Origin of the sequence: Leptospira gomenensis (assembly GCF_004770155.1) — a bacterium.
Taxonomy (GTDB): Bacteria; Spirochaetota; Leptospiria; order Leptospirales; family Leptospiraceae; genus Leptospira; species Leptospira gomenensis.
In genome coordinates, this window is sequence record NZ_RQFA01000037.1 from 115343 (window position 1) to 171618 (window position 56276).

The 56276-nt window shown below is 46.8% G+C and carries 58 protein-coding genes, 2 tRNA genes and 1 riboswitch (1 of these 61 cut by a window edge); of the genes, 29 read left to right on the forward strand and 31 right to left on the reverse strand.

The window, feature by feature from the left end; translation table 11 throughout:
- Window positions 1-765 carry the 5' end (the start) of an adenylate/guanylate cyclase domain-containing protein gene (locus EHQ17_RS08915; protein ID WP_425460691.1) on the reverse strand. Its footprint begins 1470 nt before the window's first position, so the window shows 765 of its 2235 coding nt (coding positions 1-765); it begins with the start codon at window positions 763-765; its stop codon lies beyond the left edge, outside the window.
- A gap of 230 nt (window positions 766-995) precedes the next feature.
- Here EHQ17_RS08915 and EHQ17_RS08920 point away from each other — a divergent pair, with 230 nt between their 5' ends.
- A complete protein-coding gene (locus EHQ17_RS08920) occupies window positions 996-1715 on the forward strand; it encodes a hypothetical protein (RefSeq protein ID WP_135595316.1) in 720 nt (239 codons plus the stop codon).
- 2 nt (window positions 1716-1717) lie between these two features.
- Window positions 1718-2578 (forward strand): LA_0991 family prenyltransferase-like protein, encoded by an 861-nt coding sequence (locus EHQ17_RS08925; RefSeq protein ID WP_135595375.1) that lies wholly within the window; start codon window positions 1718-1720, stop codon window positions 2576-2578.
- Here EHQ17_RS08925 and EHQ17_RS08930 read toward each other — a convergent pair.
- Complete coding sequence (locus tag EHQ17_RS08930) at window positions 2547-3269, reverse strand: fatty acid desaturase CarF family protein (RefSeq protein WP_135595315.1); 723 nt, start codon at window positions 3267-3269, stop codon at window positions 2547-2549. The two genes, EHQ17_RS08925 and EHQ17_RS08930, sit on opposite strands and share 32 nt — an antisense overlap.
- 124 nt (window positions 3270-3393) lie before the next feature.
- On the opposite strand from EHQ17_RS08930, the gene EHQ17_RS08935 reads away from it, so the two are divergent.
- The 3 genes from EHQ17_RS08935 to EHQ17_RS08945 all read left to right on the forward strand — a co-directional run bounded on the left by EHQ17_RS08935 (window position 3394) and on the right by EHQ17_RS08945 (window position 5832).
- The gene (locus EHQ17_RS08935; protein ID WP_167881116.1) at window positions 3394-3792 is read left to right on the forward strand and encodes a DUF2721 domain-containing protein; all 399 of its coding nucleotides are present in this window, start codon (window positions 3394-3396) and stop codon (window positions 3790-3792) included.
- 205 nt (window positions 3793-3997) lie between these two features.
- Window positions 3998-4804 carry an SDR family oxidoreductase gene (locus EHQ17_RS08940; protein ID WP_135595313.1) on the forward strand — a complete coding sequence of 269 codons (807 nt, stop codon included), beginning with the start codon at window positions 3998-4000 and terminating at the stop codon, window positions 4802-4804.
- Between the two features lie 71 nt (window positions 4805-4875).
- On the forward strand, window positions 4876-5832 hold the full coding sequence (locus tag EHQ17_RS08945; RefSeq protein WP_135595312.1) for a fumarylacetoacetate hydrolase family protein: 957 nt from the start codon (window positions 4876-4878) through the stop codon (window positions 5830-5832).
- A gap of 534 nt (window positions 5833-6366) precedes the next feature.
- On the opposite strand, the gene thiC is transcribed toward EHQ17_RS08945, so the two are convergent.
- Window positions 6367-7935, reverse strand: a complete 1569-nt coding sequence (gene thiC / locus EHQ17_RS08950; RefSeq protein ID WP_135595311.1) for a phosphomethylpyrimidine synthase ThiC — start codon at window positions 7933-7935, stop codon at window positions 6367-6369.
- Window positions 7936-8070: 135 nt separating this feature from the next.
- Window positions 8071-8170: riboswitch (TPP riboswitch) on the reverse strand.
- Window positions 8171-8574: 404 nt separating this feature from the next.
- On the opposite strand from thiC, the gene EHQ17_RS08955 reads away from it, so the two are divergent.
- A complete protein-coding gene (locus EHQ17_RS08955; RefSeq protein WP_135595310.1) occupies window positions 8575-9465 on the forward strand; it encodes a porin OmpL1 in 891 nt (296 codons plus the stop codon).
- Between the two features lie 543 nt (window positions 9466-10008).
- Window positions 10009-10419 carry a porin OmpL1 gene (locus tag EHQ17_RS20400; protein ID WP_425460692.1) on the forward strand — a complete coding sequence of 137 codons (411 nt, stop codon included), beginning with the start codon at window positions 10009-10011 and terminating at the stop codon, window positions 10417-10419.
- Window positions 10420-10571: 152 nt separating this feature from the next.
- Here EHQ17_RS20400 and EHQ17_RS08965 read toward each other — a convergent pair whose 3' ends face one another.
- Both EHQ17_RS08965 and EHQ17_RS08970 read right to left on the reverse strand, forming a co-directional pair.
- Complete coding sequence (locus EHQ17_RS08965; RefSeq protein ID WP_135595309.1) at window positions 10572-12272, reverse strand: acyl-CoA dehydrogenase family protein; 1701 nt, start codon at window positions 12270-12272, stop codon at window positions 10572-10574.
- Between the two features lie 539 nt (window positions 12273-12811).
- On the reverse strand, window positions 12812-13495 hold the full coding sequence (locus EHQ17_RS08970) for a protein-L-isoaspartate O-methyltransferase family protein (RefSeq protein WP_135595308.1): 684 nt from the start codon (window positions 13493-13495) through the stop codon (window positions 12812-12814).
- 93 nt (window positions 13496-13588) lie between these two features.
- Here EHQ17_RS08970 and EHQ17_RS08975 point away from each other — a divergent pair.
- Window positions 13589-13661, forward strand: a tRNA-Phe gene (locus tag EHQ17_RS08975).
- 16 nt (window positions 13662-13677) lie between these two features.
- Here EHQ17_RS08975 and EHQ17_RS08980 read toward each other — a convergent pair.
- Window positions 13678-13920, reverse strand: a complete 243-nt coding sequence (locus tag EHQ17_RS08980) for a hypothetical protein (RefSeq protein ID WP_135595307.1) — start codon at window positions 13918-13920, stop codon at window positions 13678-13680.
- Between the two features lie 125 nt (window positions 13921-14045).
- Here EHQ17_RS08980 and EHQ17_RS08985 point away from each other — a divergent pair, with 125 nt between their 5' ends.
- Both EHQ17_RS08985 and EHQ17_RS08990 read left to right on the forward strand, forming a co-directional pair.
- Window positions 14046-14471: an AAA family ATPase gene (locus EHQ17_RS08985; RefSeq protein WP_135595306.1), complete on the forward strand. Its 426-nt coding sequence runs from the start codon at window positions 14046-14048 to the stop codon at window positions 14469-14471.
- A gap of 137 nt (window positions 14472-14608) precedes the next feature.
- Window positions 14609-15808, forward strand: a complete 1200-nt coding sequence (locus EHQ17_RS08990; protein ID WP_135595305.1) for a DUF1577 domain-containing protein — start codon at window positions 14609-14611, stop codon at window positions 15806-15808.
- Between the two features lie 79 nt (window positions 15809-15887).
- On the opposite strand, the gene EHQ17_RS08995 is transcribed toward EHQ17_RS08990, so the two are convergent.
- Genes EHQ17_RS08995 through EHQ17_RS09010 form a run of 4 tightly spaced genes read right to left on the reverse strand, consistent with a single transcriptional unit; the run spans window position 15888 to window position 19010 of the window.
- Complete coding sequence (locus tag EHQ17_RS08995) at window positions 15888-17168, reverse strand: NHL repeat-containing protein (protein WP_135595304.1); 1281 nt, start codon at window positions 17166-17168, stop codon at window positions 15888-15890.
- A 12-nt stretch (window positions 17169-17180) separates the two neighbouring features.
- Entirely contained in the window at window positions 17181-18272 is a 1092-nt protein-coding gene (locus EHQ17_RS09000; RefSeq protein WP_167881147.1) for an AraC family transcriptional regulator, read from the reverse strand.
- Window positions 18273-18311: 39 nt separating this feature from the next.
- Window positions 18312-18554: a hypothetical protein gene (locus EHQ17_RS09005; protein WP_135595302.1), complete on the reverse strand. Its 243-nt coding sequence runs from the start codon at window positions 18552-18554 to the stop codon at window positions 18312-18314.
- Window positions 18555-18572: 18 nt separating this feature from the next.
- The gene (locus EHQ17_RS09010; protein WP_135595301.1) at window positions 18573-19010 is read right to left on the reverse strand and encodes a hypothetical protein; all 438 of its coding nucleotides are present in this window, start codon (window positions 19008-19010) and stop codon (window positions 18573-18575) included.
- Window positions 19011-19578: 568 nt separating this feature from the next.
- Between EHQ17_RS09010 and EHQ17_RS09015 the strand changes: the two genes are divergently transcribed.
- From EHQ17_RS09015 to EHQ17_RS09040, 6 genes are all read left to right on the forward strand, one after another.
- Complete coding sequence (locus EHQ17_RS09015; protein ID WP_135595300.1) at window positions 19579-19983, forward strand: STAS domain-containing protein; 405 nt, start codon at window positions 19579-19581, stop codon at window positions 19981-19983.
- A 202-nt stretch (window positions 19984-20185) separates the two neighbouring features.
- Window positions 20186-21868, forward strand: coding sequence for a bifunctional diguanylate cyclase/phosphodiesterase (locus tag EHQ17_RS09020; protein ID WP_135595299.1), 1683 nt, complete (start codon window positions 20186-20188; stop codon window positions 21866-21868).
- 3 nt (window positions 21869-21871) lie between these two features.
- On the forward strand, window positions 21872-22321 hold the full coding sequence (locus tag EHQ17_RS09025; protein ID WP_135595298.1) for a hemerythrin domain-containing protein: 450 nt from the start codon (window positions 21872-21874) through the stop codon (window positions 22319-22321).
- Window positions 22322-22534: 213 nt separating this feature from the next.
- Window positions 22535-23158, forward strand: coding sequence for a dephospho-CoA kinase (gene coaE, locus EHQ17_RS09030; protein ID WP_135595297.1), 624 nt, complete (start codon window positions 22535-22537; stop codon window positions 23156-23158).
- A complete protein-coding gene (locus EHQ17_RS09035) occupies window positions 23155-23901 on the forward strand; it encodes an SPOR domain-containing protein (protein WP_135595296.1) in 747 nt (248 codons plus the stop codon). The genes coaE and EHQ17_RS09035 overlap by 4 nt, the downstream gene beginning before the upstream one ends.
- A 53-nt stretch (window positions 23902-23954) precedes the next feature.
- Window positions 23955-24605, forward strand: coding sequence for an FFLEELY motif protein (locus EHQ17_RS09040; protein WP_135595295.1), 651 nt, complete (start codon window positions 23955-23957; stop codon window positions 24603-24605).
- A gap of 15 nt (window positions 24606-24620) precedes the next feature.
- Here EHQ17_RS09040 and EHQ17_RS09045 read toward each other — a convergent pair whose 3' ends face one another.
- The 4 genes from EHQ17_RS09045 to cueR all read right to left on the reverse strand — a co-directional run bounded on the left by EHQ17_RS09045 (window position 24621) and on the right by cueR (window position 27659).
- On the reverse strand, window positions 24621-25589 hold the full coding sequence (locus tag EHQ17_RS09045) for a hypothetical protein (protein WP_135595294.1): 969 nt from the start codon (window positions 25587-25589) through the stop codon (window positions 24621-24623).
- A complete protein-coding gene (locus EHQ17_RS09050) occupies window positions 25558-26970 on the reverse strand; it encodes an MBOAT family O-acyltransferase (RefSeq protein WP_135595293.1) in 1413 nt (470 codons plus the stop codon). Before EHQ17_RS09050 ends, EHQ17_RS09045 begins: the two co-directional genes overlap by 32 nt.
- A gap of 127 nt (window positions 26971-27097) precedes the next feature.
- Window positions 27098-27179, reverse strand: a tRNA-Leu gene (locus tag EHQ17_RS09055).
- Window positions 27180-27251: 72 nt separating this feature from the next.
- Window positions 27252-27659 carry a Cu(I)-responsive transcriptional regulator gene (gene cueR, locus EHQ17_RS09060; protein WP_135595292.1) on the reverse strand — a complete coding sequence of 136 codons (408 nt, stop codon included), beginning with the start codon at window positions 27657-27659 and terminating at the stop codon, window positions 27252-27254.
- 477 nt (window positions 27660-28136) lie between these two features.
- On the opposite strand from cueR, the gene EHQ17_RS09065 reads away from it, so the two are divergent.
- Both EHQ17_RS09065 and EHQ17_RS09070 read left to right on the forward strand, forming a co-directional pair.
- A complete protein-coding gene (locus tag EHQ17_RS09065; protein WP_210412881.1) occupies window positions 28137-28391 on the forward strand; it encodes a heavy-metal-associated domain-containing protein in 255 nt (84 codons plus the stop codon).
- Entirely contained in the window at window positions 28388-28792 is a 405-nt protein-coding gene (locus EHQ17_RS09070; RefSeq protein WP_135595291.1) for a hypothetical protein, read from the forward strand. Before EHQ17_RS09065 ends, EHQ17_RS09070 begins: the two co-directional genes overlap by 4 nt.
- A gap of 374 nt (window positions 28793-29166) precedes the next feature.
- Here the strand turns inward: EHQ17_RS09070 and EHQ17_RS09075 are convergent, their stop codons facing one another.
- Window positions 29167-29895: an IspD/TarI family cytidylyltransferase gene (locus tag EHQ17_RS09075; RefSeq protein ID WP_135595290.1), complete on the reverse strand. Its 729-nt coding sequence runs from the start codon at window positions 29893-29895 to the stop codon at window positions 29167-29169.
- Window positions 29873-31141 carry a diaminopimelate decarboxylase gene (locus EHQ17_RS09080; protein ID WP_135595289.1) on the reverse strand — a complete coding sequence of 423 codons (1269 nt, stop codon included), beginning with the start codon at window positions 31139-31141 and terminating at the stop codon, window positions 29873-29875. The genes EHQ17_RS09075 and EHQ17_RS09080 overlap by 23 nt, the downstream gene beginning before the upstream one ends.
- 75 nt (window positions 31142-31216) lie before the next feature.
- Here EHQ17_RS09080 and EHQ17_RS09085 point away from each other — a divergent pair, with 75 nt between their 5' ends.
- The 6 genes from EHQ17_RS09085 (at window position 31217) to EHQ17_RS09110 (ending at window position 39480) form a co-directional block, all read left to right on the forward strand.
- Window positions 31217-32293, forward strand: a complete 1077-nt coding sequence (locus EHQ17_RS09085; RefSeq protein WP_135595288.1) for a zinc dependent phospholipase C family protein — start codon at window positions 31217-31219, stop codon at window positions 32291-32293.
- A gap of 6 nt (window positions 32294-32299) precedes the next feature.
- On the forward strand, window positions 32300-34786 hold the full coding sequence (locus EHQ17_RS09090) for a penicillin-binding protein 1A (protein WP_135595287.1): 2487 nt from the start codon (window positions 32300-32302) through the stop codon (window positions 34784-34786).
- A 103-nt stretch (window positions 34787-34889) separates the two neighbouring features.
- On the forward strand, window positions 34890-35300 hold the full coding sequence (locus tag EHQ17_RS09095) for a bactofilin family protein (RefSeq protein ID WP_135595286.1): 411 nt from the start codon (window positions 34890-34892) through the stop codon (window positions 35298-35300).
- Window positions 35301-35352: 52 nt separating this feature from the next.
- On the forward strand, window positions 35353-36471 hold the full coding sequence (locus tag EHQ17_RS09100) for a peptidoglycan DD-metalloendopeptidase family protein (RefSeq protein WP_135595285.1): 1119 nt from the start codon (window positions 35353-35355) through the stop codon (window positions 36469-36471).
- Window positions 36472-36686: 215 nt separating this feature from the next.
- Entirely contained in the window at window positions 36687-37772 is a 1086-nt protein-coding gene (locus EHQ17_RS09105; protein WP_246057477.1) for an alpha/beta hydrolase, read from the forward strand.
- 328 nt (window positions 37773-38100) lie between these two features.
- Window positions 38101-39480, forward strand: coding sequence for a histidine kinase dimerization/phosphoacceptor domain -containing protein (locus EHQ17_RS09110; protein WP_135595284.1), 1380 nt, complete (start codon window positions 38101-38103; stop codon window positions 39478-39480).
- A 138-nt stretch (window positions 39481-39618) separates the two neighbouring features.
- On the opposite strand, the gene EHQ17_RS09115 is transcribed toward EHQ17_RS09110, so the two are convergent.
- Window positions 39619-39870 carry an LIC12628 family protein gene (locus EHQ17_RS09115; RefSeq protein ID WP_135595283.1) on the reverse strand — a complete coding sequence of 84 codons (252 nt, stop codon included), beginning with the start codon at window positions 39868-39870 and terminating at the stop codon, window positions 39619-39621.
- 112 nt (window positions 39871-39982) lie between these two features.
- On the opposite strand from EHQ17_RS09115, the gene EHQ17_RS09120 reads away from it, so the two are divergent.
- Complete coding sequence (locus tag EHQ17_RS09120) at window positions 39983-40810, forward strand: crotonase/enoyl-CoA hydratase family protein (protein WP_135595281.1); 828 nt, start codon at window positions 39983-39985, stop codon at window positions 40808-40810.
- A gap of 2 nt (window positions 40811-40812) precedes the next feature.
- On the opposite strand, the gene EHQ17_RS09125 is transcribed toward EHQ17_RS09120, so the two are convergent.
- A complete protein-coding gene (locus EHQ17_RS09125) occupies window positions 40813-40992 on the reverse strand; it encodes a hypothetical protein (RefSeq protein ID WP_135595279.1) in 180 nt (59 codons plus the stop codon).
- 114 nt (window positions 40993-41106) lie between these two features.
- Here EHQ17_RS09125 and EHQ17_RS09130 point away from each other — a divergent pair, with 114 nt between their 5' ends.
- A complete protein-coding gene (locus EHQ17_RS09130) occupies window positions 41107-41955 on the forward strand; it encodes a tetratricopeptide repeat protein (RefSeq protein WP_135595277.1) in 849 nt (282 codons plus the stop codon).
- Window positions 41956-42140: 185 nt separating this feature from the next.
- Here the strand turns inward: EHQ17_RS09130 and EHQ17_RS09135 are convergent, their stop codons facing one another.
- From EHQ17_RS09135 to EHQ17_RS09160, 6 genes are all read right to left on the reverse strand, one after another.
- Window positions 42141-42590: a GNAT family N-acetyltransferase gene (locus EHQ17_RS09135; RefSeq protein ID WP_135595275.1), complete on the reverse strand. Its 450-nt coding sequence runs from the start codon at window positions 42588-42590 to the stop codon at window positions 42141-42143.
- Window positions 42591-42765: 175 nt separating this feature from the next.
- Window positions 42766-44088: a hypothetical protein gene (locus EHQ17_RS09140; protein ID WP_246057479.1), complete on the reverse strand. Its 1323-nt coding sequence runs from the start codon at window positions 44086-44088 to the stop codon at window positions 42766-42768.
- A 42-nt stretch (window positions 44089-44130) separates the two neighbouring features.
- Window positions 44131-44916, reverse strand: coding sequence for an LIC_10740 family protein (locus tag EHQ17_RS09145; protein ID WP_135595273.1), 786 nt, complete (start codon window positions 44914-44916; stop codon window positions 44131-44133).
- Complete coding sequence (locus tag EHQ17_RS09150; RefSeq protein ID WP_135595270.1) at window positions 44897-45988, reverse strand: N-acetylmuramoyl-L-alanine amidase family protein; 1092 nt, start codon at window positions 45986-45988, stop codon at window positions 44897-44899. The genes EHQ17_RS09145 and EHQ17_RS09150 overlap by 20 nt, the downstream gene beginning before the upstream one ends.
- On the reverse strand, window positions 45955-47619 hold the full coding sequence (locus EHQ17_RS09155) for a DEAD/DEAH box helicase (RefSeq protein ID WP_135595268.1): 1665 nt from the start codon (window positions 47617-47619) through the stop codon (window positions 45955-45957). Before EHQ17_RS09155 ends, EHQ17_RS09150 begins: the two co-directional genes overlap by 34 nt.
- Complete coding sequence (locus EHQ17_RS09160) at window positions 47616-48419, reverse strand: class I SAM-dependent methyltransferase (RefSeq protein ID WP_135595266.1); 804 nt, start codon at window positions 48417-48419, stop codon at window positions 47616-47618. The genes EHQ17_RS09155 and EHQ17_RS09160 overlap by 4 nt, the downstream gene beginning before the upstream one ends.
- Before the next feature lie 121 nt (window positions 48420-48540).
- Here EHQ17_RS09160 and EHQ17_RS09165 point away from each other — a divergent pair, with 121 nt between their 5' ends.
- The 3 genes from EHQ17_RS09165 (at window position 48541) to EHQ17_RS09175 (ending at window position 50295) form a co-directional block, all read left to right on the forward strand.
- Window positions 48541-49008, forward strand: a complete 468-nt coding sequence (locus EHQ17_RS09165; protein ID WP_135595264.1) for a RidA family protein — start codon at window positions 48541-48543, stop codon at window positions 49006-49008.
- Window positions 48998-49504, forward strand: a complete 507-nt coding sequence (locus EHQ17_RS09170; RefSeq protein ID WP_135595262.1) for a hypothetical protein — start codon at window positions 48998-49000, stop codon at window positions 49502-49504. Before EHQ17_RS09165 ends, EHQ17_RS09170 begins: the two co-directional genes overlap by 11 nt.
- A 248-nt stretch (window positions 49505-49752) precedes the next feature.
- The gene (locus tag EHQ17_RS09175; RefSeq protein WP_135595260.1) at window positions 49753-50295 is read left to right on the forward strand and encodes a hypothetical protein; all 543 of its coding nucleotides are present in this window, start codon (window positions 49753-49755) and stop codon (window positions 50293-50295) included.
- A 121-nt stretch (window positions 50296-50416) separates the two neighbouring features.
- Here EHQ17_RS09175 and EHQ17_RS09180 read toward each other — a convergent pair whose 3' ends face one another.
- From EHQ17_RS09180 to sufC, 7 genes are all read right to left on the reverse strand, one after another.
- On the reverse strand, window positions 50417-51466 hold the full coding sequence (locus EHQ17_RS09180) for a BPSS1187 family protein (protein ID WP_135595258.1): 1050 nt from the start codon (window positions 51464-51466) through the stop codon (window positions 50417-50419).
- Between the two features lie 89 nt (window positions 51467-51555).
- On the reverse strand, window positions 51556-51879 hold the full coding sequence (locus tag EHQ17_RS09185; RefSeq protein ID WP_135595371.1) for a metal-sulfur cluster assembly factor: 324 nt from the start codon (window positions 51877-51879) through the stop codon (window positions 51556-51558).
- Between the two features lie 198 nt (window positions 51880-52077).
- Window positions 52078-52527, reverse strand: a complete 450-nt coding sequence (gene sufU, locus EHQ17_RS09190) for a Fe-S cluster assembly sulfur transfer protein SufU (RefSeq protein ID WP_135595256.1) — start codon at window positions 52525-52527, stop codon at window positions 52078-52080.
- Window positions 52511-53752: a cysteine desulfurase gene (locus tag EHQ17_RS09195; protein WP_135595253.1), complete on the reverse strand. Its 1242-nt coding sequence runs from the start codon at window positions 53750-53752 to the stop codon at window positions 52511-52513. Before EHQ17_RS09195 ends, sufU begins: the two co-directional genes overlap by 17 nt.
- A 4-nt stretch (window positions 53753-53756) precedes the next feature.
- Entirely contained in the window at window positions 53757-54068 is a 312-nt protein-coding gene (locus EHQ17_RS09200; RefSeq protein ID WP_135595251.1) for a non-heme iron oxygenase ferredoxin subunit, read from the reverse strand.
- Complete coding sequence (gene sufD / locus EHQ17_RS09205; RefSeq protein WP_135595249.1) at window positions 54065-55288, reverse strand: Fe-S cluster assembly protein SufD; 1224 nt, start codon at window positions 55286-55288, stop codon at window positions 54065-54067. Before sufD ends, EHQ17_RS09200 begins: the two co-directional genes overlap by 4 nt.
- The gene (gene sufC, locus EHQ17_RS09210) at window positions 55269-56036 is read right to left on the reverse strand and encodes a Fe-S cluster assembly ATPase SufC (RefSeq protein WP_135595247.1); all 768 of its coding nucleotides are present in this window, start codon (window positions 56034-56036) and stop codon (window positions 55269-55271) included. The genes sufD and sufC overlap by 20 nt, the downstream gene beginning before the upstream one ends.
- Between the last annotated feature and the right edge of the window lie 240 nt (window positions 56037-56276).

The following is a 56276-nucleotide window of genomic DNA, read 5'->3' on the forward strand; positions in this document are numbered from 1 at the left end:
AGAAACGATTTTTTTAGAGTTTTCTCCCGGCTTGGATCCGAACTTCACGTAGGAGACCGCGTTGGGGTTGACGCGGAAAAAACGTTCCGCTTCCGACGGGCGAAAATCCTGAATCTTGCGCGTGCTTTCTTTGAGCTGACCGCTCAGCTGAAGACCGGTCATTCTAGCGAGCGAAAGGTTGTATTCTTGGATCAGGATCTCGCTGTATTTTCGGAAAAAATACGTGGCCATAGTAATCATCAATCCCATGCTAATCACTATGATCGCCGATACTATGGAGAGAAGTTTGACCCTTATGGTAAAACGGGACGGACGAAAGGTTTCTCCGCCACTATCGTATGTTCCTGAATTTTTTTCGTGTTTTAGATAATTATAATATTTAGATTCGATTTCACCGTGTCCGCTCTCCGATGTCCACACCTGAACCGCACTCGTTTCGGAGCGGTTCTGCAGAAATCGGAAAAATTTTTCCGAAGATTCGACGTTTCCGGAAAGGATTTTTTCGCTGTCCGCAGAAGAGATCGAAAAACCCGCGTGTTTCAGACCGCGGACCAACGTGAGAAAATCGTGGGACTTTTTTAGGGCGTCCGCCTTTTTTGCGGGAAGACAAAAAACGGTCTCTCTGACGCCGTCTTCGAGTTTTCGTGAAATCAGAGTTCGGATTAGCAAATCCGCATCCTCTCCGACGGAACTCAGATCGGGAAGCGTTTCCCAATATATCCGTTTAACGGATTTTTTTTTAAAACGATCAAGCAGTCTGGACATCCTTTCCCTGTTCTCCTTAATTCTGGAGAAGAATGAATGGGATTTTTCTCCTGTCATCCTAAAATCGAAAATTAAAAGAGAAGACATAGTTTGGATCGAAGGCTTCGAACCGAAAGCGAATCGAATCGGAACGAAAAAAGGGGCGAAAGTCGTTTTAATAACGAAATTCGAAACGATAAAAGAAAACGATTTGCCCTTGCCCGATTCGGAATTATCTGAAAACTGTACGCATGGATTGGAGCGGACTTCAAAACCGGTTATCGGTGGAATTCTTATTGGAATTCGCAAACGCTTTCGGCTTCTTTCTATTCGTGTTATTTTTCGGCTATATACTCGGAGACAGGATCGTTCCGAGATTGTTGACTTTTCTTTTTCCGGATAAAATTCAGTTCTCTCATCCTATTTGCAAGGCGGGAAGAGGAATCATTCGATCTTTCTTTTTTCTATTCGCTTCGTTTTTATTTCTCGAATTGTTAAACATTACCGAGCCTTGGGGAAAATTCGTCTTTTCGGGTTACAGGATTCTTTCGATCGTTCTTTTGACGTTTTCCCTGGTTCGACTTTTTTCGTCCGTGTCCGAAACGTATTCCGAAAAAAAGAAAGGGACAATTTCTTTCGCGGCGAACATCGGCAACGTGGTGCGAGTCACGTTAGTCGTCGTTTCTATTTTACTCGTATATCCGAAGTTTCGTTCGGTTACGGAGATAACTTTGGCTCCGGTTCGCGCGGATCTCGGTCCGCTACGGAACGAAGAATTCGTGTCGATCGAAGCGGCGATTCGGAATCGGATCGCGGTAGGAATCCCGGAGCCGTTGGCGTATTTAACTCCGAGGCTTTCGGAAGGAGCCGGACACGTGGATCTACATAAACATTCGAGAAAAGAGTATGAAACTCGAATATTAAATTTTCTTAACGCACATACGAAATCGGAGAAATCCGTTCGACCGTGATTATCCGTAAAAAAAAATACGCGACGAACGAACTTTTCCGTTATTGGAACGTATTGAGTCTGGACATAGTAGCCGGATCATTATCGAGCGTTTGGTTCGTATCCACCCTGTTGGGTTCCGATCTTCGGACCGTATATTGGTTTTTACTTCCGGCCTCGGTGTGGGTAATTTATACGGCCGACCATCTGCTCGACGGATGGAGATCCGGCAACGAAAGCGCGAACGTAAGACACGAATTCCATTACAAAAACAGAATTTTCTTAAGTATCATCGCCTGTTTGAGCGCGATTTTTTGTCTTATCGGCGGAATAATGTTTCTGCGGGAATGGGTGGTCTTAGTCGCTTTGATCCTGGGAACCTTCGCCCTGATTCACGTAATCCTGGCCTTTGTTCAACCGGTTTTTTTCTGGAAGGAATGTTCGGTTTCAGTTCTCTACACGGCGGGTATCTGGTTCGGCCCGATCCTTACGGGACGTCTCGAATTTTCGCGAATTTTAGAACCGTGTTTTTGTTTTTTACTGACGGCTCTCTGTAATTCGTTTATGAATTCTTATATGGAACGCGAGATAGATCGTAAGGAAAATATGGAATCCATCTTAAAAACCATTTCTCCGACCGCGCTCAAACGATGCGTCTTCACGTTAGCCGTCATCGGAACGATACTCGATGCATTTTGGCTGTTCCGCTCCGGCTGGAGCGTATGGCCGGAATCCGTTTACTTCTGCGTAGGTTACTTGGTTCCGGTCGCGATCCTTTTGGGAGAAAGTCGATTCCAAAATTCCCAAAGGTTCAGAATTTTGGGAGAAGGTTATTTTATTTTAGCGGTAATCCCTACGCTGATTCGGAAATCGTTTCCATTTTAGCGACGGGAGGAATTCTTAAAATCCATCGCAACGTCTCGTAGAACCGGATCGTTTTTAGGATCGGATTGAGCCAACCGGTAGTGATACAAAAATACGTATCGTGCGGCGGAGTGTGATGTATTTGGTGATGTTCCGGTCCGAGAATCAGTTTATATTTTTGTAATGTTCTTATGAAAGGAGGCGGCGAATCCTCGTGAGCCCATTTGTGGATTTGGTTGGTGGCGAAAATCCCGAGTAAGAGAAAAAACCAAAACAAGGAGATCAACGAACTGACCGGCCCCGCGCTATCCCAGAAAAAAACGTAGTAGACGAGGATCGGAAGCGAAACCAAACAATTGTTTCCGTTGGTTTCGATAAAATCGTGTCTCGTAATCCCTTTCGGATCCACGTGATGATCCCGAAACGGAAAAATGAATCCGGGGCCTAAGATCGGAGTCGTTTCGGAACCGACGCTATCCCCTAAAAAATGTACCAAACCGGAAAGAAAGTCCGCGCCGATCCAAGAGAATAAGATCACCGAAGGTAAAGTCCAAAGTAGCCATTGATTTTGTGCATAATCCGCTGCGAACAATATCGTAAGTCGATAACACAAATACGCGGATAAAATTAGAAAAGACAACACGCCCATGCTTTCGAAAATTCTGTGAACGGTAAGATCGGGTTTACGGACTGGATTCAAATTTATATTCATACGTCTGCCTGCGGTAGTCTTACCATAAATCAGAATTGATGCGAGATTTTTTCGGATCCGAATCCGCACGAATCGAAAAAAAATGGAACTTTACACGGAACGTCTCCGTTGCATCCTTTCAGGAATGGGCCCTTTGTCGTTTAACACTCCCGGTTTACTCTTTCCCGCTATTTCACTTTTGATGTTGGCTTATACCAATCGTTTTTTAGGATTAGCGGGTCTGGCGAGACAGCTGATAGGAAAGTATCAGGAAAAAAAAGATCCGGATCTTCTTTCACAAATCTCCAATCTGAGGTTCCGGCTCTCCTTGATTCGTCACACACAAAGTATGGGTGTGTTGAGTCTTTTGTTCTGCACTTCGTGTATGACTACTCTTGCATTCGATCTGTTTCTCACTTCTTGGATTTTGTTCGGTCTCGCTTTGACGGCGCTTGTGATATCTCTTCTTATTTGTCTTTTAGAAATCCACCTTTCCGTTGACGCGTTGGACATAGAAATGCACGCCTTGGACGGGAAGAATTAGACGGTAAAAAACGCAGGGAAGAAAGCTGTACGCCGGCCGCTTCGATCGATCGAATTTCCGAAGACCTTTTTCAAAGAATCCTTGAATCGATTCGGAATCCTTGAAAAATCGCCTTTTATAATAAGAGCGACAACGATACTTCCTCGGAGAAGTTTCGTCTTTGCGGAGATTCGAAATCGAAACACCGCCAAACAAGGGGAATACGATGAGCGATACGTTTTACAAAGATAAGGTAGTATGGATCACGGGAGCGTCCTCCGGAATAGGAGAGGAACTGGTCAAAGAAGCGGCGAAACGCGGAGCCAAAATCGTCCTTTCGGCGAGGAGAACCAAAGAACTGGAAAGGGTTAAAAAGGAATGCGGCCTTACCGAAACAAACAGCCTGATCCTTCCTTTAGATTTAGAAGATTATAAAAAACTAAAAAACATTCCGAAAAAGGCGATCGATCATTTCGGAAGAATCGACGTGCTCGTCAACAACGGCGGAATCAGCCAGCGTTCCTTCACGTATGAAACCTCGATCGATACGTACGAGAAGCTGATGGACGTGAACTACTTCGGAAACATCGCGTTGACCCTCGCCGTCCTTCCGATTCTACGCAAGCAGAAAAGCGGAGTAATCGTTTCGATTTCGAGCGTCGCCGGATTGTTCGGGGTTCCTCTTCGCAGCGGTTACAGCGCGACCAAGGCGGCCCTCACAGGTTTTTACGAATCTCTCCGCGCGGAAAATCTTAGAGAGAATATTCAAGTTTCCTTAATTTATCCCGGCTTTATCAAAACCCAAATTTCCAACAACGCACTCAAAGGGGACGGTAGTAAACAAGGCAAGATGGATTCCGTGATCGAACAGGGAATTTCGGCCGACGAATGCGCCCGCAATATTTTGGACGGGATCTCTAATTCGAAAAAAAGGATTATCATCGCGGGCCTGAGGGAAAAGTTCGCGATTTTCGTTTATCGTTTTTTTCCGAATCTTTTCGCGAAGATGATCGCAAAGGCAAGAATCACCTAACTTCGCGATCCGTAGAGAGCGAAGTTTTGAGTTTCGTTCGCGATCCGTAGAGAGCGAAGTTTTGAGGCAACATGGCAAAAAATTATATTCGGTTTTCCACGAAGAACAACGTCGATTGGGCCTTTTTTGAGAACGGGAGAATTCTCCCGTTGGGCTGCGGAGATTTATCTACGAAAGAATTTCTCGAATTTTTAAAAAAGAAAAAATCGACTAAACTCAAACCGATTCCTCCGGAAAAAATTTCGATTCTATCTCCGATCACTGCGCCTTGCCAGATTCTTTGTCAGGGTGCAAACTACAGACAACATCTGATCGAGTCGGGTTTGAATCCGGACGACAAGAATTACAATCTCTTCTTTACGAAGTCGGACGCTTCTTTGTTTTCGCCGATCGGGAACGTTGTGCGTCCATCGCACGTAAAACTTCTGGACTACGAGATAGAACTCGGCTTGGTTTTCGGAAAAAGATTCGGCTCCGATTTGGATCCGAATCCGGAAAACGTAATCTCCAACGTGGCCGCATTTTTTATGGCAAACGACGTCTCCGCGAGAGACGTTCAACTTCCTCAATTGCAGTGGTATAAGGGAAAATCCTATCGCACCTTCTGTCCTGCCGGTCCGCATCTCGCCGTTTTGGAACGGGGCGATTTCGATCGTTTGAATTCGCTGGAACTGAAGTTGACCGTTAACGGAGAAGTCAGGCAAAATGACACCGCCTCCAATCTAGTTTTTAAACCGGTGGAAAGTATCCTGGAACTATCACGTTTTTGTAATATTTCACCGGGCGACGTTCTGTTAACCGGAACTCCTTCCGGTTGTGCGCTTCGCGCGCCGGGAAAATTCGTCCAGGCTTTGGGCGGTTTTCTTTCCGAAAAAACGAAATGGAAATTGTTCGTCAAAGGTCAAAACAAACGAAGCCAATATTTGCGACCGGGTGACGTAGTCCGCTCTACGATTCGTACCGTTGACGGAAAAATCGATCTGGGTGAACAGATTCTGAACGTGATCGACGAATCCTCAATCGAATAGAAGCAATTCGGAGCCGCATTCGTTTTCGACTGGATGTGCGGGCCGCCGAGAACGTTAGACGAAACCGAGTCTCTCGCATTAAGCCGATGCCCGTTCCGTCAATCCAATTTTTCAAGGTTCGGTTTGTCGGACCAAACGTCGCCTACGGATGACGACGGTGCGAGAGTTCCCGGACCTTAGGATTTCGGTGAATCATTCGTTTTTTCCGTTTCGCGGGAGTTCCCACGATCCTCCGGTATCCCAACTCAATCGCTCGTGCACCCACGGGAGGAGTTCCCACACGTTTTGATCACGGAAACATTCCGGATAACGATCCGCAAGCGACACGCACGGCTTGGTCCGAGTCTTCGAGGACCGAGCGGGACTCCGCGAGCCGGAAGTTGCGCGGTCCGCGTGGGAACTCTTACGAAATGCAAACGAACTTCGTTTCCAGCCCCGCGCGGATGCGGCCGAAACCCGTTTCGCGGGAGTTCCCACGATCCTCCGGTATCCCAACTAAATCGCTCGTGCACCCACGGGGGAGTTCCCGCACATTCAAGGTGCGCCGTAGAGTTCCGCCCCGCGTTCCAAAAACTCCTTGGATTTTTCATCCATTCCGACCCGGAGCGCTTCCGTTTCCTCGATACCTTTTTCCTCCGCGAATTTACGGAGTTCCTGCGTCAAATTCATCGAACAAAAATGGGGACCGCACATGGAACAGAAGTGTGCGGTTTTCATCCGATCCTGCGGAAGGGTTTCGTCGTGAAAGGACTTTGCCGTTTCCGGATCGAGGGAAAGCGCGAACTGATCCTCCCATCGAAATTCGAAACGTGCCTTGCTCAAAAGATTGTCCCGTTCGATCGCGCCCGGATGCCCCTTCGCCAAATCGGCCGCGTGAGCCGCGATCTTATACGCGATCACTCCTTGTTTTACGTCTTCCTTATCGGGAAGTCCGAGATGTTCTTTCGGAGTCACATAACACAACATAGCCGTTCCGAACCATCCGATCATCGCTGCTCCGATCGCGGAAGTGATATGATCGTAGCCCGGAGCGATGTCCGTGACAAGAGGGCCTAACGTGTAAAACGGAGCCTCTTGACAGAGTTTCATCTGAAGATCGACGTTCTCCTTGATGAGGTGCATCGGAACGTGACCCGGTCCCTCGATCATAACCTGAATGTCCTCTTCCCAGGCGCGTTTGGTCAATTCCCCCAGCGTTTCCAATTCTCCGAATTGGGCTTTGTCGTTGGCATCGGCGATAGAACCGGGACGTAGTCCGTCTCCGAGAGAAAACGAAACCCCGTATTTTTTCATCACCTTGAGAATCTCGTCGAAATGTGTATAAAGAAAATTCTCCTTGTGATGCGCCAGACACCATTTCGCGAGAATCGATCCGCCCCTCGACACGATTCCTGTCACACGATTCGCGGTAAAAGGAATATAACGCAGCAAAACACCCGCATGAATCGTGAAGTAATCCACCCCTTGTTCGGCTTGTTCCTCGAGAGTATCTAAGAAAACTTGAATATTCAAATTTTCTGCTTTACCCTTTACTTTTTCGAGGGCCTGATAAATCGGAACCGTTCCGATCGGCACGGGAGAATTCCTCAAAATCCATTCCCTCGTTTCGTGGATGTTTTTTCCGGTGGAAAGATCCATCACCGTGTCCGCTCCCCACTTGACCGCCCAACGAAGTTTTTCCACCTCCTCTTCGATGGAGGAACCGAGCGCCGAATTTCCGATGTTCGCGTTGATTTTGACGAGGAAATTTTTGCCGATGAGCATCGGTTCGAGTTCGGGATGATTTCGATTGGAGGGAAGAATCGCTCGACCACGCGCGATTTCGGAACGAACGAACTCGGGATCCATGTTTTCCCTAAGGGCCGCATAACGCATCTCCTCGGTGACGATCCCTTTTTTCGCATAATACATCTGCGAATGATTCGTATCGCCTCGATACATACGTTTTTGGATCCATTCCTTGCGGAGCGGCGCGATTCCGTTCTTATAATCTTCCGGACGTTTTTCCGAAAGCTCTCCTTCCGTTCGATAACCGTGATATTGTGTTCCGTTTGTCAGACGAATCGTCTTCCGCGGAATTTGAAATTCTTGGGTATTGTCCATAGATTCTCCTTACCGAGGGAAAGAGAACGAATTGATCAGGAAGGGGAACGCCGAAACTTCGAAACTACGTTAGGAACCATCCGTAAACAAAGGAGTTCCCGCAAATCGCGGAACATCCCTTCGTGCAAAAAAATTCCCAACTACGATCCGTTTTCCTACGCAGGCCTTATCCTGATCAGGTTCCGGGGACTCTCTCAGAGGCTTTGTTTGACAAGCCCCACCCCCAACGGTTTCTGCGTTTAATCTTTTGGATCGCAAATGACTGACAAGTAGAAAACGAAGACGTTCGTTCGGTTGACCAAGTGATTGGAAACGGATACGATACGCACGAACCCAACCCGAACGTTTTCATTTCAAAGGAAGCCGGAAACGTTCCGAATCGAAACTCAAGTTTTCGTCGTTCGATGGAAATCGATCCGATTCCAAACGTTCCGCACTTTATAACGCTTGTTAGAAAAAGAACGAATACAAAATTTTCTTTTTTTAGAATTTCGGGAACTTTTCAATCTTTTCCGGAAATCCTGTTTGACACGATTCCCCGAGCTTCTAAAGTTTCACCCTGTGTCCGGACTTCCTACAACAAATACATTAGTTCGGATACAGCACAAAACAATCTGAATCGTGAGTAAGGAGTTATTAATGGTTCGTAACATGAGTAAAGTGTTGCTTGTTCTTGCCGTATTGTCCTCGGCTGCAAGCCTCAGCGCAAAATCTTATGCGTTTGGAAGTCTTGGTTTGCAGTTCGACCTCGGACAGTTAGGCGGAACGATCACGAAAGACGGTCTGGATGCAGCGAACTACTACCCGGTAACGGCGACCAACGGTCAACCCGGAACCGCGTCCCGTAGAGCAATCATCGCGGAAAACCGTCTCCAAACTTTGGAAAACACTACGGTCGGTCTGATCAACGTGAAAGCAAACGGAGCGATGTCCGGTCTCGTTTTATCCGCAGGATACGAACACGAGTTCGGTAAATATTTCTTCGCAAGAGTTGCCGCAAACTATACGAGAAAAATCATGGGTGGGGATACCGAAGCAAAGGCTTTAGGATTCAAATTCTATGACATTACTTGGGACTATAATGCGGTTCAAATCCCTGTCAACGTAGGGATCAAGGTTTCCGTAACGGAAGACGCTGCGTTCTATATCGGTGCCGGTGTTCACTACTTCAAGGGTGGATGGAGTCTTGCTGGTTCCAGCCTTTCCGGATTGGTGCACGATCAAATGGTCACTTTGGGAGTTCCTACAACGATTTCCAATCTTCTTGCGGACGGAACCTCTCCTCCTGCAATTTGGGAAAACACAAGATTCAGTGTTTCCGGAGTCGCTCCGAACTGGTTAGTCGGTGCACAAGCGAGAGTAACGGAAAAAGGACATGTCTTCTTGGAAGCGGAAACCCTTTTCTCCTACAAATTAGGAACTGGACACACACAATCTCTGGGTGGAATTTCCAGTTTAGCTCCTTCCCCGTCGTATCCGATCGTATTGGGTGGAACTCAGTACCGCGTAGGTTACAAACACGAACTCTAATTCCTGTTCGTAATCGATCGACTAAAGGCTCCTTCGGGAGCCTTTTTTGTTTATGGACGGATTCGGAAATTTCCGAAACACCTTGGCGAATTCGAAATTCGTAACCGGCCTCCCTGATGTTTCCAACCGAATCGAAACTGTTTCGTTCTTCCGTTGGATCACTTGTATTTGTAAATGTAGGATCTCCTCCGTTTGAGGAAGTTTTTGTTGTAGCTTTCGTTCCCGATCTAGTTTCGTTTCACCCTTAAATTCAAAATCCTATTTCGTCGCGGAAATGGGGCTTGCATGCGATCTCGGAAACACGGATGCAACGATCACCCAAGACGGAAATCGATCCTTCGCAATCCATTTCAGTGGAATCAACCGATCCATGGATCGTCGGAACTTCGGATTGCAACTCCAACGGAAGGTTCGGAGGAGCGGCCCTCACTTGGAGCCGGGCTTGGTTACTGTTCGGGAGGTTGATGCATTCGCGCAAAAAACGATCCAAATACGCAACAACGACACAGCGATCTTTTGGTCGTCAGCGTTCCACGGTTGTCGTTGATCCGTGATCTTTTACGGGACGGGCACAACGGGCCGGATCCGCCCGCGTTTCGCGAAAACACTCAGTTTAGAATTTCGAATTTGGCGTCGAATTGGCGAATCGGAGCTCAAGCAAGAATTCCCGACAAAGGGCGCGTGTTTCTGGAATTAGCAACGAGGATCGCCGACCGCATGATTCCGCTTCCAGTCAATCGGTCGGAACAGCGGCAACTCTTGCCGCAATCCAGGCTTTCCCGATGCAAGGTCGGAGTTCGTTATATCGGGTCGGATACAAACACGAGTGATAAAAGAGGGAGTTCCCACAGATCCAGCGCGCCGACTGGAGCGGTCCATTCCGAAACTTCCTGCAAAGTGCGGCGTAATCCACGACGAGGAGTTCCCACAATTACCAACCTCCCTGCGTGTTAACGAAAAGTCACTCGACCCAAATCGAGGAGTTCCCGCTTGCCCGCTTGCCGGGAAATTTAGGTGTTCCTACATCACAAAACTACCACGGCGAATCCGATCCGCTTCTACCGACAAAAACGAATTTCGGGAGAAGCGAATCCGATTCCCTAAAATCAGGGAGCCATTTCGTAGACGTCTTTATGCGAATAAACTTTCGCACAAATACGATCGAAAAGCGCCTCATTTTCCGCGGGTTTGTGAATCATCTTCAAACACAGCGCCATCTGCTCCGAGGTGCTGCTTCGTTTCGAATACAATTGTAGCGCAAATTTGGAGAAATCACGGACCATAAAATCGAAGATCTGATCCAAAAGATCGTCTTCCACCTTTTCGATCGACGCGTTCTCAATCAGAAGTTGACCATAAGCGACTAACGTGAACAATTCTCCGACGATCAGCATAAAATCGAGATCCTTAGTCTGTTTGGAATCGGGAGGAGTTTTTTCCAGGAATTCCTTGAGAAGTTCGATTTGCTTTCTGAAGATGAGAACGTTCGGAAGATTTACACTCTTATAAACTTCGTTGTAATCACGGAAGGAAATTTTTTCGAACCCCTTCGTGGTCGCACCTTGATTAAAAAGAAAATCGTCGTTCTTAAAATCGTTGATTTTCGGAATGATCGGAAGAGACGCATTGGATTCGAAAAGATAGTTCTGCATAAACTTGATGATCAGTGCCATATTCACGTGCGCGGTGCCTTCCAACTTCGGAAGACCTCGGATATCCTTCGCCGCCATCTCGAAATACATGTTTTTTTCGAAACCTTTCGCGGCGATCACGTCCCAAAGAAGATTGATCACCTCTTCTCCTTGTATCGTCACCTTCATCTTCACCATAGGATTAAAGAGCAGATAACGTCTGTCCGAAGGGGAAGCCGATCTCATATAATCCTTGGCGCGGGCCGCGAAAAGTTTCATCGCGAAAAGTCTACAATAAGCGTCCACGAAAAGTTGTTTGATTTGAGGAAAGTCGGTAACGTATCGGTTGAAAAGTTTCCGTTTCGACGCGTGATTGATCGCTTCGTAAAAAGAATGAGTGCAAATTCCGATGGAAGCCCATCCTAAATTGTATTTGCAGATCGCGATCGTGGAAAGGGATGCGTCCCAAGCCTCGCGGTCCTTCGAAAGAATGTCCTTCTCCGTGATCGGATAATCTTTCAAACCGTATTCGCCCACATAACTCTGGGAATTAACTACGTTTTGAATCAACTGGTAATTCGGGTGCTGCGAGTTCACCGCAAAAAAGACGTAATTCCCGGTTTCTTTGGACTTGCCGAACGTGGAAACGATGGCGGCCTTATTGGAATTTCCGATATAGTATTTTCTTCCGTTGGCGATATAATTTCCTTCCGCGGTTTTTTCCAAAGTCATATCGCTCGAGATCAAATCCGCCCCGTGTTCTTTTTCCGAAAGACCGAATGCGAAAATTTCACCGTCTTGAAGAAGCTGCGCGGTTTTATGTTTTATCTCTTCGTTTTTACTGATCCAAATCGGGCCCAAACCCAACATCGAAACCTGCCATGTATACCAGTAACACAGACCGTAAAAACCGGCGATTTCGTTGAAGTCGCAGATGCGAGACGTATCCCATCTTGAATCCGAAGGACCGTAACCGGCGGGAGTCATCAAAGTGGCGAATACCTTTTCCTGTTTTTGAAATTCTAAAAAGTCCGCATACCAGGTCTGCTTTCGATCGTCTTCTTTTAACTTATCCTTTCCCCTTTTCTCGAAAAAGGCGATCGTACGTTTCATGATGTTTTTGGACTTTTCGTCCAGATGTTTGAACTCTGCGGTTTTAGGGTTTAACAATTCCATATTTGATTCTTCTCTAATACAATTTGATTCTTCGGGTAAAAACGGCGTTCGATAGAAGGAGGGAAATCGTGTTCGATTCGGAACTACCTACCTCTTCCGAAATATACGAAACGAATCCGAACGGATCTTTCGAATCCGGCGTTTTTCAAACCATTTGTGAGAGGAAGAAACGGATTCACAACCGTATTTCTTCGGAAAAATTCCGAATCGGAAACGAAAGCACCTCCTTTCCGTCGGGATGAATTCTACCGAATCCCGTTTGTTAAGCGAGTTTGGGTCGGTTCTACACGCCGAAAATACTGGAATCCGTCGAGATACGTTATCAGAATCGACTCGACCGAAAACGGAACCGGGAGTCGAACCGGAACAAAGGACGAAGTATGGAACGAACAAAGGGTGCGATTGAAAAATACATTCCACAAATGGAATATTCTAAAATACTTTTGTTTTTGGAGAATCCGCCGCGTAACAAAGGAGACGATCCCCCGACATTTCGGTCCCGTTGTCGCCGGCGAACAAAAGAAATACGAAATATTCGATCAAACCTTGGCGCCGAGCAAAGGTACGAACCGAACTCCCCCGTGATTTTGAAACGACCAGCCGCTTAACGTTCGTTTACCGACGATCAGACGCTGCCCGTTAGTCGGAGTTTCCGTCGGAAAAACGAAACTTCCCCCTGGCACCAAAGCCTGAAAGTAGGAACTCCTCGTATCCGGCATCCTCGGAAGGGCAGCGCAAGAAAGGATCTTTTCGAACCGGAGTTCCGACCTCAAAATCCGCGTCCCGTCTCCGACGATCAACCGGTGTTGATTCGAAAAACCGGGACGCCAGATTTCCAAATTACGAAGAGCGATCCGATGTAGTTCCGGAAAAAACTCCACGGAAACGATGACCGCACCTAAAAAATCCAGAACGGCGGTTTGATAACCCGAGCCGGTTCCTATCTCGAAGATACGATCTCCCGGAACGACCGACAGTAGCTCCGACATCCAAGCCACCATAAACGGTTGAGAAATGGTTTGGCCGCAACCGATGGGAAGCGGTTTGTCTTCGTATGCGGAGGACGCTTGCAACTGAGGAACAAAACATTCCCGAGGAATTGAATTCATCGCGTCCAAAATCCTAGGATCACGAATTCCTCTGACTTCGATCTGAGAGCGCACCATCCTACGTCTCTCTTCTCTCCGAAACTTTTGATCGCAGAGATTAGAGTCGGAAGACATACGACTTCACCCGAAAAGCAAGGAAGAACGACCGTGCTTTCGGTTCTTTTTCGTTGACAGTGAGACTTGTTTTTCTATGCTGTCCATGAGTTCGGCCTTGTAGCTCAGTCGGTAGAGCAGAGGACTGAAAATCCTTGTGTCGGGAGTTCGATTCTCTCCGAGGCCAGAACTCGCTTCCCTCTCTACGGAGCGGCTTTTCTTTCCTCCCCTAATTTCCAAAGTTCCGAAAAAACGACCTCGTCGATCACCTTACAGAGTTCCGGCTTGTATAATTTTTTTACGGGAGGTTTCGGATAGATATGAATCTCGTCCGTATTGGGAATATACGTCATCATCTTGAGGATTTGATCCTCCCCTTCCACCTCGTACATCGTATAAGACATACCTTTGGAAGGAATGATCTGTTCCGTTTCTAAGTATTTCATTCTTCTGGATTCCTTTGCGTCGAACTCGCTTATGCCGCGAAGACGTTTGTGGGGATGTAACTTTCTTTTACGCTATTCAAATTCGAGGCATTTGTAAAGTAAAAGAAGGAGGAAAACGAATCGTGATGAATTCCGACCAAAACCTCATTCTGCTCCGTGGATTGCCCGGAGCAGGCAAATCCACACTGGCGACGGTGCTTTCCGAAAAAGGCACCTACCCGGTCTTTTCCGTAGACGATTATTTTACCGATCCGCAAACGAAGGAATACCGATTCGACCATAAAGAAAATCACAAAGCCTATCGGAGCTGCGAAGAAAACGTCCGCAACGCGCTCCGTTCCGGAATTTCCAAAGTGTTTGTGGACAACACGTTCACACTTCTCTGGGAATTGGAACCGTACTTTCGCATGGCCTCCGACGTAGATTGTACTCTTTTTGTCGTAACCGTGGAAAATTATCACAACGGACAAAACATACATTCCATAGAAATCGAACAAATACGAAAGATGGCCTCCAAATACAAAGTCCGCCTCTTTCCGGAGGAAACATAAGTCCGATTAAAACTGGGATTTTATATATCGAATTATATAATTTATAAAATGAAAATTGTTTCAGGAAATTTTATATTTACTACACGCACTTTCGATCCTATTTTTGCTCACCCATTCTAAAGTTTGGAAATAAGTTTATGATAGAATCCTTTCGTCCTTCTCCAAAAAAAGCCAGAGAATTAGACACAATCCGTTCCTCGGAACAAAGAAAACATATCATAGAAAAACACCTTCTCAATCAAAGTCTTCTTATAAAAGGCCAAGAGGCGGAAGTTTCGGTGATCGTACGCAAATACATAGACGACGGAGAAAAGATTCTCGTCGAGTACGGCGGAGAAACCGGATTCAGCGAAAACCAAGAACTGCTTTTGTATCGGGTATTGGCGAAATACATCCAAGTGGAATGTTCCTTTCTACGAAACGCGGGTCCTCAACAAGCGGAACTTTCTGTACATCAAATTTCGATCGCGAAAACCAATCGTGCGTTTCCTCGGTATCCGGTTTCGGATGACGCGGCCCACGTCACGAACATCAACTCTTCCAAAACGGTAATCGACGCGTCTCTATTCAACATTCCCACTTTGGTGAAAGTCAGTTTCGAAGATTACAGAGCGAAGTTGAAGACCTACGATTTGGGCCTCGTGGAAATCGACGTATTCAAACCGGATCAGGAAGAAAAATTCGATCTCGTCAAACGAACGCAAAAATACATCCACATAGAGAACACCTCCGATCCCCAGTCTTACGTTTCTAAAAACGAAAAACAGATTTCTGTGGAAGACGAAATGAACGACGAACCGGACATTCTTATCCGGAAATACAAGGACGAAAAAATCCTGACCGAAATCATATTTCCGATCGTCTACCTCAATCATTCCCGACAATCGATCGCACTCGGATATATTTGGGTGCGAAATAAGGAAAAACATCTCGGAGCGGACACGGTTCAAAAGTTATCGGAACTCTCCAAAGAAATGGTGGCAAGAATCAAAGAATCGAACACGGTCATCTCCACCGAGAAATTCCCGATCGTCGATATATCGAACAACGGAATCTGCATCAAGGTTTCCGACGCACAACTCATACAGACCCTCCCGAAACACAGCGGCTTCGTCTTCGACATTTACATCAAGATGCAGGGTTATTTCAAAGTGTTTGGAGCGATTCGTTGGCTTTCCTACGATTCGACGGGCGCTCTGATCCTGGGAATGGAGTTGGTGGGTAAATCCGGATTTCCGGGCGAACGCGAAAAATTCCACAAGAATGTGGAACTTCTGGGTCAAGGAAAGTTCAGCGGCTTACGACCCGCTACCGCCTCCGCAACGGGAAACTCCTGATAAACGAAGTAAACGAACACCGATTCGTCGGTTCTCGGTTCTCGGTTCTCGAGATAGAACGAAAGAATTTTATACTATTTTAATATTTATTGAGATACGCGGACAATAGGATAGGATTACAGAGTTTTCCGTTGGCCTTGGGATCGATTTCCAAATATACTCCGGAATTGTAAGGGAATCCGTAGATTTTACCGTTGGGTGCGAGGATTCCGCCGGACCAGGCTCCTCCTCCCGGTGCGGCGCCGAAAAACGTAGCAGTTTTCGTTTCAGGATCCACTTCCACGAATCTAGTCGCGTCGAACGGAATTCCGTATATTTTACCGTTAGGCGCCAATACTCCGCCCGCATACGCGTTCGTTTCGAGGATTAACTCGAATACGGAAGCAGTTCTAGCAATAGGATCGATTTCGACGAAAGCCAAGGCGGACTGCGACATTCCGTATATTTTACCGTTAGGCGCAATCGCACCCCCCACCCACTTAAACGAAATACCGGGAGCCGCGCCGAACGTGGTTGCCGTATTCGTCTGCGGATCGATCTCCACAAAAACGTTCCCTCGGTTGGGAATTCCGTATATCTTACCGTTAGGCGCTAATACTCCGCCCGCATAATCGGAGTTACCCGGACTAACACCGAATACGGACTTCGCGTAAACGCTCGTATCAACGGAAGCAAAACTCGTGGAAAGACTCGGAAGCGGAAAAATTTTACCGTTCGGACCCAATACACCACCCGCATACGGCAAAAGTCCGGAAGGTTCGTACGAACCTATCGCTTGTGTGACCGGATTGAGTTCGAAGAACATAGTTCCGTTTAACGGAATACCGTGAATGGTTCCGTCCAAAGAAAGAACTCCTCCGAACCAACCGGGAGCGGCGATCGTAGGAGGTGTCGCAAAAGGAGTCGCCGTCCTCGCTTCCGGATCGATCTCCACGAAATTATTCGAAGCGGTAGGCATCGGATAAATCTTTCCGTTTCTCGCGAGAACACCTCCGCTAAACGCGATCGGTCCCGGAGAAACTCCGAAAGTGGAAGCGGTCGGAGGACCGGAGCTACCTAGGGCGGCCTGTTTTTTTAACTCGTTTTGAAGACGACTCCAAGAAGAAGGTTGTATAACCGTATCCATCGTTTCGGAACAAATGCTCGGCTCCTCGGAAGGTTTAAAAAAAGACGAACGGGAAACACAGTCGCCTCCGAACCCCAGAGCGTTAGAACGACAATTGTATATTAGAAAATCGAAGATTACTTCCTGGGAAGGATCGGACGGGGCTTCGATTTTGCATCCTCCTAAAATCGCCATTTCGACTAACAATGATATGGCGAATAGAAACGGACGACTAAAACTGTTACCGAAGCCCATATGAGGAAACCGTTAATTCAGCGTATAAGAGGGCTTCTTAAAAAGCTGAGACTCTCTGAATTTTTTCGGCGACATCCCAGTTTCGCGTAGAAAGGCTCTGTGAAAAACGGAATTGGAATTAAAACCGACCGCATTTCCGACCGATATAACGGAACGACTCGGGTCGTTGATTAGGATCGCTTTCGCTTCTTCTACACGGAATTGATTGATGTAGTTATTGAAATTGATACCTTTGTGATCGTTCAGATACGAGGACAATTGATGTACGGTCACGCCCAACTCTTCCGCGACGCTCGGAAGACGTATATCCTCGTCCAGATAAATACGTTCCTCTTTGATAAGATAGGCGAGTTGTTTTTCGAGGGCTTCTATATCCACATCGTTTAACAGCGATTTTTTGATCACGTTTTTCTGGATCTCGGAAACCGAGACCTGCTCGGACAACAAATCCTGGAAGTATACGCTGACGAAATAGAAGTATACGATTTCGAACGTGGTAACCACTCCTGAATACAACACGAGCAACTTCTGCTCCAATACGATCCCTAAAACTTCCAAAAAGGCGCATACAAAAACCGAAAAAACCAAACCGGCGAGAATCCTTGACTTCGACGTTCTCAAATCGAAAACGCCGTTCTGAAACATACGATACAAAGCGATCCCGACGTAGACGATCACGAATATGTCGGTAAGATACAGGAATAAACCGAACTCGAAGTGACTCTGCTGATCGTATAAACTTGCGATGGGAATCGATAGTACGACCGGAGGAACCAGATTCCAATAGTGTTTGGAGGACAACTTGGGATCGTTGGAAAAGGCCATGATGGAAACTAGATAGACTATAATTCCGCTGGTGGATAAGGCAAGCAGGTCGATCTGAAACAAAAACCGCTTCAACCAATTGTAAGATACAGCGTTGATCGTATTTTCGTCCAAATACTGAAACACGGCCGTAAGAGTCAAAAGCCCCGCCACAAAATAATCGATTTGATTTCTGGCCTTAAGCAGACGACCCGCTCCGATAATCAAAGCGAAAAAAGCGCCGAACCTGGATATCTCAATCAGCAAATCTTCCCGTAGTAACCAATCTATAGTGTTCACCATACTCAACTTCCAAAAGCGAATTTCTTTTTTATAATTTCAGCTTACTCTTAAATCGTGATTCAAATCCGCATCAATCGTTTCGTCGAACCGTATACTTTTCTTCGTCGATTGAAATTGATTCATAAGACCAACAAAATGAGGTCGATTATTTTTCACTCCAAAGATATCGCCTATCACTCCAAAGGAACCACTGACGCCCAAAGGGGAATGAACGCCCATTTTTAATACATATAGTTTTTCTAACGTTAGCCTCTTTTGCCGATTTTTTGCGATTTGCATCCGAATTCCCGCTTCCGTTTATATATTTTCGGAGGAAACCAATAACGAACCTTCGAGCATCGGAAATAAAAACTCCGTTTCATTTTGCAACCTAAGCAACAATGAATCCATCAACACGTTTGAATCATCGATAAACGACTTCGGTTCCTCCAGAATTTTGGAGGGAAGAGACCAAGAGGTTACGTATTTTCTAATTTGATTTTTCAAATCGTTACGGGATGAACGTTTATAAAATCCGAAATCCGCGCTTCTTAGTTCGTTCTCCGGAAAAACCTCGAAAAGGATCAGATAGGTTTCCGTCATAAGATGTTCGTTGAATTTCGCGTTAATGCTCGCAAGGATATCGATCACCTCGCCGACCCTATCTCCGACCGAATCGGTTTTTAGAATCTTAACCAACTCCAAAGCCAATCGTTTTAATCCGGCATTCTGTTTTTTATAAATCTCGCTCTGCATTTCCTACCTCGGAGTATTCTTTGTTCACGGTTTTATTATGTATCTTTATCTGAGTTTTTCGGTTGAACCGATCTTTAAGTCGAGGAGTCGAGCGCCGATTCGAACTCGCGTTTAATGCGAGAAACGTCAGACAGCACGGGAAAAGAAAAAGGAGCGCGACACAAATCAACGGGAACTTCGGATGGATCGCGGAATCCTACCCTATGATGGACTATGAATTTCCTTCGGTCGCCATTTTTCAAATCCGACGATTCGTCCGATTGTTCCCGGATTGTATCAAACGGAATCGCAATCACAAGCAGATTTCGAACTTACGGGCAAACCGGGCCTTTCATCTTAATTCAATCGATATTATAAAACAGTAATAATATCGATTTATAATTATGTGCCACAATCGTTTCTTTTAAGCTGCATCTGAATCGTTTTGCTGATCCGGCGCCTCCGTCTTCAGCGGGAATTCAAATAACGAAGCAAAAGGAATCCAGACGTTTTGTGATAGGTCGATTTTTATCGGATTTAGTGATTGATAAAAATCTCCAAACCGAAGACACAGTTTAAAGGTACATCTATGGAAACGAAATCCGATCCCATTCGATATCAAACGAACGATATGAACATCAAAATCGAGCACATATCTTCGGCCGGAACCCTACCCGGACCGGCGGTTATCATTCAAATTCAAGGGGAAATTAATATCTTCTCGGCCAAAAAACTCAAAGACGCCTTTAACGAGGCGATCGACAACGAAATTTACATTCTTCTAATAGACGTATCCGCCGTTAAAAGTATGGACTCGTCTGGAATCGCAGCGTTTATAGCGGCGCATGCACGACTCGGAAAAATACCGAACGGAAGCCTGGTCCTCTTTTCCCTCACTCCCGAAATAGAAAAAATGTTGGAGCTAACGAGACTCAAATCACTGTTCCGCACCGCTGCCAATCTCACCGAATCGATTCGTCTTCTCGCCAAATAAATTCTGCTTTCGTTAAGGCTCTTAGGATTTGAAAAAGAGCCGCTTCACTTCACCGCATTCGCATATTACCCGTTGCCTTTTCTTAAAAACCGTTTCACACAACGGCTCCTAATTTCTTATAACAACGAATTCATAGATTTATAAGTCCGTTTTTCAATCATGACCGCCCTTGATAGACTTGAGGGATATAGGTCGTGTGCAAATGTCAAATAACGTTCCCGTTTCTCCGCTTATCCTAAGAAGGGCGATCAAATTCTGCTCGGATAACTCCAAAGAGGGTATCGTGCTGTTTTCCAAAAACTGGGAAACCCTATACACGAATTCAACCTTGGACGAACTGTTGCAATCACCGAATTTTCCGAGCATCTACGAAGCGCTTTTGACACACTTAAAGACCTCGAAGGAGACGCGTTACGATAAAGAAATCGGGCTTTCTAATATTCTCCTTGAATCGGGCGCGTTAGACGTCGCTTATTTCAACGATTATACCCTGATGTTGAATTTCATCCTTCACGATTTGGAGGAAGTTAACGCCCTCCGTTTTTTAGCGGTCAGGCAAAATCTTTCCACCGATTTTAAGGAATCGTTTTATTTGGATCGTTTTACGGGACTTCCGAACAAGAACTACTTTCTTTCCATCTATAGCAACAAACGAATCTATAATAATAAATCCAGGAAGGATTATTTTCTCTACCTGATATCGCTCTCCAATCCTGATTCGATCCTGAACAAAGAGGACAATTTTTATTACGAATCCATCGCCCTAAAGATCGCGGATCGTTTGAAAAAATACATTTCCAAAGGGGATCAGATATTCCGACTCGGGCCCGAGCGTTTCCTGATCGCCACCTCAAATATCGAATCCGAAATGGAAGCGGAATGGTTCGCGGAATGTATCATACTTCTATTTTCTTTTCCCTTCACGTATAGGGAACGAGAATTCCATCTAAACGTGAACGTCGGTTACGCCCAATTCGACCAACTCGCCAATTCGGATCTCAATTCGTTGCGTATTTTGGAGGAAGCGATTCAACAATCCTCTCTTATCGGACCGAATTCCTTTTACCACTACGATCGCCAAACCATAGAACAGAACGCCACCCGTGCCAAAATAGAAATCGATCTGCGAAAAGTGCTGAACCGAAACGAGCTGGAACTCGCGTATCAACCGATACTCGACGTTAGACAGGATTCGATCCTTTCCATGGAAGTGTTGTTGCGCTGGAATCATCCCGAAAAGGGGAAATTGATGCCGGCAAGTTTCATCTCAATCGCAGAAAGTTCAAGTTTCATAAAAACGATCGGAGAATGGCTGATCTGGGACACGTTAAAATTCTATAACACGTCCGAACTTAAAGAAAATCAAATATGCATATCTTTGAATATATCCGTTAAACAGCTCCACGACAAACAGATTTTCAACGTTTTAAAGGAAGCCACGGATTTTTACGGAATTTCACCCAACTCGATCATACTGGAGATCGTCGAGGATTCGTTCGACACCAATCTCGTCAAAGTGAACAAAATAATTTCGCTTTTGAAGGAATACGGATATAGGATCGCCATAGACGACTTCGGAAAAGGTTACTCCTCTTTAGGAAGGATCCAGACTCTTCCGGTCGATTATATAAAGTTGGATAAGATCTTTCTCTTTAATTATTTTAAGTCATCCAGTAAGACGATCATTTCGTCCCTAATCAATCTGATCCAAGCGATGGACAAAGCGATCATCGTCGAAGGAGTGGAAAATCCCAACCAACACGAACTCTTACGGGAACTCAACTGCAATTTCGCGCAGGGTTTCCATTACTCATACCCCCTGGAAGCGTCGAAGGCCGAGGAATACGTAAAGTCCAAGTTGAAAAACAAACTTACCAGGAATTAAACAGTGGAACTTATACCGAAACTTAAGTCCCAACATATTATCATAAACGAATACGCTTATCAGATCGAATCGGAAATGGACAAACCTAATCCGAACATAGGACATCTAGTCGAGTTGTTGTCCGTATTCTCGGCGTCCCTGCTCTTTCATCTGAATCTTGAAGACACGATGTTGTATTTCAGGATGGAGAATCATACCCGAAACTCTCCTACGTTAGTCTCCCTTTTCGAGCAATACCGGAAGACGATGTTCGGATTAAAGGATCTGTTGCTCGACTACGCCAGCAAATATTCCGATCCGCTCACCATCGAGATAAACATCTCCAGCTTTCGCAGCGAAACCGTTGAGATCATGAGACATCTGAAAAATAGGATCGATCGGGAGGAAGCGGAGTTTTATCCTTTGATCGAGGACATTCTGCGTAAACTTTCTGCGGACTCCGAAATCCTCTAAACCGCGAGGTCTTACCGAAACTACCTTACCTTTCGAAAAAATTCCGATACCGCGGATGGAAACTCGGACCGAAGAAACGACTCCGATGTCATACCGCTTCGTACGTAAACGTCGGATTCGTAAGTAGATCGGAAAAAAACTCCGATAAAATCCCGAAATCGAACGCGTTTCTTTTTTGCTTGTACTTTTTAGGCGTTTCCTTAATCTGAGCGCATGCAGAAGAATTCTTCCGGGAAAAAGGCGTTTCTCGTCGGCATCACCGGGATGATCGGCGGTGGTAAAAGTACCGCGACGCAACTTCTGCAGGAATCGGGTGCGTTCGTGATCCACGCGGACAATTTAGCAAAACGTTATACGTCATCGGAATCCCCGATTCTTTCCGAACTCGTGGAACTGCTGGGTCCGGAAATCCTCGACGAGAACGGAAACCCGGATCGGAAAAAAATTTCCGATATCGTATTCTCCGACAAGGAAAAACTGAACGGTTTAAACAAACTGATTCATCCGAGGGTCCGCGCCGACTTTCTGAAACTTTTGGAAACGGATGCGGCGGGAAAACTGGTCGTCTGGGAGGTCCCTCTTCTTTTCGAAACCGACGCACATTCCCTCTGCGACGCGACCGTCACGGTGGATTCGGACGAGGAAATCTCGATTTTACGCGCCATGAAACGGGACGGTATGAAAAAAGAGGAGGTTTTAGCGAGAATCTCCAACCAACTCCCTCTCTCGGAAAAACTAAAAAAAGCCGATTATATAGTAAACAACAAAGGCAATCTGGAATCCCTTAGGGAAGAGTGCCGACGTCTTTATACAATTTTATCAGGAAGAATGTCATGAAGGAAAAGATTTTTTACGTAATCAATCTGGATAATAAGAGAATTCTAATACTCTCTTTGTTTTTACTCGGCCTTCTTTGTTCGTTTTTCTTTTTGGGCGTTTCCGTGGGCAAAAAACGCGCGGGTGGTGCGGAAGAATCCCTGGCGTTAAACGACATTAGAAATTCTGAAATTCAAAGTACGATTCCGTTTTCAGAACCCGGCCAAGTTCCGACACAAACCAACGACAACGTTACCGGGCAAATCCCGGCGGCGAGTTCCGCCTCCCCGTCCGGGCAGACGCAGAACCGTTCGGATTCGGTCGCTTTCAAAAATATTCCTCCTGCAACGGAGGTGGTGGAATTCAAAAAATCGAATAACGCAGCTTCGTCGGTTTCGGAAAGGGAACCCAAGGCCGAACTCGAAACCCTCTCTGTAAAGGAACCGGAAACTTCCAAAGAATCGAAAAAAATAAAACGGACCGAGGAGAAAAAGTCGAAACGTGTTTCGGCAAAAACCCAGGATTCGGAAGAGTCAAACGGTTACTCTCTTCAAGTCGCCGCGTTCAAGGAAAAAGAAAAAGCGGACGAACTGAAAAAAACGATTTCCGGAAAAGAAAAAAATACGAAAGCGACCGTCAAAAGATCCAGAAACGGATATTATACGGTGCGTTTTGGCTCCGCTTCGTCTAAAAAAGAAGCAGAAGGATTGGCGACTAAGCTGCCCGCGAAGTTGAGATCCGGAGTCATCGTAGTCAAGGATTGATTTTTATATTGACCTTCTTCGCGTAGCCTACGAAACCTGTTTCTGAATTACGAATGGATCAACACGTGTTAGAGCTAACGCGCAAAGCGGTGGTAAGCGCTACGATCGATAGGCTCCGCACAACGTATTCGGATCTGCTGACCACCATCAAAGGATACGACGGAATCCCGGATTTTTTCGAGCACAATCTTTATTCTCCTTCGAACAAGGAGGAAAGGGATAACGCGCTGGAAAGCCTTTACGAAAAGCTGAAGACGGTCGCGGGAAAATCCATGACCGACAACATACATCAGATCATTCTGCTAAACCGACTTACCGATTCCCTGGACTACGACACCGCCAAAGTCGTTATAGAAAATAATCTCATTGAGAACGGCTTCATCTCCCGAGACAACCTATACGCGGCCATGGGAGAAACCGAACGTTTCGAAGACAGACGACGTCAAATCCAGATGGTCGGAAATACTCTCCGTTTTTTCTTTTCCCTTTCCAAACTTCCCATGATCAAACTCGTAATGGCGCCGATCAAAGTGGCCGCCTCTATGGTAGGCGCGACGTCGCTCGTGGAAACGATGGAGGCCGGTTACGAATTATCGAGTAAAATTCGTGATCTCAATCCGTTTATCGAAGCCTTTGTAGATAGGGAAAATCGACTGATAGGAAAACTCGAAACCGGGAATCCGGTCGGCGAAGTTTCCAACTAAAATCGGGTCTCTACTTCAAAACACATTCAAGGATTTTAATTTACTTATAAACTCGCGCGTGTATTCCGCTTTGCCGACGGGATGAAGATGGGAAGCGTCGAAGAACAGTTCCGGCTTGGTCTCGAAGTATTCCGGTTTCAGACGGACATACGTCGTACGGTGGTTTTCGGCGATTTCCGCGAGTTTGGAACGAACGACGGAGAATTTTGCGTCCTCCTCGGAGGAGAAGTAGTAGTTCGGCGTTTCCAGCAGGATAGTCCGTATTCCGTCTCGCTCGGTCAACTTTAGTATTTCATGAAGTTCTGAAATTAAGTTAGGATCGGTTTCAGGAAGGAAGGTTTGGTATTGTTTTTTCCAAGATTCTATCCTTTCGTCTCCCGACGGTTCGGTCGCGTGTAAACTCCATCGAAACGCTCCGGAAAGATATTTGTCGTATAACTTGGAAAATACGAAATGTGAAAACGAATTCAAGGAATACGCGCGTGAAACGCGGAATGCGGAATATTCCGCGGTCGATTCTTCTGCCCGTATCTTACGATCCAGAAAATCGACGAACCAACCCCTGTGATAGTATCCCTTTACGGATTTATAGGCGGAATCCGGATATCGACCGCGATGAAAGACCAACTTGTCCGTTTCCAATACGATCAGCGCAGGTCGTTCGTTGCGATTGACTCGGATGAATTCCGAGATCATCTCCTTTCTGAGAACGAGGTCCGCTCCGGGGACGTTGAGAAGCCGAACCCGTTTTCCGATTCCGGCTCCGAGTTCGGCGGGATCCAAATCCCACAGTATATGACTCGAACCTACGACCAGAACGTCGCCTGCCTGGAAATTCTTGGCCATCGAGAACATCTTGTCGTATTGATTGAACAAAAGCGAATATAAGATCCTGTCGAACGAAAACACGGACAATAGAAGGACGAACAACAAGCTCGCATAACGCAGCGATTTAGAATTGGAAGTAGATGAAACTCGATCCATAAAAAACGCCTCCCGTCAGTGTGAATGCGACGAACATTCCCGCTACTACCCAATCGACATACCTCGCCCGGTTTTCTTTCGTTTTTTCCCAAACCGGAAACGCAGTCTCCAAGATTAGAAAAACTACGATGGCGAAAATTCCCGCCTTCTTTTGGAATTCTACGATCAGATCCAGAGGAGCTCCCGACGCGGATTCCCAGATTCTTTGTAGGATAAGATGGGCTACTTCGATCGATTTCGAACGGAAATAAACCCAACTAAAAAGTATACAATGAAACGTGATCAGAACGCCGATCCATCGGAACACGGTTTTACCGAATACTTCGGTTTTTACGTAACGACGGTAAAGCGTTTCGACGGCGAGATAAACTCCGTTACACAATCCCCAAACGACGAAGGTCCAATTCGCTCCGTGCCAAATTCCGGACAAACCGAAAACGATTAATAAATTTCGAATATGCCGAAATGTTGATACTCGATTTCCGCCGAGAGGTATATAGACGTAGTCCCGGAACCAGGAGGACAACGAGATATGCCAACGACTCCAGAATTCCGAAACGCCCGCCGAGAAATAAGGACGGTCGAAGTTTCTCATCAAATCGATCCCTAGGATTTTTGCGGTTCCTATCGCTATATTTGAATAACCCGCGAAATCGCAGTAAATCTGAAAGGCGAAAAAATATGTGGCCCATAGAAGATCTCCCCCCGATTTTCCGGACGGATCGTCGTACATCGCGTCCACGAAAACGGACAATCGGTCCGCGACGAAGAGCTTCATTAGAAAACCGTAAATTATATACTTCAAACCCTTTTCAACGTTTTCGAAAAGTAGTTTATGTTCCCGATGGAATTGGGTCATAAGATGATGCGCGCGTTCTATGGGACCTGCGACCAATTGCGGGAAAAACATCACGTAAACCCAGTAGTATCCCAGATGCCGCTCGGCCTTGATTTTTCCCTGATAAACTTCGACGATATAACCCATCGACTGGAACGTATGAAAGGAAAGTCCGATCGGAAGAACGATGTTCAACGGAGAAACGGGCAGGTCCGAAGAGAAGAGAAACTTATAAACGGCTCCGGTGTTATCGAGAAGAAAGTTGAAGTATTTAAAAAAGATGAGAATTCCTACATTGGATACGATGCTGAAAATCAAAAACATTCTTCGTTTAGAACCGGACGCGTTTTCGATCCAAAGCGCGAGGTAATAATCCAATACGATCGTAAACGCAAGGATCAGGATGTAGGCCGGAATAAAGGCCATGTAAAAATAACAACTGGCGAGTAGGAGCAGAATCCAGCGGAATCGAAAAGGAAGAAAAAAATAAACCGCTACGACGATCGGGTAAAATAAGAGAAAATGAATCGAGTTGAATAACATGAAATCGTTCTTCTACAAAAGCCGTCGTCGATGATCCGACGTTCGTGTCGATTGGGTGGAATCAGATTTTGGGATTCGTCGTAATTGTAAAGTCAAAAGCGGGAGCTGGCTTTGTGCGAGAAGCGCTTGCGAGTAGAGGGACTCGAACCCCCACACATTCCTGCACCAGAACCTAAATCTGGCGTGTCTACCAATTCCACCATACTCGCGCGGTCTCTCCAATGTTCGCCAAGTTCCGACGGCGTCAAGCGGAAAGAGACGGAAAGTTAAACGGGGAGTTCCTACGTCGAGGTCGTTTCGGTTTCGTTGGAAAGAGATTTCAAAATCGGACAACTGGGTCTGTGATCTCCTTTACAATGGTGCGCGAGATGTTGGAGCGTGTCCGCCATTTCCCGTAGTTCCGCGATTTTATTCTCGAGTGTTTTGAGATGCGCCAAGGCAAGCGACTTCACTTCGGAACTCGCCCTACTCTGATTTCTCCAAAGTCCGACGAGTTTTTTGATCTCCTTGAGCGCGAATCCCATATTCCTCGCACGTTTCACAAACCGAAGGATATGAACGTCGTCGGAAGAATACGTCCTATAACCGGAATCCCTTCTTCTCGCCTTAGGAATCAGACCGATCGATTCGTAATGTCGGATCTGTTTTGCGCTGACCCCCGACTCCTTGGAAACTTCGCCTATATTCATAAAGAAGACCTCGTTTTCGTTCTTTGTTAGACTCCGTTTCCGTCTTGCGAAGGGCGAGTTCCGACTTGGAAGCGGTGCGACACATCGAGATCATATCGTTCCATTTTTTTTCTTCCGTCAATAGGAATCGATCGTTCGGTGACACTTTACGTTCTCTTCGATCGAAAAAAACGACACGTTTCAAAACGACCGATACCGTAGGATAAGTTACGTTCTGGTCCAGTTCGAAATGGAATTTCTAAAACGGCCCCGCCCCTTTTCACCGCGCTAAATCTCTGCGATTTCGAAGTTTCGATTCGCGATTTTCGATTCGTCTTCGAAATCCAAAACCTTGTCCTTATGGGAAGGTTGAGTTCGTTCGATAAAAAATTTCTAAATTAACGAAATTTTTCGAAGGCGGGTATTGACTTTACCATAGTGGGAGGGTTTACCCTTGGTTTTACGGCCGGTTCTACGAAACCGGCAGGAGTAAAATTTATGTTTGAATTTAAGGTGGAAAATATGACCTGCCCCAGTTGTGCCGGAGTCGTTACGAAGTCGATCAAATCCGTGGATCCGACCGTTCCAGGGAACGCGAAAGTTTCCGATCAAAGTGTTTTCGTTCAAAGCGAACTCTCCGATAAGGAATCGGCCGACCTCATCGAAGAATGCGGTTTTCCCGTCCGGAACATACGTTCCGATTTCGGGTCGAGAATAGAATCCGTAAAGGAAGGCAAAGGCGGTTTATCATGAGAACTTCGTCCGCGAAAATGTTTTCGATTTTTTTTCTATGGATTAGTATATTCGTACATCAAGATATTCTTGCGCATGGGGAACACGAATCCGGCCCCAACGGGGGATTGATTCGTATGCCCGGCGGTTTTCACACGGAATTGATCGTTTTAAAGGACGGTCTCAAGGTTTATCTTCTCGATATCGAATTTAAAAATCCTTCCACAAAAAACGGCGCCCTTTCTGCGAAAATCGTTCGAGGGAAGTCGGAACAAAAGCTACAATGCCAATCCCATCCGGATCATTTTTTCTGTCCGGTTTCCGATCTTCCTGCCGTCGGCAAAATCGTCTTAAAGGCCACACGGGAAAAAATGGAAGGGATCGAAGCCGTGTATGATCTCCCTGTTCGAAACGTTCCGTAGGAATTCCGACGATTCGAGGCGACTTCCGCGGAAAAGGTTGGGTCCCGACTTCGAAGGAAAATTTTTTCGTGAAATCGGAAATTACGCGGGAGTTCCCGCGTAATTTCGTCGGTAAAACTTTGTAGGAAGACATTCGGGAAAGATCCTGTTTGTAAGCGGATTCAACGTGTCGGAGGTAATTTTTCCCACAAACGATGCGGGAACTCCCTCCTTCCCAAAGCAAATACGGTACATCCCGAAAAACAAAACTTCCTTTTCCCAAAAAAGGTCGGAGGACCGGCGATAAACGACGAATAAGACGATCCAAGGAGGCGACAAAGGCCTTTTTCGAGCGGCAGCCAGATCAGACAAACGACAAAACCGAACGCCCGGGCTCAGTCGTTTCTATCGACGGTTTCGAAAAGTTTCCGGAAAAGAACCGAATACGCCTCCGCAAGTTCCACATCTTCTTTCCGCGTAATTTTGAGATTGAACGGATGGGATTCTACGATCGCAGCTTTGACTCCGGCGCTCAACGCCCAAGAACAAAGATCCGTAGGTTCGGAGTTTGTGGAGGAAAAAAGCAACTCCTTGACTACGTCTCCGCGAATCCCCTGAGGAGTTTTCATAAACCAAACGTGTTCCCGATCCAAAAGCGAAACCGTTTGTCCATTACGTTCTTCTAATACTGTTTCCGACGTTCTCGCGGCGAGAGTAGCCGCACCGTCCCTACGAACGTTCTCACAAAGAGAATCCAGATCTCGGGCGAGAACGAAAGGTCTCGCGGCGTCGTGAACCAACACGATATCTTCGTTTTGAAGTTCGAGCGCCGACAAACCGCAAAGCGTGGAAGCGTGTCTGGAATCCCCGCCTTCCACGATACGATCGTCTTCCCGAAGATACGGAGAACAGATCGTTTCCGTTTTTTCCATCGAATCCTCGTGGGAAACCAACACGATCCGTTTCTGTTTGCCCCAATTCTGAAATCGTTTCAGACTATGAAGTAGAATCGGCTCTCCGTTAACTTCCAAAAATTGTTTCGGAACGGAAGCTCCCATTCTTGTACCGGTGCCGCCGGCGAGAATCAATACGTGGATTTTTTCAGAGAGAAACAGGGACTTCATTCTGAAAGATCTGTTCCAAATTCTGACGTTTGCGAATCAGCTGAAACCCTCCGTCCGTACCCACAAGAACCTCGGCCGTCTCGGGAAAAGAATTGTAATTTTTGGTGGACATGGAAGAACAATAAGCCCCCGCCCCTTCCATTACAACATAATCTCCTAATTTAGCTTCTTCTGTTATTCTCGTGACCGGCCCACCGCCTTCAGCCTGCGTGATCAAATCTCCGCTTTCGCAACAATGTCCCACGTAGACGTATTCCGCTGTTTTACCGGAACGGTTCCCTTCCGCAGAAACGACGACTAACGGATGTCTTGCCGCGTACAGGGAAGGCCTCGTATTCACGTCCATACCGGAATCGAGTTTTACGAACGTATAACCGCCGTTACCCGTCGATACGACGTCGTCCACCGCGGAGACGACGGCTCCGTTATTCACCATCATAAACGAACCAGGTTCGATCTCAAGATGAAGTTTGGTTCCGTGTTTTGAGGCGAATTCGCGGAACAACTCCGCGACCGGAGCTCCGATCGTCTGAAAATCGGTGGTCTTTTCGTCTTCCATTCTGCCGACCTTAAACCCGCCCCCCAAATCCAGAATCCTACAATCGGGAAACTGCGCGGCGATATCCAAGGAAACCTGTGCGACGGCTCTCCAAACATCCGGATCACTTCCGGATCCGATATGCGTATGGACTTTGAAAATTTTCAGTCCGTATGAAGCCGCGATCCCTTTGACCTTGTCGATGTCTTCGTGCCAAACTCCGAACGAAGAAGTTTTTCCGCCAACGTCGGTTTTTTTCGTATGTCCGGAGCCGAGCCCGGGATTAAAACGAACACTGACTTCTTTACCGGGAAATAATTTTCCGAAGGATTCCAACTGACGCAACGAACACGCGTTGAAGACTACGCCCTTTTCCACGAGCTCTTTGAGATCCTTCGCGAGCTCTTGGGAAGTCAACATGATCTGTTCCGGTTTGAATCCGTAATGAATCGCGCGTCGCGCTTCGTATTCGGAACTCGCGTCGATATGGATCCCTTTACGTTTCATGATTTCGAGAACGGTGCGATTGGGATTGGCCTTCATCGCGTATCGAACGGTCAAACCGAATGCGTTCGGAAACGCGAGCGCAGTATCGCAGCTTTTTTCGATTCCCTCTCTGGAATAAACGAAAACGGGGGTTCCGAATTGTTTCGCGATCGAACGCACCTGGGCTTCCGTCAAAAATTTTAATTTTTCTATTGATTGCATAGTGAAACGTACATTTCTAAATGGTTTTAGAACAGGCTCCGCAAGAGTCCCGTTTTTTTAAAGGCATTTTCCGTCATGGCTGGCAAAATCACTCATCTCGAAGTCCTTTCCCAGGTTTGTAAACATCTGGATCACGGAACCGCGGATCAAAGAAAAATCGCGGCGCTTATGCGCGCGGAATCCAACCGCAAGTTCGCGAACATCGGCGCTATAGCTCCGGATATATTTTATTTTTATCATGTTCTTTCGCCGCACAAAACGAAAAACGCTACGGTGTGGGGAGACATCAGCCATCACAACTCCGTCGCGGAACTCATCCTGAGTTTTCTGGATCTGATCCTTCAGACCGAAGAGGGAATCCACAGGGACCGTTATATCGCATTCACCTTGGGTTATATCTGTCATTGCGCCGTGGACATCGTGACACATCCGTATATCTTCTATATCTCCGGTGATTTCTACAACAAGGACAAGAAGATCAGCAGTCGCGCCCAATACAATCACATGCGGGTGGAAAACGCACTCGATTCCTGGCTGCTCGATTACCGCTGGGGAATGACTCCCAAGGAATACGATTTCGTACATCACGTGGACGCAATCTTCAAATCGGACAAACGGAACTGGAAAATGGATCCGATGCTTTGGAACTTCTGGCTCAGGGGTTTTAAGGCGACCTTCCCTGAAGAATTCAAAAAACATTATATAGGTTCGGAGGACAAGATCATACCGGGCGATCTGTTGAACGAATCCTTTCTCGGTTATCTGGAATTTCATCGTGTGCTCGACTCGAGAAGCAGATGGATCAGAGGAGCGTTGAAATTCCTGGATAAGATCACGTTTCACAGGGTTCGTTCTTCGGTATTGATGCTTCCGCTAAAGGAACACATAGACAAACGGATCATGAACGAGGAAAAGAAAAAATGGAATTATCCGGCGGATCCTTCCATAGTAAGGGAGGATTCGTTCGTGGAACTCATCAACTTTTCCGCGCAAAACGGCAAGGACGCGATGACACACGCGTGGAATTATCTCGAAAACAAAATGAGCCGCAACGCATTTTTAAAGGAATACCAGGGCTACAACCTGGATACGGGACTCCGTTTTCAGGGAGTAGACAGCATGAAGGAATTTTCACCTTTGGAAGAAGTTTGATCGAATATGAAACAAGAACCAGTCAGTTATCTTTTCCGTTTTTTCGTAATACATTTCCGGGATAAGGTCCTTCTAAAAATCCTGAATTCCCAAGATCCGCTCAAACAGTTGGTCAAGGTCTGCGCGGCGCTTTTGTTCTTGAACGGATTTCTATTCGTGTTCTCGATAAAGGATTTGTGGCGCGTCCCCGAGTCCAACCAGTATGAAAAACCGTCCGTCTTATACGGGTTAAACGAGAAAAACGAATACGAACCGATCGCGGAATTTTATCGTTTTTCCCGCGTAGTATTGAACATCAAGGACCTCCCTTCCGAATCGGACGGTAAACCCAACAAGTTGATCCGAAGTTTCGTCTCGACGGAGGACAATAATTTTTATTCGCATTGGGGACTGGATCTTCGCGGAATTTTCCGCGCGTTTATGGTGAACCTTCTCGCGGGAAGAATCAAGGAAGGAGCTTCGACGATCACTCAACAAGTCGCACGACTCAAATTCCTCAACACGGAACGATCCTTTTTAAGAAAGGCGAGAGAAGCCTGGCTCGCGCTTCTCCTCGAAGCGGTGTTCGACAAAGACACGTTGATGGAAATTTATCTCAACGAAATTCCTCTCGGACACGGAACGATCGGCGTCGGCGCCGCGGCAAGATTTTACTTCCGCAAGGACGTAAAGGATCTCACCTGGGGGGAATCGGCCCTCCTCGCGAGTTTGACGACGAGACCGACGGAGTTTTCCCCTTTGGTCAATCCGAATTCATCGAGCGCCAAAGTCCGCGTCGTATTCAAGAAGTTCGTGGAGAACGGAATTCTGGACGTCAAAACGGCCGAGAAAGAATACGAGGCTTTTTCAGAATATTATATTACTCTAAACCGTTCTCCGAACGATTCCGCTTTCGGAGACAGACTCAACCGTTTCCCCTATTTCACCGAATACGTCCGTAAAAATCTCACCCGTTACATACCGAAAGCGACTCTTTACAGCGGAGGACTTAAGATCTATTCCACGTTGAACATACAACACCAGACCCAAGCCGAAAAGGCTCTGTATGCCGGACTCAAGGCGCAGACCGCGCTTTCCAACCAAAGGACGTTCACGAAAATAGACGCGTTCGACGACGCATACGGGGAAATCTACGACATCTTATCGATGTTAAACGACGTCCCCGAATTCAAGTTCAAAATCTCAAGATCCCTACGAACGTTCAACCGAGCCTGGCAGGAGGATATTCGCGACGAACTCGGCGCACTCAATCTTCTGACCGGCACCGAATCCGTGGGCGAAGCGATCGAATGGAATTACAGAAGTCAGCAAACGGAGGATTTCCTTCTTCCCGTGGAAGGAGCGTTGATTTCGATCCGACCGGATACGGGATATATCACGGCGATGGTCGGAGGTTCCGGTTTTCGATCGGACAACCAACAGATTCGTGCGTTCCAAGCATACAGACAACCCGGCTCCGCGTTCAAACCTCTCGTCTATGCGGCGGCGATGGAATACTACAATCAACATCCTGATCCGAAAAAAAACGTGACCGCGGCGTCGTTGTTTTCCGATTCCCCTCTCCAATACGTATTAGAAGACGGTGATGAATGGAATCCTTCCAACTACACCGGAGAATATTCAGGATTCATAAGATTGCGCGAGGCGCTCGAACTTTCCAGAAACAGCGTCGCGGTGCGCGTGCTCGAACATACCGGAATCAGCAACTTAATGCCCAATCTGGAAAAAATTCTTCAGATAGAAAACAGATCCATTCCCAGAAACTATTCGATCTCTTTGGGGACGTTCGAAGTTTCACCGTATGAATTGGCGCGCGCGTATGCGGTGATCGCCTCCGGAGGCAAACAGGTTTTCCCGCTCAGCGTATTGTATGTCGAAGACGGAAGCGGAACCGTGATCAAGGATTTTCGGGACGAGGCGCGCAAACAAGAAAGGAAACAAGTTCTTTCCCCGGAGGTTTGTTTTATTCTCACGTCGATGATGGAAGACGTGATCAAAAAAGGAACCGGAACCGGAGCGACCTCGTACGGACTCAGTCGTCCTGCGGCTGGAAAAACGGGAACGACGAACAACTTTAGAGACGCGTGGTTCGCGGGATATTCCGCAGAGCTGGTCGGAGTGGTTTGGCTCGGATACGATACCGGAACTTTGTCGATGGGAAGAGGAATGTCCGGAGGAGTCGTCGCGGCTCCGATTTGGGGTAGGTTTATGTCGAACGCACTTTCGCGTGAAAAATCGAAACCCTTTCATTTCGGAGAAACCGGAGTCCTTCGAAAACAAATCTGCGCGATTTCGGGAAAACTTCCCGGATCCCATTGTTCCCAAACCGAAGAGGAATACTTCACAAAAGAAACCGTTCCGAAAGAAGTTTGCGACGATCATCGCGGCGCGGGTTATATTCCGGAGCCGGAACCTCCTTCTTCCCAACAAACAAAAGTAAAAAAGAAGCAGAAAACCAATATTTTCCAGGGAGACGATGATTTGATTCGGTAATTCCGAACAAAAATACTTGTCGTTTTGGAATCGGGTACACAAATAGATTTACGGCGCCGTCGGAAGGAATCGAAAGACGGGGCTGGATTATCAGGAGTTTTAGATGGCCATCGGCAGGGAAAATAATAACAGCGTAATCGGTCCAGGGTCCATTTTCGAAGGAAAATTTTATATCGCGGGTTCGCTTCGCATCGACGGGAAGTTCGAAGGCGAAATCAAAACGGACGACGCACTTTATATCGGAGAAACCGGAAAAGTAAGAACCAATATTGCGGCTAAGGAAGTGACCGTTTCCGGAACCATGATCGGAAACATCAAAGCCGAAAACGAAGTTCGACTGGAAGAAACCGGAAGACTTTTAGGAGATATCATCGCCCCCGCCCTTCACCTTGCCAAAGGCGTGGTCGCAAAAGGTAACATAACGATCACCGGCGGACAAAAGAAAGACGTAAAAAAAATCGTGGAAGAGTCTTTTGGCGGAACCCGCACGTTGGATGCCGGAAAGGACGAATAAGTCCTTTTTCTTTCTATAGGAAAGGCCGCCCAGCGGCCGATATTCTTCCTGTATGATCTTCAAAAAGCCCAGACAGCTGACCGCCGGGAAGGAACTTCTTCGGACGGAAAACTTCACCCTGATCTACCTGGGCGCATTTCACTTTCATTATTCGTTTTATTTTCGAGGGAACTTATACCACGGGAATTTGGATCTCCGGAGAAGGAAGTTCCGACTCATTCCGATCGTTGCTTCTTTGGTTTTGTTTCTCGCATTTTTGGGATTCGGAATGAACCCGAGCAATGCGATGATGGATTCCTCGGGTCATGAGATCACCGAAAACGATTCCGAAGACTTAAAGGCGAAGTCCGGAGACGAAACGTTTTTGGAAGAATCGGAAAAGGCCAAACTCACGATTTTGATGGCCAAAGAACTGAAAAATCCTTCCGAGAAGAAAAAACAACTCAAAGTCACCACCTATCGCGTCAAACGCAACGAGACTCTGGCGGAAATCGCGACTCGATTCAAGGTTTCCATGGAATCCATCGCCGGTTCCTCCAATATTAAAATCGAAGATACTTTGTATCCCGGTCAAATACTGAGTATTCCCAATAAACAAGGGCTTTTGTACAAGATGAAGACGGGGGACACGGTTGCCAAGGTCGCCAGTCTTTATAAGGTCAATCTCGACGAGATCCTTCTCGAAAACAAACTCGACGATTTGGACATCCTACGTCCGGGACAAAAAGTTTTTTTACCGGGAGCGGTGATTCCCGACCCGACTCCGAAATGGGTGATCCCGGTCGCTTCCAGAATCGTAACTTCCAATTTCGGATTCAGGACGTTTCCGCGTAGGAAGTTCCACGAAGGTCTGGATTTAAAGGCATTTTACGAACCGATCGCCGCCGCAAGAAACGGAAAAGTAATCTATGCCGGTTGGATGGGCGGTTATGGAAACGTCGTCGTCATCGAACATACGGACGATTTCAAAACCTTATACGCGCACAATTCCAAACTTTTCGTTCAAAGAGGGGATTACGTTTTGGCCGGAAAGAAAATCGCGAGATCCGGATCTACGGGATATTCCTTCGGACCTCACTTGCATTTCGAAGTGATCAAAAACGGACAACCGGTCAATCCTTCCAAATATCTCAAAGGTCTCACGTTCCGCAAAGGTGGACCTACCCACTAAAAAATTCTCGGTGTGGGAACTCTCACACGAAGTTTCCAAAGTGATGTGGGAATCGCTCGGAGGACAAAAAGGACTCTCGTACGTGCGCTTTCTTCCGAAAAACGTAGGAACTCCCCGTCTCTCCCAAAGGCTGCCTTCAATCGGAAAACGTAGGAACTCCCAAAATTCTCCCGGATCACACCGGAATTTGATTTTCAACGGAAAACGGTCCGACGATGTTTTCCAGAATGAAAAAAGCGATCTTGAGTAACGCGCTCGCCTTGCTCCTATTTCTACTGCCAAACTGCAAAACACCGACCATCGAAGAACTTCTGGATCGAAGATTCTTAAAAAGTTACGACCAAACCGAAACCCTCAATTTATACTACGCCACCTTACGTGCCACCAACGCGAGCGGACAAACCGGTTGTAACGATTCTTATTTTCTTACGACGGGCAATCAAGAACTCAAAACCGGATACTGTATCGTCAACGTTCCCTCCAATCATGAAGTCGGAGAACTGCCCGCCGGACTCGGCAATCGGGAGAATTTGTTTCAATTTTTAGGACACAAACCGTTCGAAAACAAGGATCAATTTTTAGAAGACCTCAAAAAAGATCCGTTCGACGAAGTTTTGATTTTCGTCCACGGATTTAACGTAAAGTTCGAAGAAGCGATCCTGCGAGCCGGACAAATCCGATACGATCTGAAATTTCCCGGAAAAATCGTAGTATTCACCTGGCCGGCGGGCAGTGAAGCGGGGCTTTTCAATCAGGTGCTTCTCAAGGGAACCTACGAAAAAAACCTTTCCGCAGCGAGGAGTTCCCGCACCGAATTTAAGAATTTTCTAAAGTCCATGCAGGACGTGGGAAAAAAAATCCATCTGATCGTCCATTCGATGGGACATCAGATCGTACTTCCGACGTTAGGCGAACTTGGCAAAGAGACGAAAACTCCTCTGGTTCAGGAGTTGATTCTCAACGCACCCGACTTCGACTCCGGAGAATTCCGACTGATCGCCGATTCTCTCTCCAAAACCGCAAAACGAACCACGTTGTATTGTTCTCCGGGCGACAGCGCCTTAGTCGCCTCGGCCTCCGTAAATCAGGGAGGAAGACTCGGTTCGTGTATACGGATTCCGGGCATAGACGTAATCAACGTAAATCCGATCGATGCTTCTCTGATTTCCATGGGGCACGGATATTATTCTTCCAAACCGATTCTCACCGATATCTATCAAATCCTTTTGGGAGTGAAGGCGGAAAAACGTCTTTTTATCAAAAAATCCTCCGGAAACGAAAATTACGTTCTGCGCAACTGATTCTTTCGAGGCGGAATCGGGACAAATCTTCCGACCAAAAAAAAGAACGAATCCGGAAACGTTTTGCGTCGGAGGAATTCGCCGAACCGAAACGAAGTTCGAGTTGGATTCGACAGCGATTTCGAATCGAATCGAATCGAATCGAATCGAAAAAGAGCCCGAACATTCGGCGAAAAACCTCTCCTTTTTTCTTTTCGGGAGAGGAACCGAAGAAAAAGTGGGAGGAGGATTCTAAATTTTTCTTCACAGAAAAAACACAATTCCACCACGACTTTTTCCGTTTTTTGACAAATTAACTTGTTGAATTCGCGGTTATTCTTAGTAAGTAATGAATATGCTTCAGAAACCCAAAATTTTGGTCGTTGAGGACGAAATCATCGTCGCGGTCAACCTCGGCCAAAAGCTCAAAAAACTGGGTTATGAGCTTGTAGGAATTACTTCTTCCGGCGAAGAAGCGATTCAAAAAGCGGAGGAAAATCATCCCGATCTGGTTTTGATGGATATCAATATCGAGGGAAATCTGGATGGAATTGAAACCGCCGAAGTTCTTCGGAATCGCTTTCATACCCCGGTGATCTACCTCACCGCCTACGCCGACGAAAATACGTTAGACAGAGCCAAAAAAACACAACCACTCGGATACATCGTCAAACCGTTCGAATCCGATCAACTTCGTTCTTCGATCGAAGTCGCTCTTTATAAAAACGAAATCGAACAAAGAACCAAACAAACGGAAGAAAAACTCAAAGGCGCCTTGGATCAGCTCGGCGCGGGCATCGTAACCACGGACGAAAACGGACTTCTTCTTTTTATGAATCCGGCTGCGGAAAAACTAACCGGCTGTAAATATGAGGAACATTTGGGAAAACCGGTGGGTGAGGTTCTTTCCTTTGGAAGTGGAAACGAGGGGAAACTCGGAAATCTCGTCGAAGAAGTATTACACACAAGACTTCCAAAGGAAAATGGAAATCTCGTTTTGATTTCCAGGGATGGACGCAGCCAGGAAGTACAGTTTCAAAGTTCACCGATCTTAGGAACCGAAGAACGACTGACGGGAACCTTCAACGTGATTCGAACCCGGGAACAGAATACGACCGCCGGAGAAAAAGACACGTATTTGAAAGAAATTCATCATCGAATCAAAAACAATCTTACGATCATCTCCTCGATTTTCAGTCTTCGTTCCGGTCAAAACAACGGAGAATCCAATGAGATTCTTCGGGAAAGTCAAAATCGTCTGCGTGCCGTAGCCCTGTTGCACGAAATCCTCTATGAAAGCAAGGACCTCTCTTCGATCAGTTTCGAATTGTATATCAAAAAATTGACAGATGCGCTGTTCGAAATCTACCAGGTTGATCGTGAAAAAATCCGTTTGGAACTGAACATTCAGGAAGGTAAGGTCAAGGCGGAAATCGGGATGAATCTCGCGTTGATCATCAACGAACTCATTACGAATTCCCTAAAACACGGCATCGGCAATCTTCCTTCCGGCGTAATCGGGATTCATTTTGCGAAAGAAGGAAATACGCTGACCTTAGAGGTTTCCGATAGCGGAAAAGGTTTGCCGGAAGAATCGTTACGCAATCGAAATAGCGGTGCCCTCGGTCTTTCTCTTGTGGAATCTTTGGCTAAACAAATCGGAGCCACGGTGGATCTTCTCAATCGGGAAGGCGCCTGTGTGAGATTGCGCTTTCCTTCTACCCACTGAAACGTAGGAACTCCTCAGAATAAAAATCGGGAAACCGGAGGACAAGGCTTTCCGAACGGGACGGATCGACAGTGATGGTCGGTCGTATAATTGGAAACGGACCGGGGAACGATGTGGGAACTCCCTCCTTTCTTCCGCCTAGTATTCCGAACGCAAAATATCTCGGTCCCCCCTTTCCAGTTTATCTTCCCTTGAATACGATCGAAGTTTGTAGGAACTGATACCATCCACCGTCCTTCCCGCGAAATCCATCCAAGCCAATCGTTTGATTCCCGAAAGAACGCGGGAACTCCCACCCCCGCTCTCTTCAAAACGATCGACCTTTCGCAACAGCTCCTTCCATTCTTCTTTCGGATGGGGATGCCGAATTTTTTCCCAACTGACAATCATAGACAAATCCTCAAGATAATGAGAATCATTCTCATAATTAAAAAATTTGTCCATCCTTTCTTTCAATTAGGAATGACTTGTAAGATTTTTTTTTGTTCCCAGACTGACCGAGATGAAAACCCATTTCGAATTTTTTGAAATCGTAGAACGTCCGGAAGATCACACCGCAATCCTGTACCTCAATCGCCCCGAAAAACGGAACGCAATGAACTGGCCTTTTTGGAGGGATTTGCCCGACGCGATCGCCGAAATCAACGCCAATCCGCGGATTCACGCGTTCATCATCGCTGCTCGGGGAAAATCATTTTCCACCGGACTCGATCTCGAATCTTTTTTTCAGGAATTCGGCGCCGTCGTCCAAGCGCCTCTCGGAGACGATCGAAGAAAATTCTTCGACCTCATACTCAGAATGCAAAAAGGAATCAACGCGGTCTATGATTCCCCGAAACCGTCCATCGCCGCAGTACAAAAACATTGTATCGGAGGAGGACTGGATCTAATCTCCGCATGCGACATCCGTTATGCGACCGTGGATGCGTCAATTTCTCTGCGGGAAGCCAAAGTGGCAATCGTCGCGGATATGGGTTCCATCAATCGCCTCCCCGCAATCATCGGACAGGGACATACAAGGGAACTTGCCCTAACCGGAAAAGACATAGACGGCCTCGAGGCGGAGAGGATCGGACTCGTCACAAAAGTATTTCAAACCGAAGAAGAGATGATGCAAACCGCGATCGCGACCGCAAAGGAAATAGCGGAAAATCCGAAACTTGTCGTTTCCGGAATCAAAGACGTAATGCGCTACGCGGAAGGAAAAACGTTAGAGGCTGGATTGAACTACGTTGCCCTTTGGAATTCGAGCTTTTTAGATTCCGCCGATTTCAGAGGAGCGCTTCAATCCTTCAAAGAACGCAAGCGCCCGATCTATAACCAAAACTGAAATTACGCGTAGGTATCGAGAAGCCGGCTGCCTGCGCTGACCTTCTCGTCCAAAAGTTTGTTTTCCACCAAGTAACGAAGCATCTTTTTGGTGTCTTCGTTTTGCGTTTGAAAAATTTCCTTCGGCATGTTGGCCACTCTTTCCAAAAGTAAACTCTGGTTTGCGGTTCCGTTGATATTCATTCTTTGCCCTCCGGTGAGGATTTCGGGTTTTTCTTTCTTTTTCCCCCGATTCTATTCTCGGTTGATAAATAGAAAACTTGATTATTTTTTGAAAATTTTTACCCTGTCCAAACTGTGAGTTTCCCTAAACTGATCAGATCGGCGATTCAGAGGGAGAAGCAAAGAGAATTCACCAAGGCCTTCAACCTCTATAAGGAAGCCCTTTCCTTCACCGGAAGCCCGAAAACCATACTCAAAATCCGCAATCGTCAGGCTTGGTGTCAATATCACATCGGCAACACCCGAGAAACGTTGAATCTCTTTCAGGAAATCATAACACAATATCCCGACGAACCGGGCAGTTATCTCTATTATTCCAATTATCTAATTAAGGTCTGCAACTTCAAACAGGCGAAAAAAATTCTTTCCAAAGGAATCGATCTTTATCCGGATCAACTCGAATTGTATCTCACGTTGGCTTCCCTACTCAAGGACACGGACCGTTCCAACGAGGCGATCACCGTATTAAAACAGGCGCTCGCTCAGGAAAAATTATCGAGAGGAAGGGGAATTCTCCGGAAGGACATCTGGGCCGAATTGGGACATCTATATTATCAAAGAGGAAATTACAATTCCGCACTCGCTTCCTTAAAAACTTCGATGAGGATGGACAGCGACGAGAATTTTCTTCACTACGATATGATCGCACAGTGTTACCTGAAGGTGGCCGATCATAAAAACGCGTTGAAGTTCATCGACTTATACATATTATATTTCGGCGAATCGGATGCGGATATACTCATCATCAAAGCGAGAGCGCACGCTCAACTCGGTGAAAGTCATCTTGCGTGCGCGTCCCTTCTCCAAGCGTATTCGATGGAAAACGGATTAAAACTAAACGCGGAAGACATGGTGGATTTCGCTCCGTTATTACAGACGGGATTTTTCGATACCCTGGAAAACGTGGAGATAGAAGATCCCTAAATCTTTTATCCGATATCCGCAACGCGCGCCTTTTCATTTTTCCTTTGCCCGGTTTTCGCAACGAGGAGAATGACGGACTTAGTCCCTTTGTTCCAACTCGCCGATTCCGGACGGAGTATCGTATCCTCGGTTTCGAATCGTACCGACTCGACGAGGACCCGCAAGAACGTACCGCCTAACCTCGATTACACTTTTAAGAAATAATGAAGAAAGGAATCGTCCTTGGTAAAGCCGAAATCTTCGTAAATCTTGCGAGCGATCGTATTGGAAGCCGCCGTCTCCAACGCGATTCCCCGAAATCCTTCCTTTTTGGAGAATCCGATCACGTGTTCTATGATTTTTTTGGCGACGTTGCGTCCTCTTGCCGAAGGAGATACGTAAAGGTCGTTGAGAATCAGCACCTTACACATACTCAATGAGGAAAACGTAAAGTAGCATTGCGCGAATCCGACGATCTCCCCTTTTTCGTCGCGCGCCGCACACAGATGGGAATCCCCGGCTTGCATCCGTTGAAGAACGTAATTTTTTTCGGATTCGGGTTCGGCTTCCTTGCCGTAGAATTTTCTGTATTCCCCGAAAAGACGGGCAATATCCGTAAGATCCTCTATACGGGCGATTTCAACCTTGATTTCCATCCATTTTCCTTTTGATCGTTCGACCGGAAATTCCGCCTAAAAAACGGAAAAAACCGAAATAATATCATACTATTTTAAAATTATAATATACTAAAATATAAGGAAAATAATCCGGCCGCAGAGGAGCGCGGAGAAAACACATAGACGACGGCGTGTCCGCCGCCAAGACAAAACATCATTGGGGAATTTTAGGCCCCAACTCCAGGATCAATTGTTCCTCCGGAACCGTAAGATCGATCTTATCTATTTTGTCCGGAATTCTTCCCGACAACACGTCCTCGGTAAGATTTTTGATCTTCGCTAAGATAGTTTCGTCGGTACAATTGGAGATAGAGACGATATTCGGAAGATCCCTTCCCCAGGAAAAACGGATGCCCGGACTTTCTACGAAAAAGGATTCGGTGATTCCGTCCCCTTCCTTATCTATCATCGTAAAAACCGTGGAATCTCCGGTGACCACGATCGCCTTTTTTCCCTTTTTGACCTTGTCCGCTTTGACCCGAGTGTTGGTCATCTCCCGGTTCCATAAATAATAGTATAATTTTCTAATTTGCGAATCTATCAAACGATCTCTCGCCGTTTTATAGAGTTCGCCGTATTTTTTTCCGACCTCTTCTTCTCCGCGCATTTGTCCGTCCTGTTCGCGGGGTGTGGCGGAATGGAGATAAAAATCCGGAACGCCGTTTATTGAGTTGGTATAAAAAGGCTGATCCTTGCGGTCCCCCGGATAAGGGTTGTTAGTCGATCCCGGGTTTTTCAGGAATCCGAGCAGAAATTCCTTCCTCTCGTTCACTTTTTTCCTGAGCTCTTCGACACGAAAGCGCATCGCACTCGTTTTCGGCGAATCCTTTCCGTAAAAACGTTCCGATCGTTCCAATTCGCCGGAGGCGGTCCTTTCCGCGGAATAAGTTTTGAGAAGTTCCTCGTCGTATTTGAGAAGAAGATCCGACTCCTTAGATCGTTTGAGCGGTTCTAAGGAAGCCTGTTTCGCCTCATCTTTGTTAGGCGGAGTTCCGTCCGGAGAATTTTGCGGGGATTGAGGCGAAGAACCGGACTGCGAAGAGGAACCCGGACTTTGCGGTACTACGCTCCGCTCCGATGCCGGGAGACGAAAGTATTCGGTCTCCAATTCCTTCAAACGCGCGTAATTGGAGATTTTAGCGAGATATTCTTTTTCCTTTTCACGAACCGAACTCGGATCGTCGTAACCGTCCTTCAGCAAAGTAAGTTGACCTTTGTAGATGATCAGCAAGGTGGCCTCCGACGAATCCCGGTTCGGGTTCCGATCGGGAAGCGCTTTTCCATCCTTGTCCACGAGTTGGATGAAGTGAAACGCCAACCGATCCGTTCGAAAATCGGTGACGTTTTGGATATCCGGAGAAATCTGAAGATCGGCGATCGACCAAAGGCTTCCACCGAACAAGGATAATACGACTATGAGAACGAGGATCGTTCCGCCTTTCGCCGCAAACGGCGGTTTCCAAAAATCGGATTTCATCTTGTTTTTAATATCGGCGGAATGACGCCGTAAAAACAGAAATCAGTTTCTTTTATGTTGTGAAACGAGAGAATATTCCATTCCCGGAATGGTTTCGGAAGAACCGTCGAGTTTATACTCCACGCTTTGAACATCCTGAAAATTCTCGAAAATCGTCTTTTCTAAGGCCAAAAAGGTGGAATCCAATAACGCCATTTTTTTACGGACGATTTCCTTCTGTTTTTGTTCTTCGGTCATTTGTTGTCCGTACGTATAATCGATTCTAAACTTCATCCCGGACACGATTTCCTGAAGGGTGGATTTTCTCAGATCGAGAATCAATCCGTTTCCTCGTTTCCAAACCGCTTTCACGGCATATTGGATTTCCGGAAGACGTTTTAGATTTTTATAATGTTCTCCCTTTCCACTTTCCACGGTTTTATCGAAATAGGAGGACTCGCCGATTTCTCCGATCAGAGTAAGGGTTTTATGACGGTATTCGTCTCCTTCCCAAAGGACTTTTCTGCGAACGGGGAATACGTTCCGTTCTCCGTCCGAACCGTAGATCGTGATTTCCGTTCTAGGATCCCTGTTGGCGACTTCGTATAAAGAAAACGGAATCAGGGTTATAAAAGGATTGTGACCTGCGAGTATAAACGAAGTAAAAAATAATACGACACCGATCCAGGAATACGTCAAAAAAACCGTCTTACGGGAAACCCCGTCTTCCGTGGCGGTTCGGAACAACCATTGGTAACCGAGATTGATTTTTACTCCGACGAGTTTGAGGGTTTCCCAAATCGAATCCCGGATTGCGATCGTCGATTCCTTAATTTTTTGCCAATTCATATCCTCGAATTCCTTCTACGATGCTTTTCGCGATCTTGACTTGTAAATTTTTGTTCTGGAGAAGTTTGGATTCTTTTTCATGCGAGAGATAGCCCATCTCCACGAGCACCGCAGGCATTAAACTTCCGCGTAGGACCGAAAAATCCGCCTTTTTCACTCCCCTGGACAGGATCTGGGGTTGGAGTTTTTTTTTCATCTCCGATTCCAAGGACCGAGCCAAGATTCTGCTTCTTCTTTGGATGAGAGAAGACATCATCCCCGCTTGGATTTTTTTGACAGCGGCCCCGCCCTTGGGTTTGAGAATCCGATTTTCCAGCAAAGCGGTTTCGCGCGCGGTTTCGGTAGAAGCCGTCTGCGAAAGATAATAGATTTCAAAACCGTTCACGTCCTGGTTTACGGAGGAATTACAATGAAGGCTGATAAAAAGCGCGCTGCCGTTTTTTTTCAGTTCTCTGTTTGCGATTTCGGAACGGCGTTCCAATTCGACGAACGTGTCGTCCGAACGCGTCAACACGACTGCGATTTCCGGATATACTTTTTCGAAGAATTTTTTGAGGATCTTCGCGGTTTGTAAGGCGACGTCCTTTTCATCGGCGCCGGACGGAGAGGAGGTTCCCGGATCTTTTCCTCCGTGCCCGGCGTCTATGAGGATCGTTTTGATTCCCAGTTTTTCGGCTCCGGGAAGAATCTCCAACTCCAACAGATTTTCCTTATATTCATAACGCACGTCCTCCGACATGAGCTGCACGAACAAAGCCTCCACGATTTCGGGGGGAAGTAGGAAGTCCTTTTCCTTGTACAAAACCGGAACGGAGATTTTTTCTATGTTCTGATGAAAGGTGTAAAAGGAGGATCCTACTCTAAAACGAATCTCACCGGAAGGATGTCGAAGAGCTCCTACAAACGTCGCAGGATTGAACGAAGATTTCAGGGAGGGAAATTCGCGCTGAAGGTCCTCAAAACGCACATAACGTTCGGAGGAATGCGTGGGAATCGAGACCGTAGCCCCCAATTCCCACGGACCGATCAAAAGTAGGATCAACCACCAAAGATGGATTTGATTTTTTGCCAAATCGAACCTTTTTTCTTTTTGGTCTCTTGTTGTTTCGTATCGTTGATGTCGAACAGATTCCGTTTGCTTTTATCGTATTGTTTGTTGGACTGAGGATTTCTGTTCTGATTGCGATTCTGCGGACTGCGGTTTTGTCCTCCGGATTGAGGTTGTTGTTTTTGTTTGTCCTTGTTTCCGGGAAAACGATTCCGATCCTGATTCCCGCCGCCTTTTTTGTTCGGTCGTTCCACCGACAAAACGGAATCCGCCTTTTGGAGAAATAATTCCGCTTCTTGAATCGCCGCGGCGGGTTTCTTTTTCTGTTTGTCGCGCGGATGAGCGGAATGTCCTTGTTTTCCTCCGCTCTGAGGACCGCCGTGCGCGTGCCGTTTTTCTCTGGAATCCCGCTCGTGTTTGTGGGAACTCCTCTCGTGGGGACGGCGGCCGTTCTGTTTGAAATGAGTCTCTTTCTCGCGATCGTAAGAATCCCCGCCGACAAAGGCTTGGAATTCTCCCGAAGGAAATTGTATGAACTCCTCGTTCACCTCTAACACGTCGATTTTCTGTTTTAGATACTTCTCGATCTTTTCCAATTCCACGTAGTCCGACTCCGAACAAAAACCGATCGCATTTCCCTTTCTACCCGCCCTGGCGGTTCGACCGATTCTATGGACGTAATTTTCCGTGTCCTGCGGAAGATCGTAGTTGTAAACGATATCGATATTCTCCACATCGATGCCCCGGGACGCGACGTCGGTCGCCACCATATAACGGTATTTACCCGATTTAAAATCGCGCAGAAGCCGAAGGCGTTTTTTCTGATCGAGTTCCGACGAAATACCGGTTACGGGAATCCCGTATTTTCGGAGAGTATATACGATTTTTGGAATATTCGCTTTATAATTCGTGAATATGATTCCCTGACCTTCCGCGGAGGAATTGAGGATAAGGTTGGTCATATACGGATTTTTTTCGTCTCTTCCGAGATGGATGATTTTTTGATCGATCCGCTCCGTGATGATTTTTTCCGGATTGATTTGAATTTCGACGGGTTCGTTCAAAAAACGGTAGGCAAGACGCATCACCTCGACGGAAAGAGTGGCGGAAAACAACAAGGTCTGCTTACGATTTTTACATTTATGAAGTAACCAACGAATGTCTTGGATGAATCCCATATCGAGCATTCGATCCGCTTCGTCCAAAACGAAAAATTCCACGTTGGAAATGTCGATGGAACCGGACTTGATCCGATCGATCAAACGCCCGGGTGTGGCGACGATGATTCCGTTCAATCCTTCCAAATCCCGGTCTTGGGATTTGTAATCGGTTCCTCCGATGATCGGCACCGCACGGACTCCGTCCGCGTGTTTGAGAAGTTTTTTGGCCTCGTCCGAAATCTGCATGGTGAGTTCCCGCGTGGGAGCCAAAATGAGAGCCGAAACTCCCCGTATTTCTTTGGTAAGAATCGTATGAATCACCGGAATCAAAAACGCGACCGTTTTCCCGGTCCCGGTTTGTGCAAGTCCGGTAATGTCTTTTCCTTCCAAACCGTGCGGAATGGAACGTTCTTGGATCGGAGTCAGATCGGTATAACCGATTTCTTGGATGGCGGAAAGTAACTTCGGATGTATGGATAGTTCTTCGAATTTCATGTTTGTTTTTTCTGAGCGATTAAGTGGAATGTATCACCGTAACAGGTTAGGTCCGAGAGACGTGCAAATAGGCGGTGACTCAGAGTTTTTCCTCTCCAGCCCCGATCTCGGGACGGGTGGTAGGACATCGGTTTCTTATACTCAGTCGTAAAACCGTATCCTTTCAACATTTTTTTCAGGGAGCTCGGGCTGTAATCCCAAAAATGGTCCTCGGGATGCGTTCGAAACCATTCTTTCGGATTCGTCTGAAACGTCGGTCCGTACAAGGAAGGCAAACCTAAAAAAAGAAATCCTCCCGGTTTGACAAGACCGGTTAACTTTTCGAATACGAAGTCCGCGTCGGGAAAATGTTCCACCACGAAAAAGGCTGTCACTACATCGTAGGAACTCCTCTGTAAAACGTTCTCCTCCAGAAAGGAAGCACGAACCACGTCGAGTGCGAGGGTTTTCACGGAATATTCCACTTCCGCAGGAGAAATCTCCAAACCGGAAACCTGAAACCCCGCCTTCCGCGCCTCGTCCAAAAAAAATCCTGCGGCGGAACCCAACTCGAACAAGGTAGAACCCCTCGGTTGCAAAAACCGCTCCAAGATTCGGAGCCTCTTCCGGGCCAATTCGCGAAGAGAGGATTCGTCCTCGTAGTAGGTTTTCCGATACTGATTTTTATATTCTTCTAAAAAATAAGAATCCTTGTATTCCCGAGTTTTAGCCGGTTTGTAAAAGCAAACCCCAGTTCGTCTGCAAATTTGGTAGTATTCCGGAAACCGGGGATGGGGAACGAGTTCGAGTTTGGGAATCATCTCTTCCGATCTAGGGAAATTCCAAAGGAAAAGAAAGAAAATTCCTTTTTTTGAAACTGCTTGAAAAATGGAGTCCGGGAATGTTTCTGGAAGGATCGATTCAAATCGAAACAAAAAACGTATGAGCATTCAAACAAAAATCGAATCCCTGGGATACAAACTTCCTCCCGCCCCGCAAGCGATTGCAGCGTATATTCCCGCAAACCGAAGCGGCAATCTCGTGTTTACCTCCGGTCAACTTCCCCTCCAAGACGGCAAGTTGATGCTTGTCGGAAAATTGGGGGAGGAATTCTCCGTAGAAGACGTCCGGGATGCGATGATTCAGGCCAGTCTCAATGCGATCGCGGCTGCGGCGGCCGTGTGCGGCGGTCCCGATCACTTGGAGAGAATCGTCAAAATCGGGGTTTTCGTCGCGTGCGTCCCGGGTTTTACCGATCACCATCTTGTCGCCAATCACGGAAGTAATTTTCTTTTGTCGGTTTTTGGGGAAGCCGGCCGCCATGCACGGTTCGCCGTAGGAACTCCCTCTCTTCCACTCGGATCGCCCGTCGAAGTAGAAGTAACGTTTCAGGTCGCCGATGTTTCGTAATTTTTGGAAGGAAGTCCAATGGAGTCTTCGGTCGCTTCCTTTGCTCGTTCGGGAATGGTCCACGTTTTATCTTTCTTTTACCGGAAGATTCGCCGACTTTTGGAAAGAAAAATCCAATACCGAAAAAATCCTTTTCGTCGCGGTGACCTTACAACTTTTTTTTAGCCTTTCCAGTTGGGTACAATATACGATCCGTCTGGGAGGCGAGGAAACGGAAGGCCTGCGGGTTTCTTCCAATTTCTATTTCATCTTCCTTTCGGCGGGTGTGTTCTTTTTCGGATCGTTTTGGCGCTCCCATTGGCTCGGTTCTTTGTTGTTGAGCGTTCAATTTCTGATCGGCTTAGGGGCGTTAGTCGGAATTTTTTTTCCGGAGACTTTTTTCGTCAGTTTTCTGCGGGAAGACGACTACGAGTTCAGCTGGAAATTCTACGCGTTCTTGAGCTCTTGGGCACTGACCACCCTGCTTTCCCTCAATCAATTCTTTCAAAAAGATTAGAATACGACCTTTTTTCCACGGATTTACGTCCGTTCCCTTCCCAAAGAGGATATAATATTTGAAGTTTTGCATATTCCGTTTTCGTATACCGGAAATCGGAACGCGTTAGTGCCCAGATTATAAATAGAATTTCGTTTAATAAAAATATATTTTAATTTACATATTCTCTCGGCTCTTTTTCGTAGCCTTTAAAATTTCCGCGGAAAGATTTCGAATCGATACGATCCGCGGCGAAACAGGAAAATAAAATGATCAAAAAGCTCTCGATTTTACTCTTTTTAGGTCTGGTCAATTGTGCCACGATCGTAAGCGACAACGTATATAATTATACGATCGCGTCCGATCCGGTCGGAGCAACGGTGGAAGTAACGATGAAGGGATACGACGCTCCCGTGGCTCAAATCACCACTCCGGGAACCCAGGCCCTCAATATGAAAAACGATTACTCCTTAAAATTTCAATTGAAAGGATACAAGGAAACCGTCGTGGATATACGCAAGGGAATCGACGGCTGGGTTTGGGGAAATATTCTCATAGGCGGTTTGATCGGATTATTGATCGACTACTCCACAGGATCGATGTATAAACCCGAAAACGGCGTTTCCACCGTCAGCGTAACCTTAGAAAAAGAGCCGAAGCCGGGCAAAAAGGCGGCGATCGAAGGAAACGGAATTTTCGCGAGAATCCAAATCGTGGACCAGTACCGTCGTTCCAAAGTCGCTCTGATTCCGCTCGAAAAGGGACAGGGACAGGTAAATTACGAATTTCATAAGCATATTGTGAAAAACTAAATTACTTATTTTGCGGAGACGTTTTTATAAAATCCCCGGAAAACGTCTCCGATTCCGCAAACTCTCCGCCTCCGAAACGTGACTCTTCGAGAATGCCTCCCTTTCTTCTTTCGTAAATACTTTATGGAAAGCTAATATAATCCCAAACAGCCTGTTGTCCGTCCGTCACGGTGCAATTGTGTTTTTCGTTATCCCCCGACGCGGAACAAAGTTCCGTCGTCAGACGTCTGCTGTTTCCGTACGGAGCGACGCCGGAGTCCGCGTCGGTAACGGCTCCCGTCATACCGAAGGAATTGAGCCAAACATCCGTAACCTGATCGGGGTCACCGGAAAAATTGGCGACGGGATCTCCTACGTGAATGAAACCGAAATATCGATCGGATGCGGTCGAACCGGCTTCTCCCAGCCAAGACGCCGGCGCCGAAGAAGCGATGTGATAATCCGAAACGCCGCTGTAAATCGAAACCCTTCCCAAGGACTTGCGTTTTCCCTGATACGCGGCGTGACCGCTTCCTTGCGAATGTCCTCCTAGGTAGATCCGACTCCAATCCACGTCTCCGTCCTTCAAAAACTGTTCCCATCCGTCGTTCGGTCGTTGAACCCTAAGATAAAGGAGAAGTTTCAGAAGTCTCCCTTCGACGGAATTGTTTCGGTCCACCGCGATCGCGCTCGAACGATTTTCCCCTGTCAAAATCTCTTCACGAACTTCCCCAAAACAATACAAAGACGAAAACGGCCCGGAATTGCAGATAACGTTGATCGGATCCGCATTCGGATAAGTGAGACCGATACTGTGATATCCTCGTCTTGCGCCTTCTTCTATGATTTTGGAAACTCCGATCGGATTTCCTCCCGAGCCGGGTAAAAAAACGGAAAGAAGATTTTTAGGCGCTACCGAAGGCAAGAACATTAAAATCGGCTCGTTGTAGGAACTCAAACAGGAACCTGTATAAACGGGGAGAGTGAAAATTCTCGTCAAACCGTTGAAGACGTCCACACGCGGAGCCGACGCGGAGGATCCGCAATTCGAGTAATCGGCGGCGGTCGCAAACGCGGAAAGGAATAGGATCGAATCGTCGTTTCGTTTTTTTTCTTCGAAACCGAAACAACCCGCGTTGAAAAAAAATAAGATCGATAAAATCGGAACATCAAGGAGAAAGTTTTTTTTCATTTTGTCGCGAACGTTTCGCGCCGATCCGACAATCCGTCTATTTTCGTTTTCGGTTCGTCTCGGCTCCGAATCGTTTCCTTTGTGAGAATTTAATCGAAAATACCCAGATCCATTTTGGCTTCCTCGCTGGCCATTTCTCTCGGATCCCATTTGGGAACCCAGACCACTTCCACTTGCGCCTCGGAAATCCCTTCCACACGAAGCGCGTGATCCTGCACCTGTTGTTTCATCTGAGGTCCGGCGGGGCAAGCCATGGAAGTGTAGGTCATATCGATCTTCGCTTTGGAACCTTCGACCTTGATCCGATAAATCAATCCTAGTTCCGCGATGGAAATACCGATCTCGGGGTCCTCCACCTTTTTTACTTCCTCATAAATCTGTTCTTCGAGCGTATTGGTCGGAGCTTCCAACATCGTAGCGTCTCCTTTTGTTTCCCTTTTTTGGACGTTTTCCGAAAGTCGTTTCGAGACGAATTTTATCGTTCTCGTCCTTCCGGACGCGATTTCATTCATAAAGAGAAGCGCTTTTTAGGGGAAGAAAATCGTACGAGGGAAAGAGAGGCAAGATGGATTTGGTCGTGGTATAAGTTTTGTAGGATCTCCTCGGTTTTTTCACGGAGGACTCCCCTTTTTACCGACGCCGGACAAGGCTCGTTCGAGCGTGTTCCACGGGAGAATCGCACATTTGATTCTCGAAGGAATTTTTTTCACGGATTCCATCGCCTCTAAATCTTCCAACTCCGGATCGAAATCCGGCTTTTGATCCTCCAAAATCATCCCCTTAAAACGAACGAGAATTTTCTCCGCGTCCTCGAGTGTTTTGCCGCGGATCGATTCCGCCATCATCGAACCCGAGGCTTGCGAAATGGAACAACCCTTTCCGGTCACGCGTAGATCCGCGATCCGATCTCCTTCGAGTTTGATCGTAAGCTCCAACTCGTCTCCGCACAACGGATTGATCCCGTGTTGGAAAAGATCGGCCTGTTCGAGTTTGCCTCGAAATCTGGGATTTTGGTAGTGGTCTAAGATAACTTCTTTGTAAAGGTCATCGCTTAAGGACACGGGAGAAAATCTCCTTCACCTTACTTAGACCTTCGATCAGGCGATCGATATCGTGTTTCGTATTGTAAAGATAAAGGCTGGCGCGGCAAGTCCCGGGAATATTTTTGAACGCCATAAACGGTTGCGCACAATGATGACCGACGCGGATCGCGATCCCTTCCTCGTCGAGAATCGTTCCCACGTCGTGAGGATGAACTCCCGGAAAATTGAAGGAAATCACACCCCCCCGTTTCGAAAGATCCCGAGTCCCGTACAGTTCCAAACCTCCGAAATCGTCCAGACGATCCAACGCGTAGGCGAGAAGTTCCACTTCGTGTTTTCGGATCTCTTCCATACCGATCGTCTGCAGATATTCGATCGCCGAACCGAATCCGATCACACCCGCAATATTGGGAGTTCCCGCTTCCAATTTGGAAGGAAGTTCCGCGTATGTGGAACGTTCCTTAAACACCTGAGAAATCATGTCCCCGCCTCCCATCCAAGGAGGCATCGCTTCCAGAATTTCCTCTTTCGCGTAAAGAACGCCGACTCCCGTCGGACCCAACATTTTATGCGCGGAGAAAACGTAGAAATCGAAATCCAGCTCTTTCATATTCACCGGAAGATGACAGACTCCTTGCGCGCCGTCCACCAACACCTTTGCGCCGACTTCTTTCGCGCGCTTTTGGATCGGTAAAAGATCGTGAATCGTACCGGTCACGTTGGACATCTGAGCCACCGCAACCAATTTCGTCTTAGCCGTTATGATTTCTTCTATATTAGATAAATTTAATGTACTATCCTCGTTCAGGGGAATGAATTTGAGGACCGCCTTTTTTTCCTGCGCTAACATTTGCCAAGGTACGATATTGGAATGATGTTCCAACTCGTTCAGGACGATTTCGTCGCCTTCGGAGATGTTCGTTCTTCCCCAGGTCTGGGCCACGAGATTGACGGATTCGGTCGCGTTCCGGGTGAAGATACAAACCTTCGCGCACTGGGCTCCGATAAAACGGGAAAGTTGAATTCTGCTGAGCTCGTATTTTTCCGTGGCTTTTTGGGAAAGATAATAGATTCCCCTATGAATGTTGGCGTTTTCTTCCCGATAGTATTTCTCGATCGTATCAATGACTTGGAAGGGTTTTTGAGAACTGGCGGCGCTGTCCAAAAAGACCAAAGGTTTACCGTTCATCTTCGTCCCTAAAATCGGGAAATCGGTTTTGATTCTTTCCGCCGAAAAACTCATAATGTCAATCCTCCAAGTCCACCTCGATCGAGTCACCCACGATTCGCACCGGATAAACGGGCAAATCTTCTACTGCCGGCATACAAAGCGCTTTGCCCGTTTTGATCGAAAATTGCGCTTCGTGTCTCGGACAAGTGATTACGTCTCCGCAGAGCTCCCCTTCCGAAATCGCCTCTCCGTCGTGAGTACAAACGTCCTCGAAGGCGAATACGGTTCCGTCCAAGGACAGAATCCCGATTCGATTGTATCTCGTTTCAATTACTTTGACTTTCCCGTTTTCGATTTCGGAAAGATTTACTAGTTTTCGAAAACTCATACCGGACCCTCCACCTTTTCGGCGATCAGACGGAAGAGCTCTTCGCGAATCGGTTCGGATTCGATTTCGCCGATGACTTCGCCCAAAAAGCCGTCCACGATCATTCTTCGTGCCTCGTCTTCGTCGATTCCCCGGGAAGCGAGATAAAAAAGTTGTTCCTCGTCGATTTCTCCGACCGTTGCTCCGTGTTCACACTTTACGTTTTCTGCATATACTTCCAGTTTCGGAATCGATTCCGCCCTCGCGGTACGGTTCAGAAGAAGATTATTGTTGATCTGGATCGCGTTTACGTCCTTGCACGAATCGGGAATCTGCAGATTTCCGGTGAAGATATGATGCGCCTTGTTCCTAAGAGCTCCTCTGTAAAGAATCGAACTTTCTGTGTGACTTTCCTTGTGAACGATCCTCACTTCGGAATCCTGAAATTCCCGCGCAGCCATCGGAGCCAGACCTAAGACGCGGGCACGCGCGCCTTGACCGGACAATTCCACGTTGAGAAGATTTTTCCCCTTGTAACCGCCCGGGGTCACCTTGGCGATCTTTACGTCCGAATCCCGTTTTTGATCGGAGAATATATTCTGAAAATGGAATACGGAGGAGCCGAAGGACTCGATCCCGGCGTAGAACAATCTCGTTCCGTCCCCGGAATCAAGCACGGTCAAGCCTTGGAAGAACTTGAGAGTTTCCTCTTCAGAGGATTCGTATCGTTCCGAAACGAATGCTTTGGAACGATCTCCGATTTTCACGATCGTCAAAGGAAGAATACGATTCCCTTTTTCCTGACGATAACGGATTTGTATTTCTTCGGTTAGAGTCCGATCGTTTTCCACCTCGACGTAAAGACCGTGGGTAAAGCAGGAAAGACTGAAAAGGACGAACCATTCTTCATTCCGCTTTTCGAATATACTTTCCAGAATTCGTATGAAACGTTTCGATTCGTTTTCTGGCAATTCTTCGACCCGGAATATCTTCACTCCTTTCGGTGCGTTGATTGTTAGCGCTTCGGATCCCGGAACTTCGGAAAATTCCTCCGGATGGAAGTTGGAGAGGGGCACCTTTCTCCAGGATTCGTTTTCCGATCCCGGTCTGGACAATTCCTTAAATCGGGAGAATACCTTTTTGCGGAATTCGGTAATCGTTCGGTGTTCGTTTCCTTCCGCCATTTGTTTGGAGAATTGTGTTTCTAAAGACACTTGTTTTTCAATCTCCCGATTCGGCAAGAATCCAGTCGTATCCTTTTTCTTCCAGTTGTAGGGCGAGTTCTCTCGTGCCGGTCTTGAGAATTTTTCCCTTTGCGAACACGTGCACGTAATCGGGGGTGATGTAATTGAGCATTCTTTGATAGTGTGTGATCAGTAGGACGGAGCGATCGGAGGTTTTGTTTCGGTTGATTCCTTCGCTTACGATCCGAAGCGCGTCGATGTCCAATCCGGAATCGGTTTCGTCTAAAACGGATAATTTAGGTTTGAGGAGAGTCATTTGTAGGATCTCATTCCTTTTTTTCTCTCCGCCGGAAAATCCTTCGTTCACATAACGGGAAATAAACGATTCCGGGATGTCGAGACCGGCCATTCCTTCTTTGAGTTCTTTGCGGAATTCCTTCACGGGAAGTTCTTTTCCTCGGACGGACTTAACGATGGTTTTGAGGAAGTTACCGATCGTGACTCCGGGGATGCTGGTCGGGTATTGGAAGCAGAGAAAAATTCCGAGTCTAGCTCTTTGATCCGTAGGAAGACCTAAAATGGATTTACCTTCGAAAAGGATATCCCCCGACAAAACCTGATATTTCGGGTGCCCCATGATCACGTTCGAAAGAGTGCTTTTCCCCGATCCATTCGGACCCATGATGGCATGTACTTCCCCTGCTCGGATCGTAAGATTGACACCTTTTACGATTTCTTTGATTTCTCCGGAATCTCCGATTTGAATTCCTGCCCTGAGGTCCTGGATTTTTAAAATCTCGGTCACGAAAGCGTCCTTTTTGCGAATATCGTCGGGAGCGGCTGATTGGAACGGCGAGCCGAGTTTTGGCGTTTTCCTTTCTCCCTTTGGCCAGTGTTTTTTTTTCCAAGGAGAGATCAATAGGAAAGAGATATGAGGTGTTCCTACGTTTTTCGTTATAGAAACCGACCGGATCGTTTTAGGTGTTCCTACACCAAGACGGACATTCTCGCTAGCAGAACCGGAATGGAACATAAAAAGCAAAGT

Excerpts from the sequence above, each read along its gene's own strand:
- EHQ17_RS08920 (WP_135595316.1), top strand. The coding sequence starts at position 996 with ATGGATTGGAGCGGACTTCAAAACCGGTTATCGGTGGAATTCTTATTG.
- EHQ17_RS08930 (WP_135595315.1), bottom strand. The coding sequence starts at position 3,269 with ATGAATATAAATTTGAATCCAGTCCGTAAACCCGATCTTACCGTTCAC.
- EHQ17_RS08935 (WP_167881116.1), top strand. The coding sequence starts at position 3,394 with ATGGGCCCTTTGTCGTTTAACACTCCCGGTTTACTCTTTCCCGCTATT.
- EHQ17_RS08940 (WP_135595313.1), top strand. The coding sequence starts at position 3,998 with ATGAGCGATACGTTTTACAAAGATAAGGTAGTATGGATCACGGGAGCG.
- EHQ17_RS08945 (WP_135595312.1), top strand. The coding sequence starts at position 4,876 with ATGGCAAAAAATTATATTCGGTTTTCCACGAAGAACAACGTCGATTGG.
- thiC (WP_135595311.1), bottom strand. The coding sequence starts at position 7,935 with ATGGACAATACCCAAGAATTTCAAATTCCGCGGAAGACGATTCGTCTG.
- EHQ17_RS08955 (WP_135595310.1), top strand. The coding sequence starts at position 8,575 with ATGGTTCGTAACATGAGTAAAGTGTTGCTTGTTCTTGCCGTATTGTCC.
- EHQ17_RS08965 (WP_135595309.1), bottom strand. The coding sequence starts at position 12,272 with ATGGAATTGTTAAACCCTAAAACCGCAGAGTTCAAACATCTGGACGAA.
- EHQ17_RS08970 (WP_135595308.1), bottom strand. The coding sequence starts at position 13,495 with ATGTCTTCCGACTCTAATCTCTGCGATCAAAAGTTTCGGAGAGAAGAG.
- EHQ17_RS08980 (WP_135595307.1), bottom strand. The coding sequence starts at position 13,920 with ATGAAATACTTAGAAACGGAACAGATCATTCCTTCCAAAGGTATGTCT.
- EHQ17_RS08985 (WP_135595306.1), top strand. The coding sequence starts at position 14,046 with ATGAATTCCGACCAAAACCTCATTCTGCTCCGTGGATTGCCCGGAGCA.
- EHQ17_RS08990 (WP_135595305.1), top strand. The coding sequence starts at position 14,609 with ATGATAGAATCCTTTCGTCCTTCTCCAAAAAAAGCCAGAGAATTAGAC.
- EHQ17_RS08995 (WP_135595304.1), bottom strand. The coding sequence starts at position 17,168 with ATGGGCTTCGGTAACAGTTTTAGTCGTCCGTTTCTATTCGCCATATCA.
- EHQ17_RS09005 (WP_135595302.1), bottom strand. The coding sequence starts at position 18,554 with ATGCAAATCGCAAAAAATCGGCAAAAGAGGCTAACGTTAGAAAAACTA.
- EHQ17_RS09010 (WP_135595301.1), bottom strand. The coding sequence starts at position 19,010 with ATGCAGAGCGAGATTTATAAAAAACAGAATGCCGGATTAAAACGATTG.
- EHQ17_RS09015 (WP_135595300.1), top strand. The coding sequence starts at position 19,579 with ATGGAAACGAAATCCGATCCCATTCGATATCAAACGAACGATATGAAC.
- EHQ17_RS09020 (WP_135595299.1), top strand. The coding sequence starts at position 20,186 with ATGTCAAATAACGTTCCCGTTTCTCCGCTTATCCTAAGAAGGGCGATC.
- coaE (WP_135595297.1), top strand. The coding sequence starts at position 22,535 with ATGCAGAAGAATTCTTCCGGGAAAAAGGCGTTTCTCGTCGGCATCACC.
- EHQ17_RS09035 (WP_135595296.1), top strand. The coding sequence starts at position 23,155 with ATGAAGGAAAAGATTTTTTACGTAATCAATCTGGATAATAAGAGAATT.
- EHQ17_RS09040 (WP_135595295.1), top strand. The coding sequence starts at position 23,955 with ATGGATCAACACGTGTTAGAGCTAACGCGCAAAGCGGTGGTAAGCGCT.
- EHQ17_RS09045 (WP_135595294.1), bottom strand. The coding sequence starts at position 25,589 with ATGGATCGAGTTTCATCTACTTCCAATTCTAAATCGCTGCGTTATGCG.
- EHQ17_RS09050 (WP_135595293.1), bottom strand. The coding sequence starts at position 26,970 with ATGTTATTCAACTCGATTCATTTTCTCTTATTTTACCCGATCGTCGTA.
- cueR (WP_135595292.1), bottom strand. The coding sequence starts at position 27,659 with ATGAATATAGGCGAAGTTTCCAAGGAGTCGGGGGTCAGCGCAAAACAG.
- EHQ17_RS09065 (WP_210412881.1), top strand. The coding sequence starts at position 28,137 with ATGTTTGAATTTAAGGTGGAAAATATGACCTGCCCCAGTTGTGCCGGA.
- EHQ17_RS09070 (WP_135595291.1), top strand. The coding sequence starts at position 28,388 with ATGAGAACTTCGTCCGCGAAAATGTTTTCGATTTTTTTTCTATGGATT.
- EHQ17_RS09075 (WP_135595290.1), bottom strand. The coding sequence starts at position 29,895 with ATGAAGTCCCTGTTTCTCTCTGAAAAAATCCACGTATTGATTCTCGCC.
- EHQ17_RS09080 (WP_135595289.1), bottom strand. The coding sequence starts at position 31,141 with ATGCAATCAATAGAAAAATTAAAATTTTTGACGGAAGCCCAGGTGCGT.
- EHQ17_RS09085 (WP_135595288.1), top strand. The coding sequence starts at position 31,217 with ATGGCTGGCAAAATCACTCATCTCGAAGTCCTTTCCCAGGTTTGTAAA.
- EHQ17_RS09090 (WP_135595287.1), top strand. The coding sequence starts at position 32,300 with ATGAAACAAGAACCAGTCAGTTATCTTTTCCGTTTTTTCGTAATACAT.
- EHQ17_RS09095 (WP_135595286.1), top strand. The coding sequence starts at position 34,890 with ATGGCCATCGGCAGGGAAAATAATAACAGCGTAATCGGTCCAGGGTCC.
- EHQ17_RS09100 (WP_135595285.1), top strand. The coding sequence starts at position 35,353 with ATGATCTTCAAAAAGCCCAGACAGCTGACCGCCGGGAAGGAACTTCTT.
- EHQ17_RS09105 (WP_246057477.1), top strand. The coding sequence starts at position 36,687 with ATGTTTTCCAGAATGAAAAAAGCGATCTTGAGTAACGCGCTCGCCTTG.
- EHQ17_RS09110 (WP_135595284.1), top strand. The coding sequence starts at position 38,101 with ATGAATATGCTTCAGAAACCCAAAATTTTGGTCGTTGAGGACGAAATC.
- EHQ17_RS09115 (WP_135595283.1), bottom strand. The coding sequence starts at position 39,870 with ATGATTGTCAGTTGGGAAAAAATTCGGCATCCCCATCCGAAAGAAGAA.
- EHQ17_RS09120 (WP_135595281.1), top strand. The coding sequence starts at position 39,983 with ATGAAAACCCATTTCGAATTTTTTGAAATCGTAGAACGTCCGGAAGAT.
- EHQ17_RS09125 (WP_135595279.1), bottom strand. The coding sequence starts at position 40,992 with ATGAATATCAACGGAACCGCAAACCAGAGTTTACTTTTGGAAAGAGTG.
- EHQ17_RS09135 (WP_135595275.1), bottom strand. The coding sequence starts at position 42,590 with ATGGAAATCAAGGTTGAAATCGCCCGTATAGAGGATCTTACGGATATT.
- EHQ17_RS09140 (WP_246057479.1), bottom strand. The coding sequence starts at position 44,088 with ATGAAATCCGATTTTTGGAAACCGCCGTTTGCGGCGAAAGGCGGAACG.
- EHQ17_RS09145 (WP_135595273.1), bottom strand. The coding sequence starts at position 44,916 with ATGAATTGGCAAAAAATTAAGGAATCGACGATCGCAATCCGGGATTCG.
- EHQ17_RS09155 (WP_135595268.1), bottom strand. The coding sequence starts at position 47,619 with ATGAAATTCGAAGAACTATCCATACATCCGAAGTTACTTTCCGCCATC.
- EHQ17_RS09160 (WP_135595266.1), bottom strand. The coding sequence starts at position 48,419 with ATGATTCCCAAACTCGAACTCGTTCCCCATCCCCGGTTTCCGGAATAC.
- EHQ17_RS09165 (WP_135595264.1), top strand. The coding sequence starts at position 48,541 with ATGAGCATTCAAACAAAAATCGAATCCCTGGGATACAAACTTCCTCCC.
- EHQ17_RS09170 (WP_135595262.1), top strand. The coding sequence starts at position 48,998 with ATGTTTCGTAATTTTTGGAAGGAAGTCCAATGGAGTCTTCGGTCGCTT.
- EHQ17_RS09175 (WP_135595260.1), top strand. The coding sequence starts at position 49,753 with ATGATCAAAAAGCTCTCGATTTTACTCTTTTTAGGTCTGGTCAATTGT.
- EHQ17_RS09180 (WP_135595258.1), bottom strand. The coding sequence starts at position 51,466 with ATGAAAAAAAACTTTCTCCTTGATGTTCCGATTTTATCGATCTTATTT.
- EHQ17_RS09185 (WP_135595371.1), bottom strand. The coding sequence starts at position 51,879 with ATGTTGGAAGCTCCGACCAATACGCTCGAAGAACAGATTTATGAGGAA.
- EHQ17_RS09195 (WP_135595253.1), bottom strand. The coding sequence starts at position 53,752 with ATGAGTTTTTCGGCGGAAAGAATCAAAACCGATTTCCCGATTTTAGGG.
- EHQ17_RS09200 (WP_135595251.1), bottom strand. The coding sequence starts at position 54,068 with ATGAGTTTTCGAAAACTAGTAAATCTTTCCGAAATCGAAAACGGGAAA.